This window comes from Caldithrix sp., assembly GCF_056497305.1.
Genome location: NZ_JBSMDE010000196.1, coordinates 1 through 43,097, shown reverse-complemented (window position 1 = coordinate 43,097; position 43,097 = coordinate 1). Strand labels below are relative to the sequence as shown.

The following is a 43,097-nucleotide window of genomic DNA, read 5'->3' as shown; positions in this document are numbered from 1 at the left end:
TTGGAAGTCTTTTCGGTTCGTTAGCAAATTTGATTGCATACAAGTTTTACGTTACGAATGAAGGCACGAAAAATTCTGCTATGTTCACAGCGCAATTCCTTTTCATTGGCTATATAGCATTCTTTCTGTCAATTGGGTTGTATTTCTTTTTGTATAAAATGCAAGGCTTATAATGGACCAATCAAGGGCTAAAACAAAATAAGGTATTAAATATCGAGCGTATGTAAGACCAGACCAGCAAATTGCGAATAGCGCGCGCTCCGATATTAAAAATACAGGTAGTATTACATTATTTTACCCATCTGCTTGCCTGAATCTCCCTTTTCCTTCAAATCACCCCCTCCCAGGCCTTTAATATACGTTCCGTAGCGCCGGTTTTGCGTTGTACATAGTCGGCCGTCCTGTGGCCCATCTGGCGGACAAAGGCTGCATCATTCATCAATTTTTGCATTATAGTTAAAAAATCGTTTTTGTCTTTTATCACCAGCGCCCCTCCGTTTTGCACCAGGTCTAATGCTTCAAACGAATTGTGATGCACCGGCCCGAACATAACCGGAATGCCGTAAACCGCAGCCTCCATCACGTTGTGGATACCCTGCTTAAAACTGCCGCCCACATAGGCAAAGCGCGCATATTTGTAAAGATCGGCCAGAACGCCCACCACATCCACCACCAGCGCCCGCGTTTCGCTTGACAAGGCGTGATCCGTGTACCTGGCCACGCCAGAGGCTTCAAAAAACTGGAGCAAACTACGCACAAAATGCGCCGAAGGCTGATGCGGTACGGCGATCACCTTCAAATCCAGATGGCTCTGCAGCAATGGCCCCAGACCTTCCTGTATTACCTTAAAATCTTCGGGCCAGATGCTGCCCAGCACCAGTACTTCGCCTTTGGCCCAGGCCGGATCGATCAAATCATGTTCCATGGCCTGCTCTTTGCGAATCAAAACCTGATCGAATTTGGTGTCACCCATGCACTGCACCGCATTCAATTTAAAATAACGGCGGAAACGCTGCGCATCCTCTTCACTGATGGTAAACACGCCATCCAGCGCTTGATACGCTTCCTGCAAAAAGAAGCGGTAAAGCGGATTCAATCTGGACGAGCCTTCGGCCAGCGAGGCATTGACCAAATAGATGGGAACGCCCCTTTTGGCAGCAGCCAGAACCATCGAGGCCCAGATATCGTGTTTGGAAATAATCAACATCTCAGGCGCCAATCTTTTAAACAATCTGTTCCACAAAGAAAACAGATCAAAGGGCAAATAGACATGCACCTCGTCCGGCCAGGTCTTTCTGGCATGTTCCATTCCCGAAGGCGAAAAAAAGGTAACCACGATCTTGAATTTTTGCCCCAGCCGAAAAATGAGCGGTCGAATGTGTTCGAACTCGCCCAGTGAAGCGGCGTGAATCATCAGGATGGGCTTTTCATCCGCAGTCAGTCGATTGAGTATGGAAATGGCCTGATAGCGTCCGGAAAGGGCCCTTTTAATCTTGTTATTAAACAGGCCGGCCAGATGAACCAGGAACAAAAGGAGAGGCATGATTAAAAATCTGTAAAGCGCTCTGGCGATTATTTTCATTTCACATCCATTGTTTTAAATGTTCAAACACCTGATCCGGTGTAATGGATTTTAAACATTTTAGATGCCCCAGAGGGCAGCGGTTTCGGCCAATGTGCGAGCAGGGGCGACACCACAACCCCCTGTTTTCCAGCACAATATTTTTAACGCGAAAGGGGAAAAAACCCAATTCCTGCACGGTCGAACCAAAGATCGCCAGCACCGGCGTGTTTACAGCAGCCGCCATGTGCATTAATCCGGAGTCGTTGGAAACCAGCCATTGCGCGCGGTTTAAAATAACAGCCGATTCCAGCAAACTCAAGCGGCCGGCCAGATTCATCACGCGCTTCGAGGTTTCCAGCGGTCGGAAGGAATCCTGCTCTGAAGCGCTGCCCAGCAACACAATCTTAAAATCGCTGTTTTGTTCGATTTTAAGGAGTAAAGAGCGAAAATATTCAATGGGCCACTGTTTGGTTTTAAATCCCGCGCCGGGCGCAAGGGCCACGAACCGTTCTTTCAACAGTTTGTATCCGACCTTTTTTTCCAGCCCTTTAATCTGGAAATCTTTCCAGTACAATTCCAGCCCGTGTTGATCGTCTTTAATGCCCAGAGGCTTACCTACAGTCAGATATTTTTGAGCAATAGAAACCTTTTCGTTGAACAAATTCAGTTTAAAATAGACCAGCAAAGCGCGCTTAATTTTGTTCTTTTTCATTCTGAAAATGTTTGCCGGCAGGAACAGAGTTACGATCCGGCTGCGCATATTGTTGTGCAAATCGAACACATAATCGTAGGCATTGCGTCGTAGCCGACTGCGCAATTGCAGCAAGCCCTTTAATCCTTTCGTTTCATCAAAGGCATAAAGGCGATTGATGTGCGGGTTGTACTGTATTAAATCGGCAAATTTCTTTTTGATTACAAAATCGATTTGCGCATCAGGGTAGGCCATGCGCGTCTGACGAATAAAAGCAGAGGTTAAAAGAATGTCGCCAATGGAACTGAAGCGGATGATCAATATTCTTTTCGTAGAACTCATGTCTCATTTTGCACGATTAATCGTAAAATCCACAAACGCTTCCATGGCTTTTTTCACCGGGCCATCGGAATAGGCCGCAATGCACTGTTTGGCTTTTTCGGAATACTCTTTCAGTTTGGCTTCTGCATATTGAATGCCGTTGTACTCCGCCACAAAATCCAGAATAAACTGCACATCCTGAGGGGAAACGCCTTTTTTAAGTCGGCGCTTAATATTGGAGATTTCTTTTCTTGAGGCCTGATTAAAGGCATGGATTAAAGGAAGCGTGATCTTTTTGTCTTTAAAATCATTGCCCACCGGCTTGCCCAAAATTTTCTGATGGCCGTAATAGTCCAGCAAATCGTCTTTAATCTGAAAGGCAATGCCCAAATTTTCACCAAAGTTTTTTAAATTTTCGTGATCGGTTTTGTCTTCAGAAACCGTAATGGCTCCCAGTTCCGATGCGGTTCCCATCAAAGCCGCGGTTTTGTTGGAAATGATGTCAAAGTATTCGTCTTCGGTAATTTTCAACTGGCGGGCTTTTTCGATTTGCATCAACTCCCCTTTGCTCAGGCGCTTGGAAGCCATGGCCAGCTTATTCATTACTTCCAGGCTTCCCGTTTTGGTGGCTCCAATCAAGCATTTGGAAAGCAAGTAATCGCCCATTAAAACAGCGATCTTATTTTTCCACAAGGCATTAATGGAAGGAAAGCCCCGCCGCACCAGGGAACTGTCCACCACATCGTCATGAACCAGTGAGGCTGTGTGTAACAGTTCTACAACCGAGGCCACCAGATAGGTTTCGTGCACAGGCTGCCCTACCAGCTTGGCCGACATCAAAACCAGCAGGGGCCTTAGTCCTTTTCCTTTATTCTTAACAATATACTTGGCAATGGTATCGATCAGAAACACATTGGATGACAAAATTTCCTTAAATACCCGCTCGAATTCCTGTAATTCCGGCGCTACCGCTTTTTTAATTTCCTTAAGAGAATTCATAAATGTTTTAAAGTCCCAATTAAATTTATTATTTAAAGATAGTTAAAATAAGAATATATTTTGTTTTAAGCAATATTAACTCTTTTCTTCCTGTTTAGATTTCCTGGCAAAAAAGTAACTGATCCAGATGGTCACTTCATACAATAGCAGGAGAGGGAGGGCCAACATGATTTGTGTCGTTGGATCCGGAGGCGTTAAAATGGCTGCTAAAACAAAAATGATGACAATGGCGTAACGGCGATATTTTCTTAAAAATTGCGGGGTTAAGAGCCCTAATTTGGTTAACAGCAGGCTTACAACGGGCAATTCAAAAACAACGCCAAACACCAGTACAATGCGCGCTACAAAACCAAAATAAAAATCCAGGGCAATATTGTTCTTAACGTTTTGCGGAACCAGGCTGAGGAAAAAATCAAGTGCAAAGGGAATGATCACAAAAAAGGCAAAGGCAGCGCCCACAAGAAAACTGATGGTGGCAAAAGTAATAACCGGGACGACATATTTACGTTCGTTTTCCAGCAAGCCGGGGGCCACAAAAGCCCAGATCTGGTAAAAAATGACCGGCAAGCTGAGCATGATTCCGGCAATAAGGGCCAGTTCCAGCTTGATGAGGAAAACAGTTTGTACTTTCAAAACTTGCAGCTGGAGCGGGTGTTTTAAATTCTTAGTCGTAATCAGTAGAAAATTAAGAATATGATCCGAAAAAATAAAACTGAAGATGGTAAAAACAACCACCGCAATAAGCGACTTAATAATACGCCATCTCAGTTCCTCGAGATGATCGAGGAACGGCATTTCTACTTCTTCGATTTTTTGCCTCTTCATGCCTTTTGTATGAAAAGGCCCCACGTTATTCACCGTGAGGCCCGGGTTTATTGCTCCCTAATGTTAAAGGGAATACATCTGGAAATGTTTATTTAACTCCCTGACTTCCTGCAACACCTTTTCTGCAACGCCTTTGTCGTCGATGTTGGAGAGAACACGATCGATTAATTCCGCAATGATTTTCATTTCGTTCTCCTTCATGCCCTTGGTGGTTAAAGCCGGCGTACCGATGCGTATTCCACTGGTGACAAAAGGACTTCGCGTATCGAAGGGCACCATGTTTTTGTTTACTGTAATGCCGGCGTCGTGTAAGGCATTTTCCGCTGCTTTGCCGGTAATATTTTTAGCTGTCAGGTCCACCAGAAAAACGTGATTGTCTGTTCCGCCGGAAACAATATCGTAGCCGCGTGCGATGAGTTCGTTAGCCAGGGTCTGAGCATTTTTAATGATTTGCGCGGCATATTCTTTAAATTCGGGTTTCAAGGCTTCGCCAAAAGCCACGGCTTTGGCCGCGATGATGTGCATTAATGGCCCGCCCTGAATACCAGGCATGACGTTGCTATCAATAATTTCGGACATCATTTTAACGCGACCTGATTTAGGAGCCACGATGCCCATTTTGTTTTCGGAATCTTTGCCCATCAAGATCATGCCACCGCGCGGCCCGCGCAATGTTTTGTGCGTGGTCGTTGTTACCACATCGCAGTAAGGAATTGGGCTGGGATGCAAACCGGCGGCGATTAAACCTGCAGGATGGGCAACATCAGCAAACAACACAGCTCCCACCTCATCGGCAATCTCTCTAAATTTGTCAAATTCATAAAAACGGGAATAGGCGCTGGCTCCAACGACGATCATTTTGGGTTTGTGTTCCCTGGCTTTTTCCGCCACCTCATCCATATCGATCCGCCCTGTTTCCTTATTCACGCCATAGGCTACAAAATTAAACAGCTTTCCAGAAAAATTAACCGGCGAACCATGGGTTAAATGGCCTCCATGCGCTAGATTCATTCCCAGAACCGTATCGCCTGGTTTTAAATAGGTAAAATAGACAGCCATATTGGCCTGAGAACCAGAGTGCGGTTGCACATTGGCGTACTCACAATTAAACAGTTTTTTAGCGCGGTCTCGAGCAACATCTTCGGCGATATCCACAAATTCGCAGCCGCCATAATAGCGATGCCCCGGGTAACCTTCGGCATATTTATTGGTCATCACCGAACCGGCCGCTTCCAGAACCGCCCTGGAAACAAAATTTTCTGAAGCGATCAGCTCCAGGGTGTTGTTCTGGCGATCCATTTCTTTTAATATGGCCTCAAATATTTCCGGATCCTGTTTTTTCAAATTTTCCAACATGACCTCTCCCTTAAATTAAAGCCCCGTTAATTGAGTAATTAACTTTAGTCTTCGTTCATGCCGGCCGCCTTCAAATGAGGTGTTCAACCACACGTCGACAATTTGTCTGGCCTGTTCTTCAGTCAGAATCCTTCCCCCCAGACACAGCACGTTGGCGTCGTTGTGCTGCCTGGAAAGTTTGGCCGTCTGTTTATCGTGAACCAGAGCCGCCCGAACCCCTTTAATCTTATTGGCCGTGATACTCATTCCAATGCCTGTTCCACAAATCAATATCCCCAGATCGACTTCTCCGTTGGCCACGGCCTGGCCCACCTTATAGGCAAACTCTGGGTAATCACAGGATTCTATTTTAAAGGTGCCGACATCTTTAAAATCAATGTCTTTAGCTTTTAAATATTCCTTTATCTCTTCTTTCAACACAAACCCAGCATGATCTGCGCCAATGGCTAATTTCACAACGCAATCTCCTAATCAATAATCCACTTGTAACACGGTGATTTAATCTTATCGTTTTTGTGCATAAAACGATCTTCCTGGGTAGGAATAAAAGGTTTTATGATTTCCTGTTTTTTACGCGATTTTGCGCGAAACGCCGGATCTTTCTCTGCTTTCTTATAGGCTTGTAAGGCTTTTTCATAAACCAATTTGTCTTCATAGGCCGTCTTTTTTCGTTTCAACTTTTCCTGGCAGTAAGGAACAGCGGCTTCGTAAAGCTCGCCAAGTGTAATGTAAGCCAGGCCATACCCTGGTTTAACAGACAGCGCCTTTTTGATCCAGTATTCGGCTTTAGAAAATTCATTTTCCAGTCGGTAATTGACTGAAATGCGCAGCATAATATCTGCATCTTTTGGGTCCAATTTTAAAATATGTTTGTAGTCTTCAATGGCTTTAAAGTTATCATTTAAGTTCTCGTAGGCTTCGGCCCGCAACAAATAGGCCGCTTTGCTGGGCTTCTTTTGAATCACTTTACTAATCGGTTCCAGGGCATCTTTGTAAGCACCGGAGCTCACAGCGACTTTGGCGTATTTCATCGCCAGGTCGATATTCTCCGGATCTTTTAAATAAGCTTCTTTTCTGATTTTTAAATCGGCTCCTTCACCATAAAAATGGTTCATGAACTGGGCCAGCCGTTCGCTCTCTTCCAGATTGTCCGGTTCTTTTTCTGTGACCTTTTTCTGAATATCAATGGCTTTTTCATCATCGGCTTTAAAATAGAGAAAAGCCAGAGTTTTTAAATAATTTACATTATTCGAATCGCTTTTAACCAATGCCTCAAAATGAGGAATTGCGCAACGGAATTTCCCCAGGCGATTTTGCAATGCTCCGGCATAGTAATGCAAGCGCACCATGTCCGGAAATTGCTTTAATCCACGATAGCAGATGATCAAGGTACTGTCTACTTTACCCTGTAAATAATAAATATCTGCAATTTTTCGCACAGCAGCCCGAGCATATTTTGTGCTGTCATGTAGATAAACATTCCATAAGTAGGGTAACGCTTCTTTATAGGATTGATTTTTGTAATACTCATATCCAAAGTTATAAATTAGACGAATATCCTGATTTAAAGGTTTATTGGCCAGGCTATCCCAGGGCGTCATTAAATTTTCAGGAATACAGTTTGTGGCCTCTTCTTCCTGTTCCACTCCTTCTTCCAACAACAGGTCTTGCGCCAACAAATTAAATGAAAAGCCCAGCATCAACACCAAAGCCAGGGCTATTTTCCAGAAATTTTGTTTAGCTCTCATGATACGTACCTCCATTAGCGTTTGCTAATCCTCAAATTTTACAAACCATATTTCGCTGGCGTTAATGGTAAATCCGAACTTGATAAATGTTTCTTCATATTGATTCTGTTGCAAATTGCCACGTTTACCCAACAAGAATAAAAAGTCAATTCTTGACTTAAACCGGGTAATCGGCATGGACAGCCCCAGAGTTAAGCCATATTCTTTAACTTCATTCCTGGCGCTGAGCACATTTTGTTGCCCGAAAAAAAAGCCGGCCCGATAATCCATTTTTTGGAAAAAATTGGTGAATAGCTTATGACTTTGTCTTCTCTCAATACCCAGGCCAAGGCGGTAATATTTGGCAAACAGATGATTCGGCGTTTGACCCTCTATTTTGTACCCCTTCTCCCAATCCTGATAAATGACATCGCTACCCACCGAAGTCCTTCGATTAAAATCATAGCGCAATCCCAGGCCAAGATAAGAGGGAATTTGCAAATCCTTCAGATTGCTCTGGTTCACTATGTTTGAGTTGGTTTCCGGTTTAATTTTGGCCCTTAAGGTAAAAGCCGGTCGATAAATCAGTCCAACAGAGACATTGGAAATGGGCCTGGAAAAGACACTTATTTCCATTCCATGGCCGTAGTACCAGTACTGATAAGAAAAGGTCAGTGGATAATCGCTCTCACTCATTTCCAGGCGGTAATCGCGGTCAATGCGACCAAAATTATATTCATAACCAAGGGCCACATTTAAAAAGCGGTTAAATGAATAGGATAGGTTTACTGTGCCTTTACTTAATCCTCCGCGCAGCAATAGGTGCTTTTTCACGCCCTGATCTTCTATTTCAAATCTCTGTTCCACATTGGAAAGCGGTTGCAGTCCCAGTCCCAATACCAGCTGTTTTTTTAAGATTGGAATGCCCAGGTAACCTCCCTGAAAATTAACATAATCATTGAAATAATCCGACTTTTGATGGTCTTTACTAAAGGCGGCTGAATAGCCCAGAGTGATGCCATAGGTCGGGTTGGCTATTTCGGGCCAGGCAGCAAAGTTCATAAAATTCAGACGCAGTGAATCGTGATGAGCTATTTCGTAACTGCGTCCCAGCCCGGAACCGGAGTAAAAAGGATGCAATACGCCTAATGAATAATCATTAATACCAAAAATACTCTCGCCAGCCAGCAATGAACCGGACATTGCCCAGAATATCCCTATTAATAAGATGCACTTTCTGATCATTTAATAACCTTCGCTTTTAACCAAATAATAAGAAACGTGTAAACGAATTCCGTTCTCTGTAAACGATTTTATCCTTCTGACGGCTAAATCCTGATACTCATTGGCAAACTGCAAGTAAAACCAGACAGAATCGTAGGTGCCATTCAAAAAGCCCTGAATATATCCTTTGCCAAAGCGCACCTGATCACCTTCATTGGCAAAATGAATTTTTGCCGTATCGCTGTAAACAGAATAGGAGTAATAGAGGTTGTCGGCAAATGTGGAATCTATCTCAATAGTAGAGCCATCGTCTGAAATGGAAGAGATCCACCGTAAATAAAAACTGTTGGGGTGATCTCCGTTTTTAAGACGATTTTCCAGAAAAGGATCGAAAAAATCCTGGTTGTTTAAATCAAATTCCATGTCTGCTTTGTAAATTAAACTATTGGGCGGCAGTTGCTTTAAAGCATTAAACTGCACCACAACCCGGCTGGCCAGTCCGGATGCGATGATCAGTTCTTTCTTCTCTCTGGCCATTTCAAAAATATTTTCCGGATTTTGAAGATCATAATCAAAGACCGTTGAGGCGATACCAATATTGGTGGTATCGTATTCCACCGTGGTATCCAGGATAGTTTTGTACACCAGTTTGGGCCAATTTTCCGGATCTTCTGAATAAAAATTGTGAAACTCCTGAATATACCCTAAATTATTATCCTGCGCTTTGATCAGCAACCCATAATTATCAGCGCCTGATTCCACCCATTGGTTAAACACATCCACGGCAATCGGAATGACCACCAGATCCGAATCCTGTGGCGACAGAGAAAGATTGTAAAAAGGCGTCGGTGCCTGGTAATCATGAAACTCCGGTAAGCTATTTAAAGAATCTGGCCAGGGCTCCTGCAGTTCACTCACCATTACGTTTAAAGGATTACCATTATCCGGAAAACTGAATTTAGGACTTAAAATAACAAAAATGGAATCGTAGCTGGCAGCTGAATCATTGGGCATGCGTGTGAATTTCATAAAAATTGACGCATTAAAGCCCTTAAAACTTCCCACACTCAGCACCGTGGAATTTTCTGTGTTGATGTAAGGATCAATTTGAAAAAAGGCCGTATCGGCATAAAAAGTGGTGTCAATAAAATCACCCAAACGATCCAGGGCCTTAAATTCCTGAGGCGGTTCAACCGAATTTAAGTTCTGGCAGGCCACAATCACGATCACACTGAAAAGTAACATTAAAATTTTTCTCATGTCGCACTTCATTCCTGTTAAAACATGCAAATATAAATATTCATCAAGCAACTGTCAATTTACGCATTTTCTATCCGTGAACAGTAATTAACAATAGTCTGTGCAGCCTGAAGCACATCATTAAGGATTAAATCGGGCTTGATCTTAAAACCTCCTTTTGTCTGCACATAATCTCCTTTACCATAGCCGCTTAACACATAAACCGCTTCAATGCCCAGATTTTTTGCCAGTTCAACATCAGAGCTACGATCACCGATGACCCAGGCTTTGCCTAATTTGATATTTAATTCCTGAATGGCTCTTTGCACCAATCCAGTTTTCGGCTTTCGGCAAACACAATCTTTTCGATAGGCTTCTACGCTGCCTTGAGGATGGTGCGGGCAATAATAAAGACCATCAATAAAAGCGTCCTGCTCAGCAAATTTCCGCATCATGTAGTCATTCATCTCCCGCAAGTCCTGTTCTGAAAAATAGCCTCTTGCTACCCCGGCCTGATTGGTAATCACAACCACCTTAAACCCCATGCTTTTAAAAAGTTTAATCGCCTCTATAGCCTCCGGTAGCGGCCGAATTCGACTGAAATGATTAATGTAACCCATCTCTTCTATTATTGTTCCGTCACGGTCCAAAAAGACAGTTTTATCCATTGCTTCCTTAAATACGTTCTCCTCAATCACCTAAAATGTAAAAATCGATGGTATTTTGAAACAAAATTGCAGGCAATCAATTTAAAGAGATTTAAAAATCATCTCCACTAATAACCCTGTCGTAAATATCCACATATCGTTTGGCCGAAATATCCCAGGAAAAATCCTCCTCCATGATGCGTTTTTGCAAGTCCATCCATTTTTCTTTGTTTTTAAAATATTCCAGTGCGCGCTTGATTGCTTTCAGCAAACTGGCGGAGGTGAGCTCTTCCATTACAAACCCGCTGCCCTCCCCGCTTTCTTCATCAATATCTTCAACGGAATCAAACAATCCGCCGACCGGCGAAACGATGGGCACAGTACCATAGCGCATGCTGTAAATCTGATTCAGCCCACAGGGTTCGTATTTTGAAGGCATTAAAAACATGTCGGAGCCTGCTTCGATCAGATGGGCCATTTTTTCATCAAAAGTAACGCTGACGCTCAACTTATCCGGATATTTCTTGGCGTAGGACAGCAAAGTTTCGGCAATCTCCCGCTCTCCATCGCCATGAATGACCAATTGTAAATCCAATTTCATTAAATCGTCCAGGATTTCCAACAACAGGTCAAAGCCTTTTAATTCCGTCAATTTTGAAATCATTCCGATTACAGGTACCGATTCATTAAAGCTCATACCCAGGCGCATTAACAGTGCTTTCTTGTTTTCGACCTTGGGTGTAAGATCGTCTTTAGAATATTTATATGGAATGTACTTGTCCTTTTCCGGAGACCAGACCGCGTAATCCACGCCATTCATGATGCCTTCAAATTTGTCTTCTTTTTGTTCTAAAATTTCTTTAAATCCAAAACCAATTTTATCGTCCGTTAAGATTTCATGAGCATAATTTTCGGAAACCGTTGTAATAAAATCCGAAAACAAAATGGCGGCCTTTGTTAAATTGAGCTTTCCATCTTTGTAAAACATGCCACCTTCTTTAACTTCACTTTTATCAAAGTCTATTTTTTCTGCCACATCTGCGTCGAACTCACCCTGGGTGGTTAAGTTATGGATTGTATAAATGGTTTTTACGCCTTTAAAAAATGGATCTCCCATGTAGAGGGTTTTCAAATAGACCGGCACAAAGGCTGTTTGCCAGTCATTGCAATGGATAATGTCCGGTTGCCAGGACAATTTTTTCAGTGTTTCGATGGCAGCTTTACAAAAGAAGGCATAACGGATCGCATTGTCCGGATAGGGTTCATTGGTTTTGGGATCATTGTAAATGCCCGGGCGATTAAAAAAATTGCCCACTTCAATAAAATAGACCTGAACTTTACTGTCCGGTAAAAAAGCCGATTTGACCGAAGCGATGGCGCTTTCAGAGCCCAAGGTCACAGGGATTTCTCTTAAACGGATTACCTCGCGCAGAACATATTTTCTTTCATTAATGGATTTGTATTTGGGTATCATCAAACGAACTTCTTGATTTAAATTTTTTAATGCCTTGGGTAATGCACTCGTAACGTCGGCTAAGCCTCCCGCTATGGCAAAAGGTGAAAGTTCACTAGCCAAATACAATAATTTAAATTGTTTCATCGTTCCCCCAACACTCTTGGAACCCTGGAAAATTAATATAACTTATTTATTTTGCTAAATTTAATCATTTTTCTAATTTTAATCAAAAATTATTTTCTGATTCACGGCCTTATGTAACGACTTCTTTGGCTTTTTCCAGAAGCAATTTAAAGAAAATCGGTCCTAAAAATTCATTGATGACCACCGTTGCAATCAACACAGAAACCAGCATTTTGCCTGTTTCACCGGGAATGGAGCGCTCAATGATGTTGGCTAAACCTATGGCAATACCGGCCTGACCGATAAAGCCCATCCAGGAGTAATGTTTAACCAGGCGGTCCTCTTTAAGCCATTTACCAGCTATATAATTACTTAAATACAGAAAAAACATTCTTAAAAGAATTAACATTAATGTGATCAAAAATGCACGTCTTATGGTCTGCAAGTGAAGACTGGCACCGGCAAAGGTAAAAAATATGATGTACAACGGTAAGGAAACTTTCTCTACACCTTTGATTAGCTCTTCTCCCTTATTGGAAAAATTTTCAACAACAATCCCCACCACCATGGAACTAATCAAGATTTCCAGCTCAAAAATGTGGCTCAGCTCAGTCAGCAAAACACCGCTTAGCAACAAAAACAACGCCTTTTCCATGTCTACGAACTTTAGAAACAATATGATCAAAAAACCAACAATTCCACCCAAAAAGATCGAACCGAAGATGAGCAAACCAGAATCCATCAGGCTTTGCAAGTTGAAAACAAATCCTTCAATTAGAAACGTTTTAGAATAGGTAATGGCCAGAGGAAAAATAATTACAACCGCCATGGCTTTTAATACCGTGAGTGCCAATACCAGGTCTGTAATTCTGCCTTTTGCCTTCAACTCAGTAATAATGCCCATCGTTGTTGCCGGCGATTTTGACAGAGCGGCCACAGAAAACAAAATTGAAAATCCGATTAAAACCTTTGGCTGACTGACAAACGGGCCGAGTAAAATTTTGGTCAATGGAAGCAAAACAATGAGTAAGCCAAAAAAAACCAGAAATATCTGATTCAACAGAATGGCGCCAATGGGTTTTATTTCCGGCTTTATCTTTGCATATTTCAGCTCTCCTCCGGCTGTAATGGCAATGAAGGACAGAGCTAAATTTTCAAAAAAGTGCAATTCTGTAAGCATGTGCTCTGAAAGAATGTTCAAAATTTCTGGCCCTACTAAAACTCCGGCAATCATGTAGCCCGTCAATCCTGGAAATTTTATTTTTTTTAATCCCCAGGCCAATAGAAAAGAAATTAAAAGCAATATCCCAAGAACAAACAAACTCTCCGACTTTTCAAAATGGGCATTGGTTGCAAAAAATTTTTTATAATAATAAGCGAAAAGAACCAAGAGGCTAAGAATGGTCATCTTTTTCATCGGACAACCAATTGGTTTTTTTTGATTGAATAAATGGAAACCAGATTTGTCAAAAAATAGATGATGACGATTACACTGACCAGATCAATTCTTAAGCCCGACAGATGGGCATCGAGCATGATGGCCATGGAAACCGAGCTTAATCCAAAAGTTTGAAAGCCCATCTTTTGCGAAAAGGACTTTAGCACCATTCTCTCTGACATTAAATTGGCCACCAGCACCATAACTAAAAGAAGAAGCGTAAGGAAAAGGACGTTTTTAAATTGAAACACAAGCCCGATAAAAAACATCAGAATAAAATTCAACGGTTTTTCCCATTCCTGCACTAAAAGATACAACCTTTTTGTGTTCACTCCTTTCAGGTTTGCGATGGTCAATCCTAACAACATGGTTAAAAATAACACGCTATTTTGTAATGTTTTTGAAACAGCAACAATGACCAGAATGATTGCCAGGACAATTAGCAGCTGAGCCTCAAACTGGCGCATTTCTCCAGCCAGAATTTTAAAAATCATGGAAAACGAAAGCACAATCAGATAGGCGCTCACCAGGAGCACAAAAGCATCTACTAAACGGTACTGTAAAAATTGAAAAGCAATAAACAAGATTCCAAGTGCGATTACTCCTAAAACATTGTCAAAAGCAGCTAAAAATTCTAAAAAATGTCCCAGCTTTATTGTAAATCGTTTTGTACGCACTAATAACCCTATAGTGATGGTAGAACTAATACTTCCGGCTACGGCCAATAATATGATTTCTATTATCGTTAAATCTAATATTTTCATATAATAAACTAAGAGAATGCCTGAGCTGATCAGAATACTATTCAAAAAAAAATAGAACAAGCCTTTGAAATAATATGTTTTCTGGAATCGGGCCATTTGTCTGAAGTTCAACTGTAAGCCAATTAAAAAACCGCTCCAACCCAGCACAAGACTAAAAACAAAATACGATCGGCCTATCAGCTCATGAGTAAACAGATTGAGTACATAGGGACTCAAAAGGATACCAAGCAGGAAATAAAAAAATCCTGAATAATTAAGAAAATTATGAAACAGATTATCAATGGGAATTTTGGGAAGGAGATACTTTCCCACTACCGCAAGCACAACCAAAAAGACCAATACTAAAACAAGATTCATACCTCAGATGCTTTCTGCAGAAGATTCATTGCATAAAATTAGAAAAATTCTGGTTACATTTAAAGCATTTAAAGAATGAATCGCAGATAGTCACTTATTTTTATGATTATCTCTCTCCCAGGCCTGTAATGCCTTTTTCAAAAATCCTTCGTTTTGGTCGATGTATTTTTTGGCGACATCCACCGTTTCATTGGTTTTGGCAATAAAAATGGCGGTTTTTACGTGCCCCTTGGCGATGCGTAAACATTCACTTGCTTTTTCATACTCCACTTGCGCAGCCATCATAATAATCCTTTTGGAGCGCTCGACCAATTTTTTATTGTTCTGCTGCAAATCGATCATCATATTCTCATAAACTTTGCCTAATTTGATCATGGACACGCTGGTGATCATGTTTAGAATCATTTTGGTCGCTGTTCCTGCTTTCAGGCGTGTGGAGCCCATAATAACTTCCGGCCCCGGCACGGGACAAATGGCCACATCAACATCGTACTGCAAATCTTCTCTTGGATTACAAACCACAACAATGGTTTTTGCTCCCCGCTTTCGAGCCTCTTTGATTGCGCCTACAACATAGGGCGTTCTTCTGCTGGCAGCGATTCCACAGACCACGTCTTTTTCGTTGACACCCAATTCAGCCACATCCTGAGCCCCATATTCTTCATGATCTTCGTAACCTTCTACGGCGATAGTCAAAGCTTTGTACCCACCGGCAATGCGCCCAACCACCATTCCGGGATCAACGCCAAAAGTCGGAGGACATTCCACTGCATCCAGCACACCTAAACGACCCGAGGTACCTGCTCCAAAATAGCAGAGGCGACCCCCTTTTTTGAAAGCTTCGGTGACAATTTCAATCGCCTGGGCAACATAGGGCAATTCTTTTTCAACAGCATAAGCCACCTTTTTATCTTCATCATTAAAGACTTTTACGGCATCCAGGGTACTCATCACATCAATTTCCATGGAATTTGGATTTCGGCTTTCGGTTACCAAACCGGACAATTCTTTAAAGAGTTTTTTTTCATCCATAAATCTTCTCCACCTGTACTAAACACTTATTTTTTAAATATTCCTTATCAATTTTCAACAAACCCTGTAATGGCCAGACTAAAACAGAATAATCCTTTAATTCCTGGCCTTTCAATTCCTCCTGAAAATTCATTCCTTTCATGGTTAAAAGCTTTGTCCCCTGCTCCAGACTTTCTGCCAACAAATAAATGAGCTGCCCCAGGGGAGCCACTGCCCGGGCTACAATCCAATCAAAATCTTGCTGATTTTCAGTAGCAAATGTTTCAAACCGTTCACAAACCACAGTGTAATTCAACTTCAACTCTTTCTGCACCTGCCTGAGAAACAACGTTTTTTTACGATTGGAATCCAACAGCCAGACCGTCCACATCGGCTGAAGAATCGAAATAACCACACCCGGCAAACCGGCCCCGCTTCCTAAATCGAGTACCTTTAATCCCCGGCCATGAGCTCGTTCCCTTAAAACCTTTACATAAAAGAACGAGGGCAAAATATGGCGCTCCAGCACAAAATCCACATCGTTTTTGGAAATTAAGTGTATTTTTCGGTTCCATTCGGCAATTAACTGTGCATAATCTATTAATTGCTGAAATTGATCTTGCTCAACAGGTATTCCTGCCTCTTTAAGAACCGTTCTTAATAATTCAATTTTCTGTTTCACGTGAAACATCAAATGTAATTTTGTTTCGTTAAATAAATGAGTAAAACGGAAATATCCGCCGGTTTTACGCCAGAAATTCTGGCTGCCTGACCCAGACTTTCTGGTTTTATTTTCATTAATTTTTCTCTGGATTCCGCCGAAAGGGCCGTGATTTCATTGTAATTCAATGTTTCAGGGAGCTTTTGATTTTCCAGTTCTTTGAATTTTTGAATCAATTTCTTCTGGCGCTCTAAATAACCTGCATACTTAATATTGTATTCCACCTCCTGGATAGCATCCTTTAAAAATTCCTCCTTAGAAAGTAAAGGTAAAAGTGCTCGCAGTTTGATCTCCGGGCGCTTTAACACGATGGCAGCTTTAGTATTGTGTTGCAATGGCGCTGTTTTTGAAGCAAACAAATGATTAAATCGTTCTACGTCGATTACGTTCTCACTTATCAGTGATTCCAGTTTGTGTATGTCATTTTTCTTTTTTAAATATTTTTCGTACGTTCGGTCTTCGATTAGACCCAATTTTCTACCGTATTCCATTAAGCGCAGATCGGCATTATCATGGCGCAACAACAAACGAAACTCTGCGCTGGAAGTAAACATCCGGTAAGGCTCAGTATGGATTTTATTGATCAGGTCATCGATTAAAACACCGATATAAGCCTCAGAGCGATCGAGGATGAACGGCTCTTGCCCGCTTAAATTCCGTGCTGCATTTATCCCGGCCATAATTCCCTGCGCCGCCGCTTCTTCATAACCGGAGGTGCCGTTGATCTGTCCCGCGAAAAAGAGATTTTTTACCGCTTTGGTCTCCAACGAATGTTTTAACTGATGTGGGGGAAAGAAATCGTATTCAACCGCATATCCCAATCTCAAAATTTTTACCTTTTCCAGACCAGGAATGGACCGAATCGCTCTCTCCTGCACATCAGCCGGTAAACTGGTGGAAAAGCCATTGACATATACTTCTTCGGCCTGATAACCTTCCAGCTCAAGAAAGATTTGGTGCCGAGGTTTATCGGCAAAGCGATAAATTTTATCCTCAATAGAGGGGCAATACCGCGGACCGACTCCGGAAATCATACCCGTAAACATAGGAGAACGGCTGAATCCGGTGGCTAAAATTTCATGGGTTTTTTGGTTCGTGTAGGTGATGTAGCAATTGATCTGGTGCTGCGTAATTTTATCGGTTGAGAACGAAAAAGGCACGGGATGCTCATCGGGTTTTTGAACCTCTAAGAGTTCGTAATTAATGGTGTCTCTGTGTACTCTTGGTGGGGTACCTGTTTTAAGACGCCCGGCTTCAAATCCTAAAGCTTTGAGACTTTCCGTCATGCCCTCAACCGGTAACTCGCCTGCCCGGCCGGCTTTTAAACTGGAAAGTCCGATATAGATCACTCCATTTAAAAAGGTTCCGGCCGTTATAATGGCGGCGGAAGTTTTTATTTCTGTTCCGTCACTTAATTTTACACTGGTAACACAATTATTTTGTACGCCTATCCCCACAGCCATGCCTTCAATAACCGTTAAATTTGGGGTCGATTCAACGAATTGCTGAGCAACTTTTGCATAATACAAGCGATCGGCCTGAGCTCTGGGCGATTGAACCGCCGGTCCTTTAGAGGTATTCAACATCTTAAAATGAATTCCGGCTCTATCGGCAATCCTGCCCATAACTCCACCAAGGGCGTCAATTTCTCTAACCAGCTGACCTTTGGCCAATCCACCAATGGCAGGATTACAGGACATTAAACCTATTTTTTTCTTTTCCAGGGTGACTAGGGCTGTTTTAAACCCAAGCCGGGCGGCTACAACCGCAGCCTCTATTCCTGCATGTCCCCCACCAACCACAATAATATCAAATCGATTCATATTATTTGTTTTTTGTTTCACGTGAAACATCCTATTTTCCAATGCAAAAATTGGCGAAAATGGAGTTCAGAATGTCTTCGTTTGTAACTTCTCCGGTAATTTCCTTTAACACATTGACCACTTCTCGCAATTCCATGGCTACAAACTCATGTCCCACCTGGTCTTGAAGGGTCTGCAAGGCTTTTTGTAGCAACGTTCGGGCCCGTTTTAATAACTGGAATTGGCGCTCATTGTTAATAATAACTTCTTGAGATTCCGTGGTATGTATCAACTTTTTGATCTCATTCTTTATTTGATCGATGTTTATCCGCTCCTTGGCCGAAATTTTTATTAGCGGTTGCCCCTCAAAAGGTTTTAGACTTTGTTTTTCTAATCCAAGGTCTATTTTGTTGGCTAAGAAAATCACCTTCTCCTGAAATGATTTTAATCTTTCTATCAGGTAAAAATCTTCATCATTCAGTGACTGCGATACATCAAACAAAAAGAGAATTAGATTCACTTCAGCAAAAAGATTTTCTGCTCTTCTGATCCCCTCTTTTTCAAGCGCATCTGAGGCCGGTCTGATGCCTGCCGTATCAATAAATTTAACCAGAACATTTTCAAGATAGATTTCATCGTGTACAAAATCTCTGGTAGTTCCTGGAATATCGGAAACCAGAACACGATCTTTCTCTAATAAGGCGTTCATTAAACTGGATTTCCCCACATTGGGTTTGCCTGTTATTAATACTTTTACGCCATTTAACAACAACTTACCCTGTTGATAGCTTTTTAAATAATCGGCAATTTTTTGCAATAGTTCCTTGATTAATCCGGAAACCTGCTCATCATCAATAACCTCGATATCCTCTTCGGCAAAATCCAGGTTAAGTTCTAGTAATGAGATGGCTTTGATTAAGTTTTCGCGCAGCTTTTTAATCTCTAATGAAAAACTTCCCTCCAGTTGCCGGATAGCGTTTTGGAGAGCTTTTTCTGATCGCGCAGAAATAATAGAAGCAATGGATTCGGCCTGAACCAGGTCTATTTTGCCATTTAGAAAGGCGCGTTTAGTAAATTCTCCCGGCTCGGCTAAACGGCAACCATTGCGCAGGTAAAGTTCGATGATTTGTTCCGTAATCAACAGATTTCCATGGCAGCTTATTTCAATCACATCCTCACCGGTGTAGGAATGAGGTTTTTTGTACAACAAAACAATAACATCATCGATCAGTTCGTTCTGTTCGTTGACTAACTTCCCATAAAAAAAACGATTCTTTTCTCTGTTTAAAATTTTTTTATTAGAAAAGAATCGACTAGTGGTTTCGATCGATTTCGACCCGCTTACACGAATGACATGCACACTGCCCCCATTTAAACCGCTGATGGGGGCAATGATGGTGTCCTTGCTTAGATAATCAAAATGCATCTATTTTATTTCTTTGATTTTTTTCCTTTACCTTTCCCTGATACAGCGACAGTAACTTCTGCCTCTTTTGAACCACGATTGATATAAACTTGCTGAATGATGGTCAAAAGATTAAACATTGTGTAATATAAATTTAATCCCGATGGCAGTGTATTAAAAATCATCAACATAAAAATGGGCATTACGTAAACCATGGCCTTTTGTTTAGGATCCTGAGTCGTCATCTTTGATTGAAAAATCATGGTAACGGCCATTAAGATCGGCAATAAATTGAACTCATTGCCATAAAAGGGCAACGAGAATGGCAAATGCAACAAACCCTCCGAACGCGAAAGATCATTGATCCAGCCCGGAATAAACGGCGCCCCACGTAACTGAATCGTAGATCGGAAGACAATAAACAGAGCAAAAAGCAAAGGCATTTGTAAAAGCATGGGTAAACATCCGCCCATGGGATTGACGCCATGCTCTTTGTATAATTTCATCATCTCTTTGTTGAGACGTTGAGGATCGTCTTTGTATTTGGTGCGTAATTCGTTCATTAACGGCTGAATGCGCTGCATCTCGCGCATTGACTGGTAACTTTTTTTGGTCAAAGGATAGAGCAATAATTTAATCAAAATGGAAAATAGAATAATCACCAGACCGTAATTGGGAATAAAGCGGTATAAAAATTCAAGGATCGGTAAAATCAATAGACTGAAGAAGCGGAAAGTCCGCTCATACCAGCCATTATTTAAAACAAGAATATCCAGATCACGATTGTATTTTTTCAGAATATTGTAATCCAATGGCCCTAAGTAGTAACGAAAAGTATTGTTTGCCTTGTTATTGTAACGGGCATTAAAAGTTAAATCATATTTTCCAAAAACAAGATCATTTATTTTAATACCTTCTCCACCCAGTAACACCCCGTCAATCATGTTGTTTTCGTTACTTTGATTGATAATCGAAACCAAAAAATATTTTGTTCTAATGGATAGCCAGTCTGCCGAACCGGTTAAATTCAATGGCTTTTTTTCTCCCACATCTTTTATCTTATAATTTTCAAGTTCTTCTGCCATATAAACATAGGCTTGATTGTAACCATTATCATCACGCTGATTCGGTTCAGTTAAAGGGACGCCGTTTTCCCAGCCAATCTGATATTCATTGTTAAGCAAAAATTCTTCGGGATGCTCAAAATGGACCTGTACATCAAAATGGTATTGTCCGCCGTAAAAGATAAAAGTTTTACTGATTTTATGGCCCTGGTAATAAATGTAAAAGGTTAACCGATATTCTTCCCCTTTCTGTAAGTTTTTGTTAGTTAAGGATTGTTCTGTTTTAAACAGTAAATCTTTTGTATTAATAATATTACCATTTCGATCTAAAAAAGCAAAGTAAGCATTGTTATTCAAACCAGGATCGATAAAATTGACATAGGTAGAATCGTATTTTAAAAATTTTTTCAAATAAAAGGTCTTTAATAACCCCCCGCCTCTGTTAGTAAGTGTTACGCTAAAATTACCATTTTCAATAGTAAAGACGCTTTCTTCATCAGCCTGTTCAATATCTGCCTGATTGACATTCTTGAAAATTGTATCTGGTCGGGACATTACAGGAGAAACCGCTTTGCGCTTTTCAGGAACAACCTCCTGTGCTTCACGAACAGCTACTGTGCTATCGCTTTGTGTAGAATCTACCACGTTTTTAACAGGAGATTCCGGCCTGGGAGGCATCACCATTTGTTCGTAATATGGCATCAGAATAATAATGATGGCGATCAGTATTAAAGCGATTACTGAATTTCTATCCATTCCCATTTTATTAAATACCTTTCCAATTTCATTTTACAGGATCAAATCCACCAGGATGCCATGGATGACATTTACTTATTCTAACAATAGAATACCAACCGCCCTTGACAACCCCGTGCTTTTTAATAGACTCATACGAATATTCAGAACAAGTTGGGTAAAACCGACAAGAAGGCGGCGTTAAAGGTGAAATAAATTTCCGGTAAATTTTAATTAAAAATAAAAACAAATACTTCATTTTAAATCTAATTAAATCTAAAACTTATTAACTAATTCTTTTTCCAGATCACGATAGTTAAAATTAGCTTTGGATAAAAATAAAAATATCACTCTGTTATAATCCTTAAACAGAGTGATATTCTGGATAATAAAATTTCTGCTAATTCGCTTAATGTAGTTCCTCTTGACGGCAGAACCACAATTTTTTTTGACAATAATAGCTGCTCTTAACTTTTCTTTAATGGCTTTATTTTTGTTTAAAAAAACGATACCATATTTATGATGAATCTTTTTACTTTTATTTAAAACCTCTTGAATTTCATTCGACTTGCGAATGGTTACTATGTTAAGCGGACGGGATAAATTCATCGCTTACAGTTAATCTTTTTCGACCTTTTTTTCTTCTCCTGGATAACACAGCGCGACCAGCATGTGATTTCATGCGCGCTCTAAATCCATGCTTGTTGACTCTTTTACGATTATGTGGTTGATAAGTTCTTTTCATTTATTCAATCCTCCATGTATTATTTCCAAAACCCTTAATATATTTAATTTTATACTGAGAAAGCAAATTTTGTAAAAAATTTTATTAATAAATGTGCAATGTGGATAAAATTTTTCTCTTTAAACAACAACATCCTGTTTTTACATCTATTAGAGATTGTTTAATGCTGTGGGTAATTTTGTGGGTGTAAAAGGTAATAGCACCAACTTATTAACATGCAAGATTTAATTTTTTTTTTAGGTTCAAATTCAACGAATATATTGTGGAAAATAGGATTTCTTTTAATTGTTGGTTTTTAAATAATTACTGACGTTACCCACATATCCACACCACCTACTACTACAAACTTTATTTTCTTATTTAATATTAATAGATTAATATTCCAATAAAATCTGGCATTAATTAAAATATTAGGATGCATTCATGTTAGGTTTAGCCTTTTTATTCTATTTAATCCAATCCCTGTTTTCACAAGACTGGAACACCGAATCTATCAGGAAGTTTCATGACCAGGCCTTTGTTGCCGATTTACACTGTGATGCCATTGGACGATATTTAACAGGAGTCGATCTGGCAAAAGACAATTCCTCAGGGCATGTTGATCTTCCCAAATTAAAAGCCGGGGGAATTTATTTGCAGGTTTTTGCCTGCTTTTCACGCGCCCCTCAAAATCAGATCGAAAAATGGCAGTCAGCCAAAAAAGTGCTCAAGCAGATCGACGCTATTTACAATTTAGTTGGAAACAATAAGCAGCAATTGAAACTCATCACCAGCCCAAAACAAATCAATGTTCTCAATGAAGAAGGCAAAATCGGGGTTTTAATAGGTATTGAAGGTGGATATGCCATTGAGAATGAATTAGCCTTGTTGCGCAATTTTTACAGATTGGGTGTACGGATAATGACATTAACTCATTGGACCCACACGGATTGGGCCGATGCCTCTGGAGACAGTACCATTACTTATGGCGGACTTAATTCTTTAGGTGAACAAATCGTCAGAGAGATGAATCGTTTGGGAATGATAATAGATGTTTCCCATGTGCACGACGAAACGTTTTGGGATGTAATAAATATTTCGTCCAAACCGATTGTAGCTTCGCATTCCTGTTGCCGGGCTCTTTCTGAACACCATCGAAATTTAACCGATGAAATGCTCCAGGCATTGGCAGAAAATGGTGGAATGGTGGGCATAAATTTTGAACCCGGTTATTTGAATGCAGACTTCTGGAATGAACGAAATCGCTTAAAAAAAGAGATTTCACAAAAATGGGGCTTGCCGGAAGACGGAAGTAAAAGAAAACAGTTTAATGAAGCTCAGCGGCAAAATTATCGAAACGAGCTGAAACAGAAGACCGAAGAGTTACTGGAAAAATACCAGATTGATGTAAAATTGGTGGTTGATCATATCGAACATGTGATTCAGGTGACTGGTAGTATTGATCATGTTGGCCTTGGTTCCGATTTTGATGGCATTAGCACGACCCCGCTGGGAATTAAGAACGCCTCTTACATTCCAAATATTACGCGAGAACTAATCAGAAGAGGATATGCTCGAGAAGAGATCGAAAAAATTTTAGGACTAAATTTTTTACGTGTTTTTAAGCAGGTCAGTAAGGTCGGAAAGCAGTAAATTTATTAAAAATAACAGAAAAGATATTTAGAGCTTTCTTGCTAATTATTGAGCTTTTGCGTAAATTTTAATTTTATGAAAAATATTTGGAGGCACAATGGAATTTACGATTGAGCGAAACGAATTTTTAAATGCCTTGCAGCGTGTTATTAACGTTGTTCCTACTAAATCGGTTAAAGAAATTGTGTACAATGTACTGCTTATTGCAGAAGATGGAACCTTAAAAATTATTGCAACCGATTTGGAAATTACGCAAATCGCCTGGGCAAAGGCACAGGTTACTGAAGAAGGAGCAGTCGCTGTTCTTGGAAAATTGCTGTTAGATATTCTACGTGAAATGCCCGAGATCGAAATGAAGTTTCAGGTGGAAGAAAATTACCGCGTTCGTATTGAAACTTCCATGGGGCATTATAAACTGATTGGCGAACCCAGAACAGAGTTTCCTTCTGTACCGATGGTTGAAAAGGAAAATTCCATTGTTTTGCCCAATGCTAAGATGAAACGTATGATTGAACGCACGATTTTCGCCTGTTCCACTGAAGCTGCACGACCCGCCTTAACCGGGGTATTATGTCAGTTTAATGAAGATGAATATCGCATGGTGGCTACTGATGGGCATCGGTTGGTGCGTTTCATCAATAAAGAATTTAAAAATCCAGGTTTTTCAAAACAGTACATCGTGCCTACCAAAGCGCTTAATTTTGTGGCTCGTAATCTACCCGAAGAAGGCGAGCATCAGATTTTTATCAGCACACAACACATACTATTTGAATTACCAAACACAAAAATCTATTCCCGTTTAATTACGGATCCTTATCCGGATTATGAACGCGTCATTCCAGACTATTTTCAAAAAGAGATGATTATTAATCGTGAAGAATTAATCCATTCGGTGAAACGTGTCTCCTTGTTCGCCAATCCGATGACCTATCAGATTCGGCTGCAATTAAATCCAAATAATGTAACCATTTCGGCTCAGGACATCGACTTTGGAGGAGAGGCCAGCGAAACGATTCCCTGTCGTTTTGATTACGAACCTTTATTGATTGCTTACAATGCCAACTATTTTCTGGATTTATTAAGGCACATGGATGCCGAACAAATTCGACTGATGGTCGAAGATGCCGATGGTCCGGGCCTATTATTTCCGCTTGAGCAAGAAAAAGGAGAAGATATTCTAATGTTGATTATGCCAGTGAGGTTAAGTGAAACTGATTAATTTACAATTAACTAATTTTAGAAATATTAGCAAACTAAAGATAAACATCGAAAAAAACATTAACATTATTTTTGGAGGAAATGCTCAGGGAAAAACATCAATCTTAGAAGCCATCTATTTGTTGGGCATTACTAAAAGTTTTCGGGTAAATGACGATCGTGCGATTGTAAACAGGGAGCAGGATTTTTACGAAGTCGTAGGCGCATTTCAAAAAAACTCAAAAACTGAAATACATATCAGGTTATTCTTTTCCATCAAAGAAGGAAAACACATTTTTCTTGAAGGCGAAAGAGTTAAAACTTTTTCTACTTTCATTGGTAAAGTTCCCGTAATACTCCTTTCGCTGGAAGATTTGGAACTAACTTATGGAGCGCCGGCGTTCAGAAGAAAATTCATGGATATTTTGATTTCGCAAATAGATCCACTCTATTTGCAGTCATTAAAACAACAAGTCAAAATTTTAAAACAACGGAACAAAGTTTTAACATTGATCAGAGAAGGTGAACAACAGCAAAATGCTTTAATTCCCTGGGATTTACAATTGGCGGAACACGGCTCGTACATTTGTTTAAAAAGAGGCCAGATTTTAAATCAGATAAGCCCCATTGTCTCAGAATATTACCAAAAGATTGCGGGCGGTAATGAAACCATCGAGATAAAGTATCAGACATTTTTAGAACAACCGCTCTTGCAAAAAAAGGACGAAATAAAACAGAAATATCTAAGCAAATTATCGGAAAATAAGGAACGAGATATTGCCTATGGTAGTACTACAATTGGACCACATCGAGACGACCTGATTTTTCAAAAAAATGGTGTTCCCATAAAAGTTTTCGGATCACAGGGAGAGAATAAAACATTTTTAATCAGTTTAAAATTTGCCGAAGCCAAACTCATTGAAAAAAACATTAATGAACAACCCATTCTACTTTTGGATGATATTTTCAGTGAGCTGGACATGAGACGAATTCAGATGGTTGTGGAAAATATTCGGGACATGCAGTATCAAACGTTTATTACCACAACCGATGTCAAAAAATTTGATTCCCGTTTTGGGGATGTGGCTTTGTGGAATATCAGGGAAGGACAGGTTCATGAAGCGACATAGAGCAAAACCCATAGGCAATGTGCTACAATCAGTGCTTAAAGACTTAAACGCCTATGATGATTTCATTAAATTATGGGTCCTGCAAAACTGGAATGAGGTCATGGTAGAACCCATTTCTCGTATTTGTCGTCCCGTAAAATTCGAGGACAATGTGTTAATTGTTGAGGCCATCTCGGAATCCTGGGCCAACGAGTTGCAAAAATATAAAAAAGATATGATAGAGATATTGAACAGAAAATTTGACCAATTACATGTTACGGGTATTAAAATTGAATAGGTGTAAAAATGTCAGCTAAAGAATACACAGCAAAAAATATTCAGGTTTTAAAAGGTCTGGAGGCCGTACGGAAGCGTCCGGCAATGTACATTGGTGATGTAACGTCAAAAGGATTGCATCATCTGGTTTACGAAATTGTTGACAACAGCATTGACGAAGCCATGGCTGGCTATGCAACCAAAATCCTGGTCACCATCCATCCGAATGAATCCATCTCTGTAGAAGATGACGGACGTGGCATCCCGGTCGACATGCATCCTGTGGAGAAAAGGCCGGCCGTTGAGATTATTATGACCACCTTGCACGCCGGAGGCAAGTTCGACAAAAATACGTACAAAGTGTCTGGTGGATTACATGGTGTGGGCGCATCGGTGGTCAATGCCCTTTCCAGATGGTGCCGTGTAGAAATTTTCCGCAATCATAAGATTTATCAGCAATCTTATGAACGCGGTATTCCCAGTTCGGAATTGGAAATTGTGGGAGAAACAGAAAAACGCGGCACGAAAATTACTTTTTTAGCCGATGATGAAATCTTTAAAAAAGTTTCTTACAAATTTGAAGTTTTGGCCAACCGTCTGCGTGAGTTGGCCTTTCTGAACAGAAATTTGGAAATTACCATTACCGACGAGCGCACAAATCATCAGGAAACCTTCAAATATGAAGGTGGTTTAAAAAAATTTGTCGCCTATTTAGATGAAAGCAGAACCCCTTTGCACAGTGAACCGATTTACATCGAAGGCGAACGCGAAAACATTCCGGTAGAAATCGCCATGCAATACAATTCGGCTTACACCGAAAATATTTTGACCTATTGCAATAACGTGAATACCATTGAAGGGGGAACGCATCTTTCGGGATTTAAATCGGCCCTGACCAGAACGATTAACAGTTACGCGCAAAAGTACAATTTTCTGAAAAATAACGATAAAATCACCTTGACGGGCGAAGACGTACGCGAAGGATTGACCGCGGTAATTTCAGTTAAGGTGTCGGAACCGCAGTTTGAAGGACAGACCAAAACCAAGTTAGGCAATTCCGAAGTGCGCAGCGCCGTGGAGACCCTGGTCAATGAAAAGTTGTTTGAATTTCTGGAAGAAAACCCAGCCGTGGCCAAACCGATTATTGAAAAGTGCATCAGTGCGGCCCGTGCGCGCGAAGCTGCCCGTCAGGCCAGAGAACTAACCCGTCGTAAAACCGCTCTGGACAGCAGTTCGTTACCGGGAAAGCTGGCCGATTGTTCTTCCAATGATCCCAAAGAATCGGAACTGTATTTAGTGGAGGGTGATTCTGCCGGTGGTTCGGCCAAGCAAGCGCGCGATCGTCGTTTTCAGGCAATCCTGCCTCTCAAAGGCAAAATCCTGAATGTGGAAAAAGCCAGATTGGATAAAATCCTGAGTAATGATGAAATCAAAACCATTATCACAGCCATTGGCACTGGAATCGGTTCCGATAGTTTTGATATCGAAAAGCTACGTTATGACAAAATCATTATCATGACCGATGCCGATGTGGACGGAGCCCATATCCGAACTCTGTTGCTCACATTTTTTTACCGTTATATGGGAGAACTGGTGCAGCAGGGCAAAATATACATCGCACAACCTCCCTTGTACAAGATTAAAAACGGCAAGGATGAATATTACGCTTTTGATGATGAGGAGAAAGATCGGATCGTGCAGGAGCTGGGTGTGGATGAAAACAAACTGATGATTCAACGGTACAAAGGTTTGGGTGAAATGAATCCTGAACAGTTGTGGGAAACCACCATGAATCCGGAAACACGTACCATTTTACAGGTGAGCATTGAAAATGCCATGGAAGCCGATCAGATTTTTACAATTTTGATGGGAGAAGAGGTGGGCCCACGCAAAAAATTTATTGAAGAAAATGCTCAGTTTGTAAGAAATCTGGATGTTTAGTAAGGAGTAAAAATGGCTTCTAATGAAAAAATAGTTCCTATTTTAATAGAAGATGAGATGCGCGAGTCGTATCTCGATTATTCCATGTCTGTTATTGTGGCCCGCGCCCTGCCGGATGTGCGTGACGGGTTAAAGCCGGTTCATCGTCGCGTTCTGTACGGAATGCACGAAATGGGCATGCAGCATAACAAGGCGCACAAAAAAAGCGCGCGTATTGTGGGCGAAGTAATGGGTAAATTTCACCCCCATGGCGATATGGCCGTGTACGATACCATCGTGCGTATGGTGCAGGATTTTTCTCTGCGCTATCCCCTGGTGGAAGGTCAGGGAAATTTTGGTTCCATTGATGGGGATTCTCCGGCGGCCATGCGTTACACAGAAGTACGCTTGCAGCGCATTGCCGAAGAATTACTAACCGATATTAATAAGAATACCGTAGATTTTGTTCCTAATTTTGACGACACGCTTCAAGAGCCGGTTGTACTGCCGGCTAAATTGCCAAATTTGTTGATTAATGGAGCCAGCGGTATCGCTGTAGGTATGGCAACAAATATTCCACCGCACAATTTAGGGGAAGTGGTCAGCGCCATTAAAGCGGTCATTGATAATCCGGACATCGAAACCACAGAAATTATGCAATGTTTAAAAGGGCCCGACTTCCCTACCGGTGGCATTATTTATGGTGTCGATGGTATTCGCCAGGCGTATGAAACCGGTTACGGAAAAATCCGCGTGCGTGGCAAAGTGGAAATTGAAGAACGACGTGGCGGAAGAGAAGCCATTGTCATAAAAGAGATACCCTATCAGGTCAACAAATTAAATTTGATAAATAAAATTGTTAGCCTGATTAAAGAGCGTAAATTAGAAGGAATTTCAGATTTACGAGATGAATCTGACAGAGAGGGTATGCGTATTGTAATCGAAGTTAAAAAAGATTTCAATGCCAATGTGATTATTAATTACTTGTACAAGCATACCCAACTGCAAACCACATTTGGCATCAACATGTTGGCCCTGGTCAAAGGCCGCCCCAAAGTATTAAACATTAAAGAGATGATTCGCCATTTTATTGATCACCGATTGGAGGTCATTGTACGGCGGACGCAATATGATCTGGATGAAGCCGAGCGTCGGGCACACATTCTGGAAGGTTTACGCATTGCCATCGACAACATCGATGAAATTGTAGAATTGATCAAAACATCGGAAAGTCCGGATGTGGCAAAAGAACGTTTAATTCAACGATTTGCTTTGAGTGAAATACAGGCCAAGGCCATTTTGGAGATGCGCCTGCAACGCCTCACCGGTCTGGAGCGGGATAAAATTGAAAAAGAGTATCGGGAATTGCTGCAATTGATCGATGAGCTCAAAGCGATTTTGGCTTCCAGAGAGAAACAATTTGAGATCATTAAAGAAGAACTGGATGATCTGGTTAAAAAATATGACGATGAAAGACGCACAGAAATTGTTCAAACGGTAGAAGATGTTACGTACGAAGACATGATCCTGGAAGAAGACGTGGTGATTACCATTTCTCATCTTGGTTTTGTGAAACGCATTTCCTTAAATGAATACCGGACGCAAAATCGCGGTGGCAAGGGAATTACCGGAGCGGTGACCAAGGATGAGGATTTTGTAGAGCACCTTTTTATTGCCAATACGCACGATTATATTTTGATTTTCACAGACAGAGGAAAATGCTATTGGCTTAAAGTCTATGCCATTCCTACGGGCAGTCGTACTTCAAAAGGCCGACCGATTATTAATTTGATTAGCATTGAGTCGGGTGAAAAGATAAAAGCTGTACTTCCCATCAAATCATTTGATGATGGCCATTACATATTAATGGCAACAGAACGGGGACTGATTAAGAAAACAGAGTTAAGTGCCTTTAGTCATCCGCGAAAATCGGGAATTATTGCCCTGAACATTCGAGATGATGACCAGTTAATCGAAGCCAAACTGTCTGACGGGGATAGAAAAATTTTGTTTGTAACGGCAAAAGGTATGGCCATTCATTTCCATGAGAGCCAGGTGCGTCCTATGGGGCGTAATGCCACTGGGGTAAAAGCTATTCGCTTAAAAGATGGCGACAGGGTCATTGCCATGGTTGTAGCCAATGGAGAGATGGATCTTTTGACCGTTTCAGAATTGGGTTACGGCAAACGAACGCCTATTGCCGAGTTTCGTCAGCAAACCCGCGGAGGAAGCGGTCTGATTGCTATGAAAATAACGGAAAAAACCGGGCCTCTGGTCAGTGCACTTGGCGTTTACGATAATCAGGATATTGTAATTATTACGGTTAATGGCATCATTAATCGTCAGAACACAATTCATATTAGCCGTTTTGGCCGCAATACCCAGGGGGTGCGCTTAATCCGGCTGGTTGAGGGAGATCGCGTGAGTGATGTGGCTAAAGTTGCTGTTGAAGATGAAGAAGAAGAACAACAGACGGATATTTGATTCTTGAGAAAAATTTCGTAATTTTAATCAGGTCATGTATTGTTTTTTGGAGGAAAGATGAAAAAGATCTCTGATTCGACAATCAGTCGGCTCTCCACCTACTATCGCACCTTATCCAACTTGATTGATCAGGGGATTGAAACCGTTTCGTCCGAACAGATTGCAGAAATTAATAACATCACTTCTGCACAGGTTCGTAAAGACCTCTCCTTCTTTGGCTCATTTGGCAAGAGAGGATTGGGTTACAACACAAAAGATTTACGCGATCAAATTGCAAAAATCTTGGGTCTGGAAAAAAAGTGGAATGTGGCGCTGGTAGGTATTGGAAATATTGGTCGGGCGTTAATTGATTACGCCGAATTTAAAAAGCAGGGATTTATTATTAAAGCCTTGTTTGATAATGATCCTCAAAAGGTAGGTAATGAAATCGGCGGATTAAAAATTTATCACATGGATAGTGCGTGTAATGTAGTTAATGAGAAAAAAATCGAAATTGCCATTATTGCGGTTCCGGCCAAAGTAGCCCAATCGGTAGTGGATAGTCTGGTGGAGTGTGGTGTGAAAGCCTTCCTTAATTTTGCACCTATCACCATTAAAGTGCCCAATGATGTTATGGTTAAAAATGAAAATATGTCCATCGAATTAGAGGCCCTTTCTTATTTTTTAACGCAAAACAAAAAGGGAGATTAATTTAAATTAATCTCCCTTTGTCTTTTAGAAATCAAAAAATAGTTTACTCAACGCCCAGCGCTTTTGCTTTATCGATGGCTTCTTTCGCTTTGGCATTATCTTTTAAATTGTAATAGACCACGCCTAAGTTGTACCAGAACTTACCTTCATCAGGGAAACGCTCCGTAGCCTGTTTAAGAGTCATTAAAGCCGCTTCATAATTCTTAGCCATAATTTCGCAATTGGATTTGTAATCGTAGGCCTCTTTCATGGTAGGATCCAGTTCAATAACACGACCGAAGGCTTCGGCGCAACCTTTCAGGTATTGTGCCTTGGTATTTTCATCAATATTTTGATCAGCCAGCTGTTGAAAATAGAGGCGACCAAGATTGAAGGGGAAGGCCTTTTCTTCCGGGTTAATTTCCATAGCCTTTTTGTAGGTTTCCATGGCTTTGTCTGTCTGGCCTGCAAAGTCATAGGCTTCGGCAATAATTTGAATGGCATCAGAATTATTAGGATCAATGGTCAGGGCTTTTTCCAGATAAGGAATGGCCTTTTTAAATTGTTGATTGACCACATAATAACGTCCAAGTTTAACAAAAGCATTTGCGGAATCAGGCCAGTTATCAGTTAGTTTTTTGTAATAAGTGAAAGCGCTGTCTTTAAACGTGCTATCTTTCTGACCCAATATCGAATAACCCAGCGCGGTCAAATCAACGGCTTTGTAGTCGGATTTAACAATATTGGCCAGCTTAAAAAATTCTGTTGACTTTTCCAGCTGTTTCATCGCTTCATCAGAAGAGGTGTCCTGCATTTTCGCGTAAGCGTTGTAATTGCTAACACCACGGTTGAAGAGTTGCTGAAAATAGTACATGGTGGCATTTTTGATTTTGTTTTGAATTTCAGGGGTGGGGTTGTTAGCCAGAGCCTGATCAAAGGCTTTTTTCATTTCCGCGTACATTTCCTTTTTGCCGTACACTTCACCAAGTAAGTACCAGGCTTCCGCATTGGTTGGATATTTTTCTGTGGCTTCTTTAGCCAGCTTCAGAGCGTTGTCGTATCGACCCGCATTGTAATCCACAAAAGCCCCTTCAAGCTCAGGCGGGCGACACGAACTTAACATCGCCAGAATTAAAATTGGTACGAAGAATAAGAGAACTTTCTTCATATTGTTTCTCCTTAATTAAATTGTTTGGTTATTTTGGTTATCTTTTGTGCAAATGGTGGTGTTAAAATTCCAGTTTCAGTAATAATACCGGAAATGAGCTCAGCCGGTGTAACATCAAAAGCCGGATTGTAAACCTGATCGGCGCTATTCTCGGGTAAATTCCAGAAACGCAAAATTTCGTTGGCAGGGCGCTGTTCAATGGGTATCTGCTCACCGGAATTCAAAGAAGCGTCAAAGGTGGAAAGCGGGGCTGCAATGTAAAACGGGATTCCATGATGCCGGGCCAGGACGGCCAGAGAATAGGTGCCAATTTTATTGGCTGTATCGCCATTTCGTGCAATGCGATCAGCTCCGGTAATGACTAGATCCACTTTTCCCTGTTTCATTAAAAAACCGGCCATGTTGTCTGCAATGAGTGTGGCCGGAATTCCGGTCTGTTGAAGTTCCCAATAGGTCAGTCGGGCGCCCTGTCCAACCGGTCGTGTTTCATCAACAAAAACGTGTATCTGTTTGCCCTGCTCTGCCGCTGTGTAAACAACGCCCAGGGCTGTGCCGATGCCGCCGGTTGCCAGGAAGCCTGTGTTGCAATGGGTCAAAATCTGACAATGGTCTGGGACTAAATCGCTGCCAAAGCGGCCAATTTGAGCGCAGGTATTTCGGTCTTCTTGATGAATGGAAAGCGCTTCTGCGCGTAAAGCTACGAGCATTTTTGGGGCATCTTTCGTTTGTCGGGCCACGGCCACCATGCGTTCTACCGCCCATGCCAAATTTACGGCAGTAGGCCTTGCTTCTTTCAATTTTTGAGCTGCAGCAAGCAAAGCTTCAAACTGCAAACGACCTTCCTTTTGTAAATTCAGAGCATGGATGAACAAGCCATAGGCGGCCACAATGCCAATAGCCGGAGCGCCGCGCACACGCAAAGATTGAATGGCCTCTACTACCTGATCGAGGCTCGTCAAAGGCACATATTCTGCCTTTTTCGGCAAAAGTGTTTGATCTAAAATCTTCAGACTATTGTTTTTTAAAACAATCGTTTCTAAATTCATTTTCTGACTTTTTTAATTTAAATTTTTAATTTACTAAAAAGGGATTGTAACACCAAATAAAATGTAAAGGACGACAATGAGAAAAGAGATTTTAATTATTTTCCTGACCATTCTGTTCTTTTCAAAAAGCCAGGGACAAACGTTTGATGAGGTTTCCTTTTTGCACGACTTAAAGACCTCTTATTATCTGTTAACCAATCAGCCGGTCAATAATTTTATTGTTAAAATTACCAGCGCTAAACTGGATGCGTTTACAAAAGAAAATTTCGACACCACAGGCCTGCCCTTTTTACAATTAATCTGGAGAAAACCAGCCGATGTTTTTCTCTCTGAAATCCGCTTTCCTTTTAAAATGGATATTAAACAAAAAGCAGAATATCGTGAATTACTCGATGCGCTTAAAATTCAGGTAAAAGGCATTTTTTTGGACCTTCAACGCTTTTACCTGAATGGGTTAATCAATGAATCCTTATTGAACAATTACATCTTAAGGCATACAGAAGAAGCAGTACAGATGACCTTTAAAAATATTGACAATCAAGGGACGAATGTAAAATATCTGTTGGGATTAAACGCTCTTTGCATCTTAATCGATATTGAATACCCTCTTCAGCAAAAACACATGGTCATTTATCCTGATTTTAAATTGGTGGACAAAAAGTGGTTATGCCATGGCTGGACGGTTCAAACACTAATAAAAGGAGAGGTGCAAAGTGGCTTTAAATTGACCATCGAATATGAAGAGTTAAATAACATTCAACTACCGGTTAATTTCTTTTTAGAAGTACAAAAGGCCAAGCTAAAGGACAAAATTTTTTATGATGAAATCAAATTTTTTGACTACCAGATAAATCAAAAAATTGAAGTTCGCGAAAAATAAAGCCAGTTAAATATCCTTAAGGATGGATTTTAGTTTGTTATGAATGACTTCCTTAGGGATTTCTTCCTTAACTTTTAGACGGACAATTTCTTTAAATTTCTTTTCAAATTCTACTTTTTTGTCGCAGGGTAAACAATATTCGATATGCTCTTCAAAAAGGCGCTTCTTTTCCTCGTCCAGGATGTTGTCAATATATTGCTGTACGTATTTTTCAATATCTGCGCAATCAAAATGTTTTTTACTTTTTGGGCTTAAATTCATCACTGATGTAACCCCTTTCCTTTGCATAATTCCATAAATGGCGTTGTAAAAGCTTCCGACCCCGGTACAATCTTGACATCACAGTGCCCAGAGGTGCGTCGATAATTTCAGCAATTTCATTGTAAGAAAACCCTTCTACGTCACACAACAAAACAACCAGACGGAATTGGTATGGCAAATTGTCCAGTGCTTCTTTTACATCATCGTCAAAAAGATTTTCTAAAAATTCCTCTTTTGGCACTTCCTGAAGAGCCACTGTTTCATCTAAACGCTTATAGAGGAAAAATTCTTCCATGTCATCATAACTTACCTTTTGAGGCTGTCGAATGGCCTTGCGGTAGGCAGTAATAAAGGTGTTTACCAGAATACGAAATATCCAGGCCCGAAAATTGGTGTCCTTCTGGAATTGGTCTAAAGCGCGATAGGCCTTGAACAAAGTGTCCTGTACCAGATCTTCGGCATCGTTTTGATTATGCGTCATGCGCAAGGCTGTATTATATAATGAAGAAAGATGAGGCTCGATGAGTTCTGCAAATTCTTTCTGTCTGTTTTTCGTCAAAATTAAACCCCTTAATTATTTTAAAATATTCAAATTAAGTAAAAGGAAAAAATAAGTCAAAATTTATTCACTCAATTTAAGAATAATGCGAAACGTAGAACCTTTGTTGAGCTTTGTCTCCTTTAAGGTGAGTCGGCCTCCATGATAATTTTCGATAATCCGACGGGCAAGGCTTAGCCCCAAGCCCCAGCCCCGTTTTTTTGTGCTGTAACCGGGTTTAAAGATCTTTCGCTTTTCATTACCCGGAATGCCCTTGCCGTTGTCTGTAATATCGATGTACACTTCCCCCTTTTCCAGGTTCTTCAAGGTTTCTATTACAATTTTACCCCGAACGCCGGGGCGCATGGCATCCAGGGCATTTTTAATTAAATTTTCCAGCACCCAACTAAATAAATCTTCATTAACGTTTACAAACAGGTTTTGATCCGTCAACTTCAGTTCAATGTTCACCTTTTTTTGAATATTTGGTAAACGACGAATGAAGTACTCCACCACACTGTTGAGTATGGGAATGATGTCAGTTTTTGTGACCTTTGGTTTTGAACCAATTTTTGAGAACCGATTGGCCACCTTGTTGAGTCGTTCCAGGTCTTTCTGAATTTCCTCAATGGCTGAATTTTTAATCTCATCATTGATTTTTAGTAATTCGAGCCAGCCAGAAATGGAGGTAAGTGGTGTGCCCAATTGGTGGGCGGTCTCTTTAGCCATACCAACCCAGATGAATTGCTGCTCGCTTTTTTTAATATACGAAAACCCCACATAACCGACCAATCCGAAAGCCAGGGCAGCCATGATGGCCAGAAAAGGAAAACGTCTTAATTTGTAAAGAACATCGGGATATCCGTAATAGTAGTAACCTAAAACGATTTTGTTTTGATATTTAATGGGAATGGGTGGGTTTTCGGCTTTGATTTGTTCCAGAGCGGACAACAGTTTTAGGCTATCTTCATGAGAAAAATCTTCAATATTTTTATTGTCAATTTCAGGATCAATGTTCCTCCAGCTGCGGGGATTATTTTCGGTATCGGTGTAAATGAGCGGGTAATCTGCATTTTGGATGACTTCATTAAAAAGAAAATCGATGTCTGTGTTAGAGTTGGGATTGTTCAGGCTCTGTTCAAGTAGTTTGATTCTGAACTTAACCGCCTCAGCGGTTTTTTTCTCCAACACGGAAACCAGGTTTTGCGAATACCAGATGCCGGTTATGATAAGGGCTATTCCCAAGAGGAATAAAAAGGCTTTAAAATTAGCCTTAACCCGTTCATTGGAAAAGTCAATTTTCTTCATTTAAGGTGCAATCAGTTTAATTGACAAAATTTGGTCGCCAATCTCCAATTGATCGACTACAGACATTCCATTAATAACGGTTCCGAAGCGCGTATAGTTCCCGTTCAGGTGAGGTTGATCTGAGTGACAAATAAAAAACTGACTGCCACCTGTATCAAAACCGGCGGTGGCCATTCCCACGCTACCTCTGTTAAAAGGACGCGGACCGTGTTCAGAAGGTATGAGGTAGCCGGGCCCGCCCCATCCTGTGCCGGAAGGATCACCCCCCTGCACCACAAAATCGGGCACTACCCGGTGGAAATAGAGCTTGTTGTAAAATCCGCTTTGCGCCAGATGTAGAAAATTTTTAACGGTGGCAGGCGACAGATGCGGCTCCAGTTGAATGGTAAAGGTGCCTTTGGTCGTGGAGATTTGGGCTTTAGTGGTTAAAATATTTTTCACCAGGCTGTCCGGCTGTAAAAAGTCCGGCAGGTATTTGAGCGGATCCAGATTTAGCGATTTTGAACTGAAAATTTCCGGAACGGCACTGACCAGGCTTGGATGGCAAGCATAGTTTGTTAAGCTGTCAACAGGAATGGTGTACCTATCTTTATCTTTAAGCAAAAGTCGACAGACGGTCAGTTGAATTTCCAGGCCATTGACCTGGTTAAACTTTTTAAAAAGATGGAAAAGTTTGTGCTGGGAGATATGTTTTTGGTTTTGAACAATCCATTCTAATGCGGTACCTACGTTGGCAACGTGGTGCGAGTTAAGTAAAAAATCAAGGTCGGACTCCCTGATTTGTTTCAATCGATCCAGGGCCTGGAAGGCTGCGCTGCTGAGTACCGGATCATCCAGTTTAAGAAATTCTTTTAATAATTGCCTGCTTAAGGAAAGTCGTGTTTCGGCCAGGGCATACAGCAAGGCGCTTTTAAAATAAACGCTACCCTTATTCAGATTGTTGTTAATTAGCAGGTAGGCCGTGTTGGGATCCACCCGGGCAATAAATTTTGCTAAAAGCGCTTTTTCATGAGTCGGCGTTAGTTTGCCAAATTGATCCACAAGGATGGGCACCGCTTCCTTTTTTTTGATTCGGGCAAAAGTTTGGTAGCTGGCTAATCGTACATGGACCACCGGGTAGTTAAACAGGGTTTTTAAGGTCCTGGTTAAGCTTGAATCGCTTGCGTAATACACCAGGGGGATGGCTGCATTAAGCAGCCGCCAGTTATGGTTAGCGGACTGCAGAGTGCTTTTTAAAGCATCTTTCAGTTCAGAAGCAGCAAGCGAATCCAACGGGGAATCCGTGTTTTGCCCCTGCAATAGGTTTTGGATGGTTTTAAAAATGAATATTTTTGCTGCCGGTTCACTGTTGGTTACCTTTTGCACCAGGAGCGGAATTTCTCTGTAAGACAATGGAGTCCGATAGAGGAAATAACTTTCTGCCGAGGTTAAGGAGGCTCTGGAAGAATCTAAAAGCCCCAGGGTGTTCTTAAATTGAAATTTACGGTTCAAAATACCAAGAACTGTAAAGGCCTCATTTTTAAAGGAATCATTTTGCGTTAAAGAGATTAAGCGATTCCAGGATTTGGCAGAGGCGCATTGCGCCAGAAAGGAAACAACTTTTTTTCTCAGCTTAAGGGATTGGGAAGAATCTTGCACAATGTCAAATAAAAAGTCTTCGGATTCTTTATGTTTTAACTGAGCTGCAGCAAAGGCGGTCAGTTGTTTTAAGGAATCCGATTCTGCTCCATCGAAGAGGCGTTTAACCAGAGGAAACAGGGAGCTGTTTTGCGTGTGGGCTATGGCTAAAATCAGATTTAGTTTTTGTGTTTCGCTTTGCGCTTTTTGTAGTAAACCTTGCCAATCCTCCAGGTTAGAAGATCGGGAGAGTTCAAGTCGTAAAAGTTCTTTTTTAAAGGACGTTTGTTTTTGACGCCCAGTGCAAGCGAAGGAAATTAAAAGAAAAATGAGCAGACTGATTTTGAAGTTCATGTGTATTATTCCCTATTTTTTAAATCTTTCAATTCAACAGCTCTAATATTAAATAAAAAACCAAAGGCAGGCAAAAGGAAACAAAAAAAAGTAGAACATATTGTTTTTATGAAAATTAAATTACCTAAAAAATGATTGACATTATTTTAATATTTACGTAATTTGAAAAACGTGAATTTATTAATAATTTTAGGATTGAAATTTTTGTAAAAACAGATAGTTGGAGGAATAATGTCTAAACAAGATGCAAGAGGCTCTATTCTTTTAGAAATCGTTATTGTTCTTCTGGTAGCAGCCTTGATCGCCGTAATTTTAATTCCTGGCAAAATATGGAAGGAGCAGGAACAGGAAGAACTGACGGCGCACAATAATATGAGCGCAATTTACGAAGCGCTTAAATACTACAAACAACTAACGGGCAAGTTTACCGCGGATCCTGCAGAGTTGATTAACACCATTCGGGCCGATTCTAATTTAATGCGCAAACAAAAAGTGGTGAACTACACCAGAGAACTCATTCGCAATTTTAATGGTTATCTCAATTTACCCTACATCCATCACATCATGCGCGTTAAGATGAATGTTTCTCAGATCATTGATGACCTGGAAAGCAACCGCTACCATTTTCGCACCATTGAAGAGATAAACAACGAAGCCAACGAATTGAAGATTCAATTGGGTAATTTCCTGAACTCACCCAATATGCCGGATCTGGTCAAAGTCTTTTCTTATGTGGATTCTTTGAATCAGATTAAGCAAACGTTAACCGATTATTCTTTGCAGGTTAATACACTCAAAATAATTTCTGTTATCGATTCCCTGGAAAAGTACCTACAGAGTGTGAATCCAGCCAAAGCCCGCGAAATGTGGACGCCTCTTTCTCAGAGAATAGAAATGTTTGACAAAAAAGTCCGGCATTCTCCCATTAACCGCGTGTCCAGCGTTGCCGACCGTGTTGAAGATTTCAGAAAACGCGTAGACGATTCCTTTCAACAATTGAGTGCCATGGATGTTCAGGCAGAGTTAACAAACGTCCAGAACAGAAATAAAAGAATTAAAGAGATGTATCAGAAATTCCTGAAAGATTACAATGTTACATCACAATTGGCGCTGAGCAAATTGTCCGAAGCCGATTCTCTGATTGTGCATTTAACCGAGAAGAATTTTTACAGCCCGGTGAATGGCCAGATGTACAAAATTCTGTTCGATTCCGATTCGGAGTTTGTTAAAGTAGAAAGCCCCGTGCTCCTTGATGAGCTTAAAGAAAAAGCCAAACCGGTTGCCGAAGAGATTTCGGCTCTGCCCTTTTTATCGACCATTGAAAACTATTTTAAAATGGTCGATTCCACGGTTGTTAAGGCCGATATGATACGTAAAAGCTATCGTAAAAACGCGGATCTGTTTATCGCTTACAAAGAACTGGAAGACATTAAGGGCAAATTTAATGATTTAAGCGTCATCGGTGCGGCCCGCGATTTAACGGACTTCGTTAAGATCGTCCCTCAGTGCCAGAGTTTTAGCAATTTAAAAGATTTTGTTGAAAAGGGCTTAAAGGGCGTTCAGATCTTTAACCAGGCTTATTCAGAAAATATCTTCGGGAACCTGGATTCCGTTCATGCCCAGTTTGTTTCAAAACTGGATGAGATCAATACCATTCTGGAGAAAATTCAAAAACGCAACAGAAGAAAAAAGGTACCAACCCTTGTTGCAGAACGCCAGGCTATCGATTCTTTGTTGACGACCTTTAAAAACATCCAGGATGAGCAGTTGAAGGCTAAGTTAGATGGCCTTGAAAAAGAACTGGGAGACCTGTTCCTGTTTGCCGAAGAAGGCAAGAAAATTCGCGTGTATGGCGTATTTGACAAAGAGATTAAAAACTTCGGATATATTTACAAAGATGTTAAAAGCTGGGAAGAAGAAAAGAAAAAATAATGGTAAAGGGGGAATTCGTTTCCCCCTTTTATTTCAGTAAAAGGTTTTAAACAAAATGGAAGAATTTCTTGGAATTGCTTTTACAAATCGTTCATTATCATTAGCAAGGGTCAAAGAAGGCGAACCATATCCCCAGTTACTCTCCACAAACGAAATCCTTTTTCCGTTTCCTTTTGAATTTAATGCCCTGTTAAAACATGAAAACCTGGAAGCGCTTAGCGAAAAGCTGAGAAGGTTTGTGGAGAACAATAGTTTGCACGGTACGTTGTGCTATGTCTCTTTGCCCATGTATCTGGCTCAGATGAAACGCGTTCCCTTTCCACAAGATCTGGATCATCGGATATTGCAAAAACAATTCGTTTGGGAGATGGAAAACATTAGTTCACAGCCCCTGGAAGAGAATAAGGTCATCAAGCTGAAACATGAATTTAATTTTGGCAGTTACGAAGAATCGGCCTTTGTCTTAATTCAGAAAAAAACGTTGCAAACGATCAAACAGTTCATTGAAGATAGTGGGCTGAAATTACGGAAAATGGTACTGGATTCGGACAGTCTGCTCAAGTTTTTGCAGAGTTACAATTTACTCCATCCGGCCAAAAATCAAATTATTTTTCAGATTGACGTTTTTAGCGTTACGGTATACCACTATCTGGACGGATATTTTTTCAGTTATGATCTTAGCCCCATTACAGAGAAAGAGCAAGGGGGCACGTTTGAACAAAAGATCATTGATATTTTAGGAGAGAAAGTAGAAAAATTTCAGCAAATGGTTCAGAGTCTGCCCGGATATGAATATCCGGTAGAGGTTTTTGTTACGCGTCTGATAACCGACAATCTTTCCAAGAAATTACAGGAAGTGGAATTTAAGGTCGAAGAGCTAACTTTGAACCGCGTGCTGGAGGACAACACGCCTACAAAAATAATTGAGCCTTTTGCTGTTATGTTGTAATAAGTTGGGAGGGAAATGGTGGAGCACGATTTATTAAGCGAAGATGATTTTTTTGAGCAATTAAAAAAAGAGAAACGTCAGCCCAAAGCTCCGGCCGAAGAAGTTAAAGAGGAAAAAGAAGAAGAGATCTCTTCGGAAGAATCTCTGGAACCAGATCTTTTTGAAATAGAGGAAGAAGCACCGGCTAAAATTGAGGAAGAGGCGCCGGTAGCAGAACCATCGGGCCTGGAAGAAGAAGAGGAAATACAGCCCGAAGTTGGTGCCGAGCCCTTAATTGAACCACATCCATTTGAGGAGGAAAGCTTCGCTTCTTACGAGGAGGATATGCTGGGCGCAATGGAACGCCCACAGGAGGAAGAGAAAGAGACTCCGGGGGCGCCACCAGCCGAAGAGCCTGCCGTTCAGCCAGAAAAACCAAAAGCCAAAATTTACGTTCCGGAAGATAAAATTGAAGACGAAAAGTTACCTGGCTTGAGTAAAAAACCGGTTATTATCTGGAGCGTTTTGGTACTGGCGCTTATTGTTGGCGGTTTTGTGATTTACAATATTTTCTTTACCGGGCAATCGAAAGAAGCTGTACAAAAGCCACCAGAAGAACAGAAACCAGCCCAGGAGGCGGCGCCACCAGTTAAAGACCCGATACTCATTAAGCAAAAAGAGTATTTAGCTCAAGTAGCCGCTAAAAATAAACAGAGGCTTAAAGCTATGGGAGCTATTTTTACCAATACTCAAAAAAATAAGGTGCAAATTGCCAGCATGCTTTTGTACGGCAACGAGCTCTCCGTAGAAGTGTTTGGTAAAGACCGCGACCAATTAGCCAGAGCGTTAATGGATATCCGGGCCTCTCTGAACAACGCTGGCTTAAAAGTGGTGGCAGCGGATTTGAGACCCGGTGACGGTATTACCAATGTGCTCACCTTAAAGTTCCCTCAAAACGGAGGTAATGGAGCAAGCGGTAGCCTTGAAACCAGATTAACCAGCGTCAACGAGACCAGCCAATGGCTGTCGATGTTGGGGCAGCAATTTTCAGTGAAACTTTTTGCGATTAAAGAGCTCGGTTCGCAACAGGCACAATTCAATTTAACGCAACACAAAATTCAATTTGCGGTTAAAGGCAGTTATGACAACTGCTTACGCTTTTTGCAGGCATTAGGACAAAGCAACAGAAACGTCAGGTTGTACAAAGTCGTTTTTTCTTCTTTAGATCAAAAATCATTCAGTAAATCAAAATATCAGGCTAATATTATTGCGGAACTTTACTTGTAAAGGAATCGGGAATGAATGCGGATAATAGCAGGAATTTATAAAGGAAGAAAATTAAAAGGCAGTTCTGATTTGTCGATCCGTCCAACTACGGGGCGGGTTAAGGAACTTATCTTTAATGTTTTACAAGACTTTCCGGAAGACAAAGTTGTAGTAGACCTGTTTTCAGGTAGTGGGAATTTGGGCATAGAGGCATTGAGCCGCGGCGCCAGACGCGTCATTTTTGTAGATTCGTCTGACAGCTCTTTGTCTGTTTTAAAAGAAAACTTAAATGCCATTG

Annotated in this window: 39 protein-coding genes; 12 read left to right on the top strand and 27 right to left on the bottom strand. The window is 40.9% G+C overall.

All coding sequences use genetic code 11. The annotated features are described in order from the left end of the window. Positions 1-328: 328 nt before the first annotated feature. From ACWB0I_RS16205 to rpmH, 21 genes are all read right to left on the bottom strand, one after another. Positions 329-1,582 (bottom strand): 3-deoxy-D-manno-octulosonic acid transferase, encoded by a 1,254-nt coding sequence (locus tag ACWB0I_RS16205; protein ID WP_479389123.1) that lies wholly within the window; start codon positions 1,580-1,582, stop codon positions 329-331. Position 1,583: 1 nt separating this feature from the next. After that, a complete protein-coding gene (gene waaF, locus ACWB0I_RS16200) occupies positions 1,584-2,597 on the bottom strand; it encodes a lipopolysaccharide heptosyltransferase II (RefSeq protein WP_479389122.1) in 1,014 nt (337 codons plus the stop codon). A 3-nt stretch (positions 2,598-2,600) separates the two neighbouring features. Continuing rightward, the gene (locus ACWB0I_RS16195) at positions 2,601-3,575 is read right to left on the bottom strand and encodes a polyprenyl synthetase family protein (protein ID WP_479389121.1); all 975 of its coding nucleotides are present in this window, start codon (positions 3,573-3,575) and stop codon (positions 2,601-2,603) included. A 75-nt stretch (positions 3,576-3,650) separates the two neighbouring features. Then, positions 3,651-4,400 carry a twin-arginine translocase subunit TatC gene (gene tatC / locus ACWB0I_RS16190; protein ID WP_479389120.1) on the bottom strand — a complete coding sequence of 250 codons (750 nt, stop codon included), beginning with the start codon at positions 4,398-4,400 and terminating at the stop codon, positions 3,651-3,653. A gap of 63 nt (positions 4,401-4,463) precedes the next feature. Next, entirely contained in the window at positions 4,464-5,756 is a 1,293-nt protein-coding gene (gene glyA, locus ACWB0I_RS16185) for a serine hydroxymethyltransferase (protein ID WP_479389119.1), read from the bottom strand. Between the two features lie 15 nt (positions 5,757-5,771). Next, positions 5,772-6,212 carry a ribose 5-phosphate isomerase B gene (gene rpiB, locus ACWB0I_RS16180; protein ID WP_479389118.1) on the bottom strand — a complete coding sequence of 147 codons (441 nt, stop codon included), beginning with the start codon at positions 6,210-6,212 and terminating at the stop codon, positions 5,772-5,774. A gap of 11 nt (positions 6,213-6,223) precedes the next feature. Then, the gene (locus tag ACWB0I_RS16175; RefSeq protein WP_479389117.1) at positions 6,224-7,504 is read right to left on the bottom strand and encodes a tetratricopeptide repeat protein; all 1,281 of its coding nucleotides are present in this window, start codon (positions 7,502-7,504) and stop codon (positions 6,224-6,226) included. A gap of 24 nt (positions 7,505-7,528) precedes the next feature. Then, positions 7,529-8,686 carry a hypothetical protein gene (locus ACWB0I_RS16170; RefSeq protein ID WP_479389116.1) on the bottom strand — a complete coding sequence of 386 codons (1,158 nt, stop codon included), beginning with the start codon at positions 8,684-8,686 and terminating at the stop codon, positions 7,529-7,531. Between the two features lie 42 nt (positions 8,687-8,728). After that, on the bottom strand, positions 8,729-9,967 hold the full coding sequence (locus ACWB0I_RS16165; RefSeq protein ID WP_479389115.1) for a hypothetical protein: 1,239 nt from the start codon (positions 9,965-9,967) through the stop codon (positions 8,729-8,731). A 59-nt stretch (positions 9,968-10,026) separates the two neighbouring features. Continuing rightward, the gene (locus ACWB0I_RS16160) at positions 10,027-10,614 is read right to left on the bottom strand and encodes a D-glycero-alpha-D-manno-heptose-1,7-bisphosphate 7-phosphatase (RefSeq protein ID WP_479389114.1); all 588 of its coding nucleotides are present in this window, start codon (positions 10,612-10,614) and stop codon (positions 10,027-10,029) included. Positions 10,615-10,705: 91 nt separating this feature from the next. After that, positions 10,706-12,193, bottom strand: a complete 1,488-nt coding sequence (glgA, locus tag ACWB0I_RS16155; RefSeq protein ID WP_479389113.1) for a glycogen synthase GlgA — start codon at positions 12,191-12,193, stop codon at positions 10,706-10,708. 109 nt (positions 12,194-12,302) lie between these two features. After that, on the bottom strand, positions 12,303-13,589 hold the full coding sequence (locus ACWB0I_RS16150) for a cation:proton antiporter (RefSeq protein WP_479389112.1): 1,287 nt from the start codon (positions 13,587-13,589) through the stop codon (positions 12,303-12,305). Then, positions 13,586-14,731 (bottom strand): cation:proton antiporter, encoded by a 1,146-nt coding sequence (locus ACWB0I_RS16145; RefSeq protein WP_479389111.1) that lies wholly within the window; start codon positions 14,729-14,731, stop codon positions 13,586-13,588. The genes ACWB0I_RS16150 and ACWB0I_RS16145 overlap by 4 nt, the downstream gene beginning before the upstream one ends. Before the next feature lie 90 nt (positions 14,732-14,821). Then, entirely contained in the window at positions 14,822-15,763 is a 942-nt protein-coding gene (gene murQ, locus ACWB0I_RS16140; protein WP_479389110.1) for an N-acetylmuramic acid 6-phosphate etherase, read from the bottom strand. Then, positions 15,756-16,424 carry a 16S rRNA (guanine(527)-N(7))-methyltransferase RsmG gene (gene rsmG, locus ACWB0I_RS16135; protein ID WP_479389109.1) on the bottom strand — a complete coding sequence of 223 codons (669 nt, stop codon included), beginning with the start codon at positions 16,422-16,424 and terminating at the stop codon, positions 15,756-15,758. Before rsmG ends, murQ begins: the two co-directional genes overlap by 8 nt. An 8-nt stretch (positions 16,425-16,432) precedes the next feature. Beyond that, positions 16,433-18,286, bottom strand: coding sequence for a tRNA uridine-5-carboxymethylaminomethyl(34) synthesis enzyme MnmG (gene mnmG / locus ACWB0I_RS16130; protein WP_479389125.1), 1,854 nt, complete (start codon positions 18,284-18,286; stop codon positions 16,433-16,435). Positions 18,287-18,317: 31 nt separating this feature from the next. Beyond that, a complete protein-coding gene (gene mnmE / locus ACWB0I_RS16125) occupies positions 18,318-19,691 on the bottom strand; it encodes a tRNA uridine-5-carboxymethylaminomethyl(34) synthesis GTPase MnmE (protein ID WP_479389108.1) in 1,374 nt (457 codons plus the stop codon). Between the two features lie 5 nt (positions 19,692-19,696). Next, entirely contained in the window at positions 19,697-21,490 is a 1,794-nt protein-coding gene (yidC, locus tag ACWB0I_RS16120) for a membrane protein insertase YidC (RefSeq protein ID WP_479389107.1), read from the bottom strand. A 28-nt stretch (positions 21,491-21,518) separates the two neighbouring features. Then, complete coding sequence (gene yidD / locus ACWB0I_RS16115; protein ID WP_479389106.1) at positions 21,519-21,728, bottom strand: membrane protein insertion efficiency factor YidD; 210 nt, start codon at positions 21,726-21,728, stop codon at positions 21,519-21,521. 17 nt (positions 21,729-21,745) lie between these two features. Then, positions 21,746-22,078, bottom strand: coding sequence for a ribonuclease P protein component (locus tag ACWB0I_RS16110; RefSeq protein ID WP_479389105.1), 333 nt, complete (start codon positions 22,076-22,078; stop codon positions 21,746-21,748). Next, complete coding sequence (gene rpmH, locus ACWB0I_RS16105) at positions 22,056-22,214, bottom strand: 50S ribosomal protein L34 (protein ID WP_479389104.1); 159 nt, start codon at positions 22,212-22,214, stop codon at positions 22,056-22,058. Before rpmH ends, ACWB0I_RS16110 begins: the two co-directional genes overlap by 23 nt. A gap of 423 nt (positions 22,215-22,637) precedes the next feature. On the opposite strand from rpmH, the gene ACWB0I_RS16100 reads away from it, so the two are divergent. The 7 genes from ACWB0I_RS16100 to ACWB0I_RS16070 all read left to right on the top strand — a co-directional run bounded on the left by ACWB0I_RS16100 (position 22,638) and on the right by ACWB0I_RS16070 (position 31,522). After that, positions 22,638-23,846, top strand: a complete 1,209-nt coding sequence (locus tag ACWB0I_RS16100; protein ID WP_479389103.1) for a dipeptidase — start codon at positions 22,638-22,640, stop codon at positions 23,844-23,846. 97 nt (positions 23,847-23,943) lie between these two features. Then, positions 23,944-25,065 (top strand): DNA polymerase III subunit beta, encoded by a 1,122-nt coding sequence (gene dnaN, locus ACWB0I_RS16095; protein WP_479389102.1) that lies wholly within the window; start codon positions 23,944-23,946, stop codon positions 25,063-25,065. Beyond that, the gene (gene recF, locus ACWB0I_RS16090) at positions 25,052-26,173 is read left to right on the top strand and encodes a DNA replication/repair protein RecF (protein WP_479389101.1); all 1,122 of its coding nucleotides are present in this window, start codon (positions 25,052-25,054) and stop codon (positions 26,171-26,173) included. The genes dnaN and recF overlap by 14 nt, the downstream gene beginning before the upstream one ends. After that, entirely contained in the window at positions 26,160-26,450 is a 291-nt protein-coding gene (locus tag ACWB0I_RS16085) for a DciA family protein (RefSeq protein ID WP_479389100.1), read from the top strand. Before recF ends, ACWB0I_RS16085 begins: the two co-directional genes overlap by 14 nt. Before the next feature lie 8 nt (positions 26,451-26,458). Then, positions 26,459-28,369, top strand: coding sequence for a DNA topoisomerase (ATP-hydrolyzing) subunit B (gene gyrB, locus ACWB0I_RS16080; RefSeq protein WP_479389099.1), 1,911 nt, complete (start codon positions 26,459-26,461; stop codon positions 28,367-28,369). 12 nt (positions 28,370-28,381) lie between these two features. After that, positions 28,382-30,832, top strand: coding sequence for a DNA gyrase subunit A (gene gyrA / locus ACWB0I_RS16075; protein WP_479389098.1), 2,451 nt, complete (start codon positions 28,382-28,384; stop codon positions 30,830-30,832). Positions 30,833-30,889: 57 nt separating this feature from the next. Beyond that, on the top strand, positions 30,890-31,522 hold the full coding sequence (locus ACWB0I_RS16070; RefSeq protein WP_479389097.1) for a redox-sensing transcriptional repressor Rex: 633 nt from the start codon (positions 30,890-30,892) through the stop codon (positions 31,520-31,522). Positions 31,523-31,565: 43 nt separating this feature from the next. Here the strand turns inward: ACWB0I_RS16070 and ACWB0I_RS16065 are convergent, their stop codons facing one another. Next, positions 31,566-32,669 carry a tetratricopeptide repeat protein gene (locus tag ACWB0I_RS16065; protein ID WP_479389096.1) on the bottom strand — a complete coding sequence of 368 codons (1,104 nt, stop codon included), beginning with the start codon at positions 32,667-32,669 and terminating at the stop codon, positions 31,566-31,568. Between the two features lie 11 nt (positions 32,670-32,680). Next, complete coding sequence (gene mtnA / locus ACWB0I_RS16060) at positions 32,681-33,715, bottom strand: S-methyl-5-thioribose-1-phosphate isomerase (RefSeq protein ID WP_479389095.1); 1,035 nt, start codon at positions 33,713-33,715, stop codon at positions 32,681-32,683. A gap of 76 nt (positions 33,716-33,791) precedes the next feature. Here mtnA and ACWB0I_RS16055 point away from each other — a divergent pair, with 76 nt between their 5' ends. Continuing rightward, on the top strand, positions 33,792-34,595 hold the full coding sequence (locus tag ACWB0I_RS16055; RefSeq protein WP_479389094.1) for a hypothetical protein: 804 nt from the start codon (positions 33,792-33,794) through the stop codon (positions 34,593-34,595). A 6-nt stretch (positions 34,596-34,601) separates the two neighbouring features. On the opposite strand, the gene ACWB0I_RS16050 is transcribed toward ACWB0I_RS16055, so the two are convergent. The 4 genes from ACWB0I_RS16050 to ACWB0I_RS16035 all read right to left on the bottom strand — a co-directional run bounded on the left by ACWB0I_RS16050 (position 34,602) and on the right by ACWB0I_RS16035 (position 38,673). Beyond that, entirely contained in the window at positions 34,602-34,856 is a 255-nt protein-coding gene (locus ACWB0I_RS16050) for a zf-HC2 domain-containing protein (RefSeq protein ID WP_479389124.1), read from the bottom strand. Then, the gene (locus ACWB0I_RS16045) at positions 34,834-35,415 is read right to left on the bottom strand and encodes a sigma-70 family RNA polymerase sigma factor (protein ID WP_479389093.1); all 582 of its coding nucleotides are present in this window, start codon (positions 35,413-35,415) and stop codon (positions 34,834-34,836) included. Before ACWB0I_RS16045 ends, ACWB0I_RS16050 begins: the two co-directional genes overlap by 23 nt. A gap of 63 nt (positions 35,416-35,478) precedes the next feature. Beyond that, positions 35,479-36,702: a sensor histidine kinase gene (locus ACWB0I_RS16040; protein ID WP_479389092.1), complete on the bottom strand. Its 1,224-nt coding sequence runs from the start codon at positions 36,700-36,702 to the stop codon at positions 35,479-35,481. Then, positions 36,703-38,673: a peptidylprolyl isomerase gene (locus ACWB0I_RS16035; RefSeq protein WP_479389091.1), complete on the bottom strand. Its 1,971-nt coding sequence runs from the start codon at positions 38,671-38,673 to the stop codon at positions 36,703-36,705. Positions 38,674-38,904: 231 nt separating this feature from the next. Between ACWB0I_RS16035 and ACWB0I_RS16030 the strand changes: the two genes are divergently transcribed. The 4 genes from ACWB0I_RS16030 to ACWB0I_RS16015 all read left to right on the top strand — a co-directional run. Further along, positions 38,905-40,605 carry a hypothetical protein gene (locus ACWB0I_RS16030; protein ID WP_479389090.1) on the top strand — a complete coding sequence of 567 codons (1,701 nt, stop codon included), beginning with the start codon at positions 38,905-38,907 and terminating at the stop codon, positions 40,603-40,605. 55 nt (positions 40,606-40,660) lie between these two features. Further along, positions 40,661-41,554 carry a hypothetical protein gene (locus tag ACWB0I_RS16025; protein WP_479389089.1) on the top strand — a complete coding sequence of 298 codons (894 nt, stop codon included), beginning with the start codon at positions 40,661-40,663 and terminating at the stop codon, positions 41,552-41,554. Between the two features lie 15 nt (positions 41,555-41,569). Beyond that, entirely contained in the window at positions 41,570-42,820 is a 1,251-nt protein-coding gene (locus ACWB0I_RS16020) for a hypothetical protein (RefSeq protein ID WP_479389088.1), read from the top strand. A gap of 15 nt (positions 42,821-42,835) precedes the next feature. Further along, positions 42,836-43,097 (top strand): RsmD family RNA methyltransferase (locus tag ACWB0I_RS16015; protein ID WP_479389087.1); only part of this gene is annotated, 262 nt, incomplete at its 3' end.

Coding starts and splice junctions, on each gene's coding strand:
- ACWB0I_RS16030 (WP_479389090.1), top strand. CDS start 38,905: ATGTCTAAACAAGATGCAAGAGGCTCTATTCTTTTAGAAATCGTTATT.
- ACWB0I_RS16110 (WP_479389105.1), bottom strand. CDS start 22,078: ATGAATTTATCCCGTCCGCTTAACATAGTAACCATTCGCAAGTCGAAT.
- ACWB0I_RS16025 (WP_479389089.1), top strand. CDS start 40,661: ATGGAAGAATTTCTTGGAATTGCTTTTACAAATCGTTCATTATCATTA.
- gyrB (WP_479389099.1), top strand. CDS start 26,459: ATGTCAGCTAAAGAATACACAGCAAAAAATATTCAGGTTTTAAAAGGT.
- ACWB0I_RS16170 (WP_479389116.1), bottom strand. CDS start 8,686: ATGTCCGGTTCATTGCTGGCTGGCGAGAGTATTTTTGGTATTAATGAT.
- ACWB0I_RS16050 (WP_479389124.1), bottom strand. CDS start 34,856: ATGAATTTAAGCCCAAAAAGTAAAAAACATTTTGATTGCGCAGATATT.
- ACWB0I_RS16100 (WP_479389103.1), top strand. CDS start 22,638: ATGTTAGGTTTAGCCTTTTTATTCTATTTAATCCAATCCCTGTTTTCA.
- ACWB0I_RS16175 (WP_479389117.1), bottom strand. CDS start 7,504: ATGAGAGCTAAACAAAATTTCTGGAAAATAGCCCTGGCTTTGGTGTTG.
- ACWB0I_RS16035 (WP_479389091.1), bottom strand. CDS start 38,673: ATGAACTTCAAAATCAGTCTGCTCATTTTTCTTTTAATTTCCTTCGCT.
- ACWB0I_RS16055 (WP_479389094.1), top strand. CDS start 33,792: ATGAGAAAAGAGATTTTAATTATTTTCCTGACCATTCTGTTCTTTTCA.
- tatC (WP_479389120.1), bottom strand. CDS start 4,400: ATGAAGAGGCAAAAAATCGAAGAAGTAGAAATGCCGTTCCTCGATCAT.
- glgA (WP_479389113.1), bottom strand. CDS start 12,193: ATGAAACAATTTAAATTATTGTATTTGGCTAGTGAACTTTCACCTTTT.
- ACWB0I_RS16070 (WP_479389097.1), top strand. CDS start 30,890: ATGAAAAAGATCTCTGATTCGACAATCAGTCGGCTCTCCACCTACTAT.
- waaF (WP_479389122.1), bottom strand. CDS start 2,597: ATGAGTTCTACGAAAAGAATATTGATCATCCGCTTCAGTTCCATTGGC.
- ACWB0I_RS16040 (WP_479389092.1), bottom strand. CDS start 36,702: ATGAAGAAAATTGACTTTTCCAATGAACGGGTTAAGGCTAATTTTAAA.
- ACWB0I_RS16165 (WP_479389115.1), bottom strand. CDS start 9,967: ATGAGAAAAATTTTAATGTTACTTTTCAGTGTGATCGTGATTGTGGCC.
- mnmG (WP_479389125.1), bottom strand. CDS start 18,286: ATGAATCGATTTGATATTATTGTGGTTGGTGGGGGACATGCAGGAATA.
- ACWB0I_RS16160 (WP_479389114.1), bottom strand. CDS start 10,614: ATGGATAAAACTGTCTTTTTGGACCGTGACGGAACAATAATAGAAGAG.
- dnaN (WP_479389102.1), top strand. CDS start 23,944: ATGGAATTTACGATTGAGCGAAACGAATTTTTAAATGCCTTGCAGCGT.
- yidC (WP_479389107.1), bottom strand. CDS start 21,490: ATGGATAGAAATTCAGTAATCGCTTTAATACTGATCGCCATCATTATT.
- mtnA (WP_479389095.1), bottom strand. CDS start 33,715: ATGAATTTAGAAACGATTGTTTTAAAAAACAATAGTCTGAAGATTTTA.
- ACWB0I_RS16065 (WP_479389096.1), bottom strand. CDS start 32,669: ATGAAGAAAGTTCTCTTATTCTTCGTACCAATTTTAATTCTGGCGATG.
- glyA (WP_479389119.1), bottom strand. CDS start 5,756: ATGTTGGAAAATTTGAAAAAACAGGATCCGGAAATATTTGAGGCCATA.
- ACWB0I_RS16205 (WP_479389123.1), bottom strand. CDS start 1,582: ATGAAAATAATCGCCAGAGCGCTTTACAGATTTTTAATCATGCCTCTC.
- ACWB0I_RS16150 (WP_479389112.1), bottom strand. CDS start 13,589: ATGAAAAAGATGACCATTCTTAGCCTCTTGGTTCTTTTCGCTTATTAT.
- mnmE (WP_479389108.1), bottom strand. CDS start 19,691: ATGCATTTTGATTATCTAAGCAAGGACACCATCATTGCCCCCATCAGC.
- ACWB0I_RS16145 (WP_479389111.1), bottom strand. CDS start 14,731: ATGAATCTTGTTTTAGTATTGGTCTTTTTGGTTGTGCTTGCGGTAGTG.
- gyrA (WP_479389098.1), top strand. CDS start 28,382: ATGGCTTCTAATGAAAAAATAGTTCCTATTTTAATAGAAGATGAGATG.
- murQ (WP_479389110.1), bottom strand. CDS start 15,763: ATGGATGAAAAAAAACTCTTTAAAGAATTGTCCGGTTTGGTAACCGAA.
- yidD (WP_479389106.1), bottom strand. CDS start 21,728: ATGAAGTATTTGTTTTTATTTTTAATTAAAATTTACCGGAAATTTATT.
- ACWB0I_RS16085 (WP_479389100.1), top strand. CDS start 26,160: ATGAAGCGACATAGAGCAAAACCCATAGGCAATGTGCTACAATCAGTG.
- ACWB0I_RS16195 (WP_479389121.1), bottom strand. CDS start 3,575: ATGAATTCTCTTAAGGAAATTAAAAAAGCGGTAGCGCCGGAATTACAG.
- rpmH (WP_479389104.1), bottom strand. CDS start 22,214: ATGAAAAGAACTTATCAACCACATAATCGTAAAAGAGTCAACAAGCAT.
- ACWB0I_RS16020 (WP_479389088.1), top strand. CDS start 41,570: ATGGTGGAGCACGATTTATTAAGCGAAGATGATTTTTTTGAGCAATTA.